Origin of the sequence: Paracoccus sp. MBLB3053 (assembly GCF_031822435.1) — a bacterium.
GTDB lineage: Bacteria > Pseudomonadota > Alphaproteobacteria > Rhodobacterales > Rhodobacteraceae > Paracoccus > Paracoccus aurantius.
Genome location: NZ_JAVQLW010000001.1, coordinates 756,095 through 811,817, shown reverse-complemented (window position 1 = coordinate 811,817; position 55,723 = coordinate 756,095). Strand labels below are relative to the sequence as shown.

Annotated in this window: 56 protein-coding genes (2 of these 56 cut by a window edge); 27 read left to right on the top strand and 29 right to left on the bottom strand. The window is 62.9% G+C overall.

Annotated features, from left to right (window positions below; all coding sequences use genetic code 11):
* The 6 genes from RGQ15_RS04080 to RGQ15_RS04055 form a co-directional block, all read right to left on the bottom strand.
* Positions 1 to 258 carry the 5' end (the start) of an MFS transporter gene (locus RGQ15_RS04080; RefSeq protein WP_311158950.1) on the bottom strand. It extends 1,008 nt beyond the left edge of the window, so 258 of the gene's 1,266 nt are visible here — the first part of the coding sequence; it begins with the start codon at positions 256 to 258; its stop codon lies off the left edge, out of view.
* A gap of 72 nt (positions 259 to 330) precedes the next feature.
* Positions 331 to 1,533: a TIGR03862 family flavoprotein gene (locus RGQ15_RS04075; RefSeq protein ID WP_311158949.1), complete on the bottom strand. Its 1,203-nt coding sequence runs from the start codon at positions 1,531 to 1,533 to the stop codon at positions 331 to 333.
* Complete coding sequence (gene holA / locus RGQ15_RS04070; protein ID WP_311158948.1) at positions 1,530 to 2,558, bottom strand: DNA polymerase III subunit delta; 1,029 nt, start codon at positions 2,556 to 2,558, stop codon at positions 1,530 to 1,532. Before holA ends, RGQ15_RS04075 begins: the two co-directional genes overlap by 4 nt.
* On the bottom strand, positions 2,555 to 3,040 hold the full coding sequence (lptE, locus tag RGQ15_RS04065) for an LPS assembly lipoprotein LptE (RefSeq protein ID WP_311158947.1): 486 nt from the start codon (positions 3,038 to 3,040) through the stop codon (positions 2,555 to 2,557). Before lptE ends, holA begins: the two co-directional genes overlap by 4 nt.
* Positions 3,027 to 5,564, bottom strand: a complete 2,538-nt coding sequence (gene leuS, locus RGQ15_RS04060; protein ID WP_311158946.1) for a leucine--tRNA ligase — start codon at positions 5,562 to 5,564, stop codon at positions 3,027 to 3,029. Before leuS ends, lptE begins: the two co-directional genes overlap by 14 nt.
* Before the next feature lie 80 nt (positions 5,565 to 5,644).
* Positions 5,645 to 6,094, bottom strand: coding sequence for a DUF3576 domain-containing protein (locus RGQ15_RS04055; protein ID WP_311158945.1), 450 nt, complete (start codon positions 6,092 to 6,094; stop codon positions 5,645 to 5,647).
* Positions 6,095 to 6,523: 429 nt separating this feature from the next.
* Here RGQ15_RS04055 and RGQ15_RS04050 point away from each other — a divergent pair, with 429 nt between their 5' ends.
* From RGQ15_RS04050 to RGQ15_RS04010, 9 genes are all read left to right on the top strand, one after another.
* The gene (locus RGQ15_RS04050; RefSeq protein WP_311158944.1) at positions 6,524 to 7,585 is read left to right on the top strand and encodes a porin; all 1,062 of its coding nucleotides are present in this window, start codon (positions 6,524 to 6,526) and stop codon (positions 7,583 to 7,585) included.
* Between the two features lie 69 nt (positions 7,586 to 7,654).
* Positions 7,655 to 8,308, top strand: a complete 654-nt coding sequence (locus RGQ15_RS04045) for a YggS family pyridoxal phosphate-dependent enzyme (protein ID WP_311158943.1) — start codon at positions 7,655 to 7,657, stop codon at positions 8,306 to 8,308.
* Between the two features lie 113 nt (positions 8,309 to 8,421).
* Positions 8,422 to 9,153 (top strand): calcium-binding protein, encoded by a 732-nt coding sequence (locus tag RGQ15_RS04040; RefSeq protein ID WP_311158942.1) that lies wholly within the window; start codon positions 8,422 to 8,424, stop codon positions 9,151 to 9,153.
* On the top strand, positions 9,111 to 9,326 hold the full coding sequence (locus tag RGQ15_RS04035) for a hypothetical protein (RefSeq protein WP_311158941.1): 216 nt from the start codon (positions 9,111 to 9,113) through the stop codon (positions 9,324 to 9,326). The genes RGQ15_RS04040 and RGQ15_RS04035 overlap by 43 nt, the downstream gene beginning before the upstream one ends.
* Before the next feature lie 152 nt (positions 9,327 to 9,478).
* Complete coding sequence (rpsO, locus tag RGQ15_RS04030) at positions 9,479 to 9,748, top strand: 30S ribosomal protein S15 (protein ID WP_134682217.1); 270 nt, start codon at positions 9,479 to 9,481, stop codon at positions 9,746 to 9,748.
* 256 nt (positions 9,749 to 10,004) lie between these two features.
* Complete coding sequence (locus RGQ15_RS04025) at positions 10,005 to 10,367, top strand: hypothetical protein (protein ID WP_311158940.1); 363 nt, start codon at positions 10,005 to 10,007, stop codon at positions 10,365 to 10,367.
* Between the two features lie 318 nt (positions 10,368 to 10,685).
* A complete protein-coding gene (putP, locus tag RGQ15_RS04020) occupies positions 10,686 to 12,137 on the top strand; it encodes a sodium/proline symporter PutP (RefSeq protein ID WP_311158939.1) in 1,452 nt (483 codons plus the stop codon).
* A gap of 246 nt (positions 12,138 to 12,383) precedes the next feature.
* Positions 12,384 to 14,528, top strand: a complete 2,145-nt coding sequence (gene pnp, locus RGQ15_RS04015; RefSeq protein WP_311158938.1) for a polyribonucleotide nucleotidyltransferase — start codon at positions 12,384 to 12,386, stop codon at positions 14,526 to 14,528.
* Positions 14,529 to 14,617: 89 nt separating this feature from the next.
* On the top strand, positions 14,618 to 15,388 hold the full coding sequence (locus RGQ15_RS04010; RefSeq protein WP_311158937.1) for a hypothetical protein: 771 nt from the start codon (positions 14,618 to 14,620) through the stop codon (positions 15,386 to 15,388).
* 33 nt (positions 15,389 to 15,421) lie between these two features.
* Here the strand turns inward: RGQ15_RS04010 and RGQ15_RS04005 are convergent, their stop codons facing one another.
* Positions 15,422 to 16,078: a peroxiredoxin gene (locus RGQ15_RS04005; protein ID WP_311158935.1), complete on the bottom strand. Its 657-nt coding sequence runs from the start codon at positions 16,076 to 16,078 to the stop codon at positions 15,422 to 15,424.
* Between the two features lie 186 nt (positions 16,079 to 16,264).
* On the opposite strand from RGQ15_RS04005, the gene RGQ15_RS04000 reads away from it, so the two are divergent.
* From RGQ15_RS04000 to RGQ15_RS03975, 6 genes are all read left to right on the top strand, one after another.
* Positions 16,265 to 17,707: an aldehyde dehydrogenase family protein gene (locus tag RGQ15_RS04000; RefSeq protein ID WP_311161027.1), complete on the top strand. Its 1,443-nt coding sequence runs from the start codon at positions 16,265 to 16,267 to the stop codon at positions 17,705 to 17,707.
* 98 nt (positions 17,708 to 17,805) lie between these two features.
* Positions 17,806 to 18,699: a sugar kinase gene (locus tag RGQ15_RS03995; RefSeq protein WP_311158934.1), complete on the top strand. Its 894-nt coding sequence runs from the start codon at positions 17,806 to 17,808 to the stop codon at positions 18,697 to 18,699.
* Between the two features lie 133 nt (positions 18,700 to 18,832).
* Entirely contained in the window at positions 18,833 to 19,879 is a 1,047-nt protein-coding gene (locus tag RGQ15_RS03990; RefSeq protein ID WP_311158933.1) for an ABC transporter ATP-binding protein, read from the top strand.
* 79 nt (positions 19,880 to 19,958) lie between these two features.
* Positions 19,959 to 21,272 (top strand): ABC transporter substrate-binding protein, encoded by a 1,314-nt coding sequence (locus tag RGQ15_RS03985; protein ID WP_311158932.1) that lies wholly within the window; start codon positions 19,959 to 19,961, stop codon positions 21,270 to 21,272.
* A gap of 51 nt (positions 21,273 to 21,323) precedes the next feature.
* Positions 21,324 to 22,250, top strand: coding sequence for a carbohydrate ABC transporter permease (locus RGQ15_RS03980; RefSeq protein WP_311158931.1), 927 nt, complete (start codon positions 21,324 to 21,326; stop codon positions 22,248 to 22,250).
* Positions 22,250 to 23,131, top strand: coding sequence for a carbohydrate ABC transporter permease (locus RGQ15_RS03975; RefSeq protein ID WP_311158930.1), 882 nt, complete (start codon positions 22,250 to 22,252; stop codon positions 23,129 to 23,131). Before RGQ15_RS03980 ends, RGQ15_RS03975 begins: the two co-directional genes overlap by 1 nt.
* Positions 23,132 to 23,194: 63 nt before the next feature.
* On the opposite strand, the gene RGQ15_RS03970 is transcribed toward RGQ15_RS03975, so the two are convergent.
* The 4 genes from RGQ15_RS03970 to RGQ15_RS03955 all read right to left on the bottom strand — a co-directional run bounded on the left by RGQ15_RS03970 (position 23,195) and on the right by RGQ15_RS03955 (position 26,685).
* Positions 23,195 to 23,929 (bottom strand): SDR family oxidoreductase, encoded by a 735-nt coding sequence (locus RGQ15_RS03970; protein ID WP_311158929.1) that lies wholly within the window; start codon positions 23,927 to 23,929, stop codon positions 23,195 to 23,197.
* A gap of 28 nt (positions 23,930 to 23,957) precedes the next feature.
* Entirely contained in the window at positions 23,958 to 24,701 is a 744-nt protein-coding gene (locus tag RGQ15_RS03965; protein ID WP_311158928.1) for a GntR family transcriptional regulator, read from the bottom strand.
* Positions 24,688 to 25,665, bottom strand: coding sequence for a D-erythronate dehydrogenase (gene denD, locus RGQ15_RS03960; RefSeq protein WP_311158927.1), 978 nt, complete (start codon positions 25,663 to 25,665; stop codon positions 24,688 to 24,690). The genes RGQ15_RS03965 and denD overlap by 14 nt, the downstream gene beginning before the upstream one ends.
* 108 nt (positions 25,666 to 25,773) lie before the next feature.
* The gene (locus tag RGQ15_RS03955; protein ID WP_311158926.1) at positions 25,774 to 26,685 is read right to left on the bottom strand and encodes a dihydrodipicolinate synthase family protein; all 912 of its coding nucleotides are present in this window, start codon (positions 26,683 to 26,685) and stop codon (positions 25,774 to 25,776) included.
* A gap of 247 nt (positions 26,686 to 26,932) precedes the next feature.
* On the opposite strand from RGQ15_RS03955, the gene RGQ15_RS03950 reads away from it, so the two are divergent.
* The 6 genes from RGQ15_RS03950 to RGQ15_RS03925 are packed head-to-tail and all read left to right on the top strand — an operon-like array spanning position 26,933 to position 31,902.
* Positions 26,933 to 27,667 carry an SDR family oxidoreductase gene (locus tag RGQ15_RS03950; RefSeq protein ID WP_311158925.1) on the top strand — a complete coding sequence of 245 codons (735 nt, stop codon included), beginning with the start codon at positions 26,933 to 26,935 and terminating at the stop codon, positions 27,665 to 27,667.
* An 11-nt stretch (positions 27,668 to 27,678) separates the two neighbouring features.
* Positions 27,679 to 28,620, top strand: coding sequence for a 2-hydroxyacid dehydrogenase (locus tag RGQ15_RS03945; RefSeq protein WP_311158924.1), 942 nt, complete (start codon positions 27,679 to 27,681; stop codon positions 28,618 to 28,620).
* A gap of 11 nt (positions 28,621 to 28,631) precedes the next feature.
* Positions 28,632 to 29,294: a GntR family transcriptional regulator gene (locus tag RGQ15_RS03940; RefSeq protein ID WP_311158923.1), complete on the top strand. Its 663-nt coding sequence runs from the start codon at positions 28,632 to 28,634 to the stop codon at positions 29,292 to 29,294.
* Between the two features lie 15 nt (positions 29,295 to 29,309).
* Positions 29,310 to 30,254, top strand: a complete 945-nt coding sequence (locus RGQ15_RS03935; RefSeq protein WP_311158922.1) for a DMT family transporter — start codon at positions 29,310 to 29,312, stop codon at positions 30,252 to 30,254.
* The gene (locus RGQ15_RS03930) at positions 30,251 to 31,093 is read left to right on the top strand and encodes an ureidoglycolate lyase (protein ID WP_311158921.1); all 843 of its coding nucleotides are present in this window, start codon (positions 30,251 to 30,253) and stop codon (positions 31,091 to 31,093) included. Before RGQ15_RS03935 ends, RGQ15_RS03930 begins: the two co-directional genes overlap by 4 nt.
* Positions 31,094 to 31,146: 53 nt before the next feature.
* Entirely contained in the window at positions 31,147 to 31,902 is a 756-nt protein-coding gene (locus RGQ15_RS03925; protein WP_311158920.1) for a hydroxypyruvate isomerase family protein, read from the top strand.
* Here RGQ15_RS03925 and ltnD read toward each other — a convergent pair.
* From ltnD to chvE, 14 genes are all read right to left on the bottom strand, one after another.
* Complete coding sequence (gene ltnD, locus RGQ15_RS03920; protein ID WP_311158919.1) at positions 31,899 to 32,792, bottom strand: L-threonate dehydrogenase; 894 nt, start codon at positions 32,790 to 32,792, stop codon at positions 31,899 to 31,901. The two genes, RGQ15_RS03925 and ltnD, sit on opposite strands and share 4 nt — an antisense overlap.
* A complete protein-coding gene (locus tag RGQ15_RS03915; protein WP_311158918.1) occupies positions 32,789 to 34,282 on the bottom strand; it encodes a tripartite tricarboxylate transporter permease in 1,494 nt (497 codons plus the stop codon). The genes ltnD and RGQ15_RS03915 overlap by 4 nt, the downstream gene beginning before the upstream one ends.
* Positions 34,283 to 34,289: 7 nt before the next feature.
* Positions 34,290 to 34,763, bottom strand: coding sequence for a tripartite tricarboxylate transporter TctB family protein (locus RGQ15_RS03910; protein ID WP_311158917.1), 474 nt, complete (start codon positions 34,761 to 34,763; stop codon positions 34,290 to 34,292).
* A 68-nt stretch (positions 34,764 to 34,831) separates the two neighbouring features.
* The gene (locus RGQ15_RS03905) at positions 34,832 to 35,806 is read right to left on the bottom strand and encodes a Bug family tripartite tricarboxylate transporter substrate binding protein (protein WP_311158916.1); all 975 of its coding nucleotides are present in this window, start codon (positions 35,804 to 35,806) and stop codon (positions 34,832 to 34,834) included.
* Between the two features lie 99 nt (positions 35,807 to 35,905).
* A complete protein-coding gene (locus RGQ15_RS03900) occupies positions 35,906 to 36,664 on the bottom strand; it encodes a GntR family transcriptional regulator (protein ID WP_311158915.1) in 759 nt (252 codons plus the stop codon).
* Between the two features lie 44 nt (positions 36,665 to 36,708).
* Positions 36,709 to 37,716: an aldose epimerase family protein gene (locus RGQ15_RS03895; protein ID WP_311158914.1), complete on the bottom strand. Its 1,008-nt coding sequence runs from the start codon at positions 37,714 to 37,716 to the stop codon at positions 36,709 to 36,711.
* Complete coding sequence (locus RGQ15_RS03890; protein ID WP_311158913.1) at positions 37,716 to 38,561, bottom strand: SMP-30/gluconolactonase/LRE family protein; 846 nt, start codon at positions 38,559 to 38,561, stop codon at positions 37,716 to 37,718. Before RGQ15_RS03890 ends, RGQ15_RS03895 begins: the two co-directional genes overlap by 1 nt.
* Positions 38,558 to 39,154 carry a 2-dehydro-3-deoxy-6-phosphogalactonate aldolase gene (locus RGQ15_RS03885; RefSeq protein WP_311158912.1) on the bottom strand — a complete coding sequence of 199 codons (597 nt, stop codon included), beginning with the start codon at positions 39,152 to 39,154 and terminating at the stop codon, positions 38,558 to 38,560. The genes RGQ15_RS03890 and RGQ15_RS03885 overlap by 4 nt, the downstream gene beginning before the upstream one ends.
* Positions 39,151 to 40,053, bottom strand: coding sequence for a 2-dehydro-3-deoxygalactonokinase (locus tag RGQ15_RS03880; RefSeq protein ID WP_311158911.1), 903 nt, complete (start codon positions 40,051 to 40,053; stop codon positions 39,151 to 39,153). Before RGQ15_RS03880 ends, RGQ15_RS03885 begins: the two co-directional genes overlap by 4 nt.
* Positions 40,047 to 40,979: a Gfo/Idh/MocA family protein gene (locus RGQ15_RS03875; protein WP_311158910.1), complete on the bottom strand. Its 933-nt coding sequence runs from the start codon at positions 40,977 to 40,979 to the stop codon at positions 40,047 to 40,049. The genes RGQ15_RS03880 and RGQ15_RS03875 overlap by 7 nt, the downstream gene beginning before the upstream one ends.
* Complete coding sequence (gene araD / locus RGQ15_RS03870) at positions 40,966 to 42,708, bottom strand: L-arabinonate dehydratase (RefSeq protein ID WP_311158909.1); 1,743 nt, start codon at positions 42,706 to 42,708, stop codon at positions 40,966 to 40,968. Before araD ends, RGQ15_RS03875 begins: the two co-directional genes overlap by 14 nt.
* Positions 42,708 to 43,892 (bottom strand): multiple monosaccharide ABC transporter permease, encoded by a 1,185-nt coding sequence (mmsB, locus tag RGQ15_RS03865; RefSeq protein WP_311158908.1) that lies wholly within the window; start codon positions 43,890 to 43,892, stop codon positions 42,708 to 42,710. The genes araD and mmsB overlap by 1 nt, the downstream gene beginning before the upstream one ends.
* The gene (gene mmsA / locus RGQ15_RS03860; protein ID WP_311158907.1) at positions 43,885 to 45,459 is read right to left on the bottom strand and encodes a multiple monosaccharide ABC transporter ATP-binding protein; all 1,575 of its coding nucleotides are present in this window, start codon (positions 45,457 to 45,459) and stop codon (positions 43,885 to 43,887) included. The genes mmsB and mmsA overlap by 8 nt, the downstream gene beginning before the upstream one ends.
* An 80-nt stretch (positions 45,460 to 45,539) precedes the next feature.
* The gene (gene chvE / locus RGQ15_RS03855) at positions 45,540 to 46,604 is read right to left on the bottom strand and encodes a multiple monosaccharide ABC transporter substrate-binding protein (protein WP_311158906.1); all 1,065 of its coding nucleotides are present in this window, start codon (positions 46,602 to 46,604) and stop codon (positions 45,540 to 45,542) included.
* 258 nt (positions 46,605 to 46,862) lie between these two features.
* On the opposite strand from chvE, the gene RGQ15_RS03850 reads away from it, so the two are divergent.
* Complete coding sequence (locus RGQ15_RS03850) at positions 46,863 to 47,822, top strand: LysR family transcriptional regulator (RefSeq protein WP_311158905.1); 960 nt, start codon at positions 46,863 to 46,865, stop codon at positions 47,820 to 47,822.
* A 10-nt stretch (positions 47,823 to 47,832) separates the two neighbouring features.
* Here the strand turns inward: RGQ15_RS03850 and RGQ15_RS03845 are convergent, their stop codons facing one another.
* Positions 47,833 to 48,135 carry a GNAT family N-acetyltransferase gene (locus RGQ15_RS03845; protein WP_311158904.1) on the bottom strand — a complete coding sequence of 101 codons (303 nt, stop codon included), beginning with the start codon at positions 48,133 to 48,135 and terminating at the stop codon, positions 47,833 to 47,835.
* A gap of 157 nt (positions 48,136 to 48,292) precedes the next feature.
* Complete coding sequence (gene efp / locus RGQ15_RS03840; protein WP_311158903.1) at positions 48,293 to 48,856, bottom strand: elongation factor P; 564 nt, start codon at positions 48,854 to 48,856, stop codon at positions 48,293 to 48,295.
* Positions 48,857 to 49,204: 348 nt separating this feature from the next.
* On the opposite strand from efp, the gene RGQ15_RS03835 reads away from it, so the two are divergent.
* Positions 49,205 to 49,525: a DUF6280 family protein gene (locus RGQ15_RS03835; RefSeq protein ID WP_024842734.1), complete on the top strand. Its 321-nt coding sequence runs from the start codon at positions 49,205 to 49,207 to the stop codon at positions 49,523 to 49,525.
* Between the two features lie 60 nt (positions 49,526 to 49,585).
* Here the strand turns inward: RGQ15_RS03835 and RGQ15_RS03830 are convergent, their stop codons facing one another.
* Both RGQ15_RS03830 and RGQ15_RS03825 read right to left on the bottom strand, forming a co-directional pair.
* Positions 49,586 to 50,302: an LrgB family protein gene (locus RGQ15_RS03830; RefSeq protein ID WP_311158902.1), complete on the bottom strand. Its 717-nt coding sequence runs from the start codon at positions 50,300 to 50,302 to the stop codon at positions 49,586 to 49,588.
* Entirely contained in the window at positions 50,299 to 50,640 is a 342-nt protein-coding gene (locus RGQ15_RS03825) for a CidA/LrgA family protein (RefSeq protein WP_409201301.1), read from the bottom strand. The genes RGQ15_RS03830 and RGQ15_RS03825 overlap by 4 nt, the downstream gene beginning before the upstream one ends.
* A 165-nt stretch (positions 50,641 to 50,805) precedes the next feature.
* Here RGQ15_RS03825 and RGQ15_RS03820 point away from each other — a divergent pair, with 165 nt between their 5' ends.
* The 4 genes in view from RGQ15_RS03820 to RGQ15_RS03805 are tightly spaced (at most 53 nt apart) and all read left to right on the top strand, a layout consistent with a single transcriptional unit that may run on beyond the window.
* A complete protein-coding gene (locus RGQ15_RS03820; RefSeq protein ID WP_311158900.1) occupies positions 50,806 to 54,252 on the top strand; it encodes a chromosome segregation SMC family protein in 3,447 nt (1,148 codons plus the stop codon).
* Positions 54,253 to 54,305: 53 nt separating this feature from the next.
* Positions 54,306 to 54,761 carry a YbjN domain-containing protein gene (locus RGQ15_RS03815; protein WP_311158899.1) on the top strand — a complete coding sequence of 152 codons (456 nt, stop codon included), beginning with the start codon at positions 54,306 to 54,308 and terminating at the stop codon, positions 54,759 to 54,761.
* Positions 54,762 to 54,770: 9 nt separating this feature from the next.
* Positions 54,771 to 55,211: a RidA family protein gene (locus RGQ15_RS03810; protein ID WP_311158898.1), complete on the top strand. Its 441-nt coding sequence runs from the start codon at positions 54,771 to 54,773 to the stop codon at positions 55,209 to 55,211.
* Positions 55,211 to 55,723 carry the 5' portion of a glycerophosphodiester phosphodiesterase family protein gene (locus tag RGQ15_RS03805; protein ID WP_311158896.1) on the top strand. It continues 243 nt past the right edge of the window, so only the first 513 of its 756 coding nucleotides appear in the window; its start codon is at positions 55,211 to 55,213; the stop codon falls past the right edge of the window. The genes RGQ15_RS03810 and RGQ15_RS03805 overlap by 1 nt, the downstream gene beginning before the upstream one ends.

The following is a 55,723-nucleotide window of genomic DNA, read 5'->3' as shown; positions in this document are numbered from 1 at the left end:
AAGGAAGGCGCCGATGATGATCGACCAGCGATCGCCCCAGCGTTCCCCCAGGGCTCCGAAGATCGGCTGACCGATGCCCCATGCAAGGTTCTGGATGGCGATGGCAAGGCTGAATTCCGTCCTTGGCCAGCCGAATTCCTGAGCGATCGGAATCTGGAATACGCCAAAACTGGCCCGCAGGGCAAAGTTGATCAACAGGATCAGCGAGCCGCCGATCAGCACCGGCGTAAACAGGGACGAGCGGGTGGCTGGAGTCATGACGGTCTCCGTGGTATGGAAGCCTCATTCCTGCTCCCGCGCCGGGTCGACGTCAATGCCCACTCTGCGGGATCAGTGCCGCGCGCCGAGATAGGCGGCGGCGCCCTGCCCGGCCAGCCTGCCCGAGGCAAGGCAGGTCGTCAGCAGGTAACCCCCGGTCGGCGCTTCCCAGTCGAGCATTTCTCCTGCGGCGAAGACGCCCGGCAGGTCGCGCAATTCCAGCGTCTCGGTCACGCTCTGGGCCGTGATGCCCCCGGCCGAGGAAATGGCCCTTTCCAGCCCCATCGGCCCGTCATGGCGCAATGGCAGCGACTTTGCCCGCTGGGCCAGCGTCGCCGGATCGCCTGGCAATGGCTTGCCCCATTCCATCAACAGCGCGGCGCGCAGCGGGTCGCCAAGCACGCGTCGCAGCCGGTTTCCGACCGAAAGCTTGCCCGCAGCCGCAGAGAAGCGGCGCGCCAGTTCCACCTGGCCGAGGTCGGGCGCCAGGTCTATCCGCGCCTCCGCCCCGTCGCGCATGGCCGCGGCGACCTCGTAAAGCCCCCCGCCTTCGATTCCCCGCGCGGTGACGACCCATTCGCCGCGGCTGTGCAACTTGCCTGCCGACAAGGCGACGCCCTTGACCGCCTGTCCGAAATGGCGCGTCATCGCGGGCGACCAGCTTACCCGAAATCCCATATTCGCTGGTTGGAATGGAGCGACCGAAACACCGCGCTCTTCAAGCCAGGGGACCCAGGCTGCGTCTGATCCCAGCCTTGGCCAGCTAGCCCCGCCAAGCGCGATCACGGTCACGGCGGGCCGCAACAGCACGATGCCTTCGGGTGTCTCGAACCGGAAGTCCCGGTCTTCGAAGCCGAGCCAGCGCCAGCGCGTGCGCAGTTCGACGCCAAGGCCTCGCAAGCGCGCCAACCATGCCCGCAGCATGGGCGAGCCCTTCATGCCGACCGGAAAGACCCGGCCTGTCGACCCGATGAAAAGCTCGACCCCCAGCCCTCTCGTCCATGCCATGATCTGGGCGGGACCGGTTTCATGCAGCCCAAGGCAGCCGGGGGAATGGGCCAACCCGCCCTGAAGACGCGATCGGAATGCATCCGGGCTTTCGTCCTTGGTCAGGTTCAGCCCGGACTTGCCGGCCATCAGAAACTTGCGCGCAGGGGTCGGCATGGCCTCGGCGATCACCACCCTGACACCACGCCTGGCAAGGGTCTCGGCTGCCATGAGCCCGGCAGGTCCGGCGCCGATCACCAGCGCCTCGACCCTTTCCACTGGGGTCATCTTCCGCCCCGGGGCATCATGCACAGGCGCAGCAGCATGCGCTCCATGACGGCCATTGGTGGCGCCTTGGACGAGGATCGCAGGACAAGATCGGTATCGATCAGCTGGTGGATCGCGTCTTCGAGCGCGTGCATTCCCCAGTCCTGGGCTTGGCGCATCATGCGGTCGCGACGCGGGCCAAATACCGGGGGCCGGAGTTTCGCGATTCCTGCCCCTGGCCCGCCGGGGTCCGAAGAGGCGGCGTGCAGGGCACGGAAATGGCGCAGTGCCGCGATGCAAAGCGTGACCGGGGCGATACCCTGCCCTTCTATCCTTCGCATCAAAGGACCAAATTCGCGCGCCCGCCGTTCGGCTACGCAATCTACCAGATCGTCGACCTCGGCCTCGATGGTCGCGGGCGCCAGAAGCGCGATCTCTTCGGGGGTAAGCAGGGTTTCGTCGCCATGCTTGTAGAGCCCGATCTTCTCGACCGTCTGTCGGAAATCGCCGGGGTCGAGTGCGCGGCTCAGCGAGATCAGGTCACGCATCGCGTCGCGGGGCACCTCGCGCAGGCCCGCCGCGCTCAGCCAGCGGGTTATCTCGTCCTCTCCGGGCGGATCGTCGTAGATCGGCGTCGTCACCGCTGCGGGATGCGGTTCGAACAGCTTGCGCAGGGCCGAGCCCTTGGAAAGCCCGCCCGCCGCCACGACAATGACCGCATCTCCGGCGCGCCACTCGGCAATCGCGGATGCTACGGCAGGGGCACTGGCATCAGGTGCGTCATCGACCAGGACAACGCGCTGGCCGGGAAAGAAGCCGACCGCCTTCACCGCATCCAGCAGGGCGGCCGGGTCCTTGCGCAACTCGGCCCCGGGCAGGCGCGTCAGGCGCATTTCCTCTTCGGCGCCGTCTCCGACGAGCGCCTTGACCGCCTCGGCGCGCTTCAGCGCAACGCGCATCGCGTCCTGTCCATAGATCAGCAAGGCCGGCCGCGTCGGGTCGGGGCGCGACAGGTAGCGACCAATCTCTGGGCCTTTCAGGATCATTCGACGGTCGAGGGTTCTAGGGCGAGCAGCCTGTTCACGACCTGATCGGCCAGCAGCCGGGCGAGACGCTCATGCGCGTCCTGTTCCGCCGCCATTGTGGCGATGGTCGTGCCGGTCGTCGAATAGGAGGTGAAGCTGCTGACCTGCCCCCGCGCCACAGTCCGCCGGGTATCAATATCGGTCAGCAGATATTCCGCGCTTCCGTTGAGCGCATAGCGTGTCGTGATCTCATCGGGGGTAATCGCCTGGGGCACGACTGCGATGCGCAATTGCCAACCAAGTTCGTAAGTTGCAGCACCTTCGGGGCCAAGCCGCTCGGCAATCCTGCCGGCAAAGGCAAAGTCATCCGGAGTCTCGGGATCGGCGGTCCGGATCTTGCCGAAGAGCTTGCCGCCGGTTCCCCCCGGCCCATAGACCGGGGAAAAGCCGCAGGCGGCCAGCGCCAGCGAGCCGAGCAGGAACGCGCGCCTAGACCACGACATTGACGATGCGGCCCGGCACGACGATGAGCTTTTTCGGGGCCGAGCCGTCCATGAACTTCTGGACGGTTTCATCGGCCAGTACGATCGCCTCGATCTCTTCCTTGCTCATGTCCTTGGGCACCTCGATCTCTGCCCGGCGCTTGCCGTTGATCTGGATGGGCAGCACCACGCTGTCCGAAACCAGCATCGCAGGGTCCGCCTCGGGCCAGGCGGCGTCGACCACCATGCCCTGACCGCCGGCTTTCGACCAGACCTCTTCGGCAAGGTGTGGAACCATCGGCGCGAGCAGTTGCGCAAGGATGCGCAGCACTTCACGCTTGGACTCTCCGCCCGCTTTCGATTTCCCGATTGCGTTGGCCAGTTCGTAGAGTTTCGCAACGGCCTTGTTGAAGGCAAAGCCTTCGATTGCCTTTGTCACATCGGCAATCGCGCGATGAGCGCTGCGCAGCAGGTCCTGATCGGCATTGCCTTCGCCAACCTCGTCCGACAGGCGCCAGACCCGCGACAGGAACTTGTTCGCGGCCTCGGCCCCGGCGGCGGTCCATTCCACGTCGCGCTCGGGCGGGCTGTCCGAAAGCATGAACCAGCGTGCGGTATCGGCGCCGAAATTCTCGACGATGTTGACCGGGTCGACGACGTTCTTCTTCGACTTCGACATCTTGGCCGAGGGGATGATCTCGACCGCGGTGCCGTCGGCGAGCTTCCCGTCGCTGACCGATTCCGGCAGGTGATAGACCGGGCGGCCGCGCTCGTCGCGGGTCATGTAGATCTCGTGCGTGACCATGCCTTGCGTGAACAGCGCGTCGAAGGGCTCCTTGGCGGAGTCCGGCAGGTGGCCGGTCTTGACCATGGCCCGGGCGAAGAAGCGCGAATAGAGCAGGTGCAGGATCGCATGCTCGATGCCGCCGATATACTGGTCGACATTCATCCAGTAATCCGCATCGGCGCGGTTCGTCGGCGTGCTCGCCTGAGGCGCGGTGAAGCGCGCGTAATACCACGAGGAATCGACGAAGGTGTCCATCGTGTCGGTCTCGCGGCGCGCGGCCTTGCCGCAGACCGGGCATTCGGTCTGGCGCCAGGTCGGGTGACGGTCCAGCGGGTTGCCCGGCACGTCGAAGGTCACGTCCTGCGGCAGCAGGACCGGCAGGTTCTCTTTCTTCTCGGGGACCGTGCCGCACCTGTCGCAATGCACGACCGGGATCGGGCAGCCCCAGTAGCGCTGGCGCGAGATGCCCCAGTCGCGCAGGCGGAACTTGGTCACGCCCTCGCCATAGCCCGAGGCCTCGGCATGCTGGATCGCAGCATCGACGGCGGCCTCGCCGGTCTGGTCGGCCGCGCCCGAGAAGCCGCGCACATAGCTCACGGTCTCGGATTTCAGCGGCACGAAGGGGGCCTCGGCGATCAGCGCGTCGGCCTCCTCCAGCGTCGCGCCCTTCGGCCCGAAGGTCGAGCGGATCGGCAACCCGTATTTGGTGGCGAATTCGTGGTCGCGCTCGTCATGGGCGGGGGAGCCGAAAATCGCGCCGGTGCCGTAATCCATCAGCACGAAATTCGCGATCCAGATCGGCAATTCCCAAGTCGGATCAAGCGGATGGCGCACGGTCAGGCCAGTGTCGAAGCCGAGCTTCGGCGCGGTTTCGATGGCTTCCTCGGTGGTGCCGATGCGGCGGCATTCGGCGCAGAATTCGGCGATCTCGGGGCGCTCGGCGGCCAGCGCCTTGATCAGCGGGTGATCGGGCGAAAGCGCGGCAAAGCTCGCGCCCATCAGCGTGTCGGGACGCGTGGTATAGACCTCGATCTGATCGAAGCCCGCCGGAGGGTTCACGATGTCGAAGCGGAATTGCAGCCCGCGCGACTTGCCGATCCAGTTCTGCTGCATCAGGCGGACCTTTTCCGGCCAACCGTTCAGATCGTCCAAGGCGGAGAGCAATTCATCGGAATAATCCGAGATGCGGAAGAACCATTGCGTCAGCTCGCGGCGCTCGACCAGCGCGCCCGAGCGCCAGCCGCGACCGTCCTCGACCTGCTCATTGGCCAGAACCGTCATGTCGACCGGGTCCCAGTTCACCATCGCCGATTTGCGATAGATCAGGCCGGCTTCGAGGAAATCGAGGAACATCGACTGCTGCTGATGGACATATTCATCGTCGCAGGTCGCGAATTCGCGGCTCCAGTCGATGGACAGGCCCAAAGGTTTCAGCTGCTCGCGCATGGTGGCGATATTGGCATAGGTCCAGTCGCGGGGATGACCGCCCTGCTCCATCGCGGCGTTCTCGGCGGGCATGCCAAAGGCGTCCCAGCCCATCGGATGCAGCACGCTGAAGCCTTGTGCGCGTTTGAAACGCGCGACCACATCGCCCATCGTGTAATTGCGCACATGCCCCATATGGATGCGCCCCGAAGGATAGGGGAACATCTCGAGGACGTAATATTTCGGCCTCTCGTCACGGATGGCGCGGAACGTATCCGCGTCATTCCACGCCTCTTGCCAGCGCGGCTCGCTGCTTGCGGGATCATAGGGCATGGAAACCTCCGGGCGTCAGATTGCCCGCGAGGTATTACAGATTGCCGGGACGCAGGTCCAGCCGGGTCAGCGCCAGCCCGTCAGAGATTGCCGTCGCGCACGCGCATCTGACGCGCGCGGGTCAGGATGGCGTCTTCGACGGCGCGCACCGTGTCTGGCGCCACGCTGCTGCCGCCAGCGCCCTGAAGCGACAGCTTGAGCGCGCGCGCGTCAAGCGACGGGTCGGTGATCTTGACTGTCGCGCGATAGCTGCGCCCGCCGCCGGGGGGCGTGCCATATCCTGTGACGATGACGCCGGTGAACGGGTCGATCGACTGGATCGGCAGGAAGTTCAGGACTTCGAGGCTGGCATTCCAGAGGTACTTGTTCACGGCAACGGTGTCATTCGCACTTCTGCGGTTGGCGAACAGATCCCAAAGCGTCGACTCGCGCTCGGCGGGTTGCCGCTGCGATTGCTGGCTGCCCGAACAGGCTGCGAGCCCCGCGACAAGTAGCAGGGTGGCGGTCAGCCGTGCGGCGCGTCTGGTCATCTGATGTCCCCCGGATCGTCCTTCGCCGAGCCATAGCGCAATTCTGTGCCAAGCGACAAGAGAGCGGGTGCAGGACGTGCGGCAGGCCGTATCGGTGCGGTCGCGAAAAAGCAGCAAGACCCGTGGTGCAGCAGCGCATCGGGCGATACCGGGCAGGCGCGCCTACCATTGCGTGCATGCCGCCCTCCAAGCTCGCTTCAAATGATCCGACGGGGTCGAATATCGTGACCGATTAAAGATTTGGTCCGGTTCCTGCGGCGTCGCTTGGCGTGCTCACGAAAGGGTGTGGCTCATGTGCATCACAGGGTTTGTGAAAGGGAAAGTGCAGGCCTGAATTCGTTGCAATGCTTCTGTGAACGCGCGACACACCCACCATACCTCAGGCTGGTCAACCGGTCGGGGCACACGAGAGAGACAAGAGGGAAAACCATGAAAAAGGTTCTTTTCGCCACCACCGCGCTGGTGATGACGGCTGGCGTGGCCGCCGCTGAAGTCGCCTTGACCGGCACCGGCCGCATGGGTGTGATCTATGACGGCAACGACGCTCAGTTCTCGAGCCGTCTGCGCGCCATCTTCACCATGACCGGTGAAAGCGATGCCGGCCTTTCGTTCGGCGGCTCGATCCGTGCGGACAACTCCGCATCGGGCAACCAGGGTGTTGCTGGCTCGGTCTATGTTTCGGGCACCTATGGCAAGCTCGAAATGGGCGACGTCGTTTCGGCTTCGGAAGCAGCCGTCGGCGACCTGCCGTCGGTCGGCTACACCGATGGTGGCTTCGCTGGCGACCTCGAAGAGATTTCGTACCTGACCGGCGACGGTGCGAACCTCGACCAGGGTCCGAACATCCTGTACCAATACTCGATCAACAACATCTCGTTGTTTGCCTCGGCTTCGGACGGCAGCGACCGTCGTTGGTTCACCACCACCGGCGCGAACGACAACGTCGTGTGTGAATTCGACCCGGAAAGCGGCATCACCGATTGCGAAACCGTTTCGGATGACGATCTGGCTTGGTCGCTTGCTGCCAACTACGAAGCCGAAAACTTCATGGTTGGTCTGGGCTACGCCAAGCAGGGCGACGCTGAAGAGTGGACCCTGGGTGGTAAAGCCAGCTTCAACAACTTCGCCGTCACCGCGATCTATGCCGACTACTCCGATCGTAACTCGATCTCGTTCGGCGGCGACGATGCGACCGGCAACTTCGTTGACGACCTGACCCTGAGCTCGGAGAACTACGAGCTGGGCAAGACCTGGGGCCTGGGCGCTGAGTACCAGATGGACGCGATCCGCGTCGCCGGTTTCTGGCGTCGTGACGAGCTGCGCACCACCTCGACTGGTGATGCAGCCGGCTACGGTGACCGCGACATGGACAGCTACGGCATCGGTGCCGACTACGACCTGGGCGGCGGCGCCACCCTGTCGGGCGGTATCGTCGACAGCGACTGGCTGAACGACACTGTCGCCGACATGGGCGTCAAGTTCAAATTCTGATCCTTCGGGAAATGGAATTGACGAAGAGCGGGCCTTGTGCCCGCTCTTTTCTTTTGGGATTTTGTCACCATGGGACTGGATCAGATCAAGGGCCGCATCGCAGCGGCCGAAACCGCCGCCGGCCGCGCCAATGGCGAGGTCAGGCTGATTGCCGTCAGCAAGGTCCAGCCGGCCGAGCGCGTCGAAAGGGTGCTTGCAACCGGTCAGCGCATCTTCGGCGAAAACTACGTTCAGGAGGCGGCCGGGAAATGGCCGGCCTGGCGCGAGCAATACCGCGGTGTGGAACTCCATATGATCGGGCCATTGCAGACCAACAAGGTAAAGCCCGCGCTTGATCTTTTCGACGCGATCCACACCTTGGATCGACCGTCTCTGGCGCAGAAACTGGCGCGGCAGGTGCAGGATCGCGGCTCGTGTCCGCAATTGTTCGTTCAGGTCAATACCGGCGCCGAGCCTCAGAAGGCCGGAATTCTGCCCGATGCAGCAGATGACTTCATCCGCGAATGTCTTGCGCTTGATCTGACGTTGGCAGGGCTGATGTGCATCCCGCCCGAGGATCAGGATTCGCGGCCGCATTTCATCGAATTGCGTGGGATTGCCCGTCGCAATGGGTTGAAGGGTTTGTCGATGGGCATGAGTTCGGATTTTGAGGTGGCGATCGCCGAAGGGGCGACGCATGTCCGCGTCGGCAGCGCGATCTTCGGGGCGAGATCTTATCTCTGAGCCGCGCGGAAGCGATCCACAGCGGTTAACTCAGATTCGGCAAATCGAATGCGCTGGATGCAACCTCAGGTTAATCTTCTGTTCACGGTTGAAGATTCTTCTGGGTAATTGACATGCTGATTCTGGGCAGTTTGGTTGGCCTTTTGTTCATGGGGCTTGCGATCCACGGCGGATCGGAAGACGCGAACCACGATGCGGAAACTGATGAAGACAGTCCCCCTGAGGCACCAGACATGCCCGACGAGGATGGGGAGACAGCGCCGGTTCTGGTTCGGCTGGGGACCAGTGGCTCGGACTGGCTTGCGGGCGGCGATGGAGACGACCTGCTCGAAGGCTATGAAGGCAATGACGATCTGCATGGCGGGCTTGGCAACGACAGCCTGTTCGGTGGCAGGGGCGACGACTGGCTTTATGGCGATGGTGATTACGGCCTGCCGGGGGATGATCTGCTTGACGGGGGCGAGGGTGACGATTTCCTTGCGGGGCAGGGCGGGAACGACACGCTGCGCGGTGGACCGGGCAATGACACCTTGTTCGGCGGCGAGGGGGATGATCTGCTGGAAGGCGGCGATGGGGACGACCTGCTCTCGGGGAATTCCGGAAATGACACACTGATTGCTGGGTCCGGTCTTGACGATCTTGACGGGGGCAGCGGCGATGATCTGTTGATCGGATCGCGCAGCCCGGATGAGGCCTGGCTGCATGGGGGGATGGGCAGGACACTCTTGAACCCTATGCAGGGGATTTTGCCGAGGGCGGCGCGGGACAGGACCTGTTCCGGTTGGACCTGCCCGGAGCCCCGGTGCCCATCATCGGTGACTATGACCCCGCCGAAGACCGGATAGAGCTGATCTGGCGCGGGACGGAAGATGCCCCGGTGCCGCTGGTCGAGATCGAGCATGCCGATGACGGCTCTGCGCTGATCCGGATGGACGGCGAGGCAATGGCACGCGTGTTGAACGGGGCGGGGCTGCGTGCCGAGGATATCCTGCTGCGACGGGTTCCCGCCTTGGGTTGAGCCGGAGGGCAACGAATTCTCTTTCAATTCCCGTGGATTTCGCCTATATGCGCCCATCTTCCGGACCGAATCCGGAAAGATTTCTCCACGGGCCTGAGCTGGACGACATCCCGGCCAGAGCCATAACCCTTTGATCCTGAAAGGAGACCCCGATGTCGATCACTGTCGAGGAAAAGAACCGCGTGATGACCGAATTCGCGACCAAGAAAGGCGACACCGGTTCGCCCGAGGTCCAGGTCGCCATCCTGTCGTCGCGCATCGCGACCCTGACCGAGCACTTCAAGACCCACAAGAAAGACAACCATTCGCGTCGTGGTCTGCTGAAGCTGGTTGCACAGCGCCGCAAGCTGCTGGACTACCTGAAGCGCAAGGAAGAAGCCCGCTACACGGCTCTGATCGCCAAGCTGGGTCTGCGTCGCTAAGTCAAGCCGGCTACAGTCTTTTTGACACGACGCCCGTGGCGAAAGCCGCGGGCGTTTTCCTTTTGCGTCTGACGCTTGTGCTTGCCAGGGGTTCTGAAGAATCGCAGGCGCCCGGTTCAAGAAGCAGCTTCGATCCAGGCGAATAATTCGTTAACGGGAATCAATTTTGTCTGTTATGTTTGCGCCAGCGCGGATTCGCGCAGTTTTTTAACTTGTATTTGCAACATCACTTTCGAGATTACGAAAGGATCGAGAAATGACGTTAACGATTGCCCGTGCCGCCATTTTGGCGGCTATTGTCGCATATCCTGCATGTGCGGATACCGGCCAAACATCTGCGAACATCATGGCCATGGGCGCCGAGATCCTGAACAAGGCGATGACGCAGGGCGGCTATACAAATGTGAAGGACAACTACTGGTGGAATGCCGTCGAGCGTGACTGCTTGTATGTGCCGGCGAGCAATGATCGCGCGATGGCCGTCATGGTCGTGAAGCCGACGATCTGCAGTCTGGCGGCGCGCGGCAAGACCGGGCCGGGCGCGGGTTGCCCGATAGGCACGCATGAGGCCGAGTTCGATCTCTATCCAGATTGTGGCCGGATCATGGCGGGTCGCTGAGGGTGGAGGCCGGCCGCTTCGGCTGTCGGCCTCATGTCTGACTGGCGCGCAATGCAGCGTAACTTCGGTCTTCGGCGAAGCATGATTTGGGGTGATCCGGACTGATTCCCCAAGCGTCACGCGACGTGAAACCCGCCGTGGCGGCTAAGCTGAATCGTCCAAAATCCGCATTTTCGTGAGATTTTGGCATCTTTGGACCGTCCGAATTAGACGATCAGACCATTTGATCTTTTTGCGTATCCCCATCGCAAGATTTTGCTTCCTTCAATGTCGATTCCGTGAAAAAGCCGCGCCCTTGAATCACAAGGGGATGAGCTCATGCAAACGGGAGTCTGGGTCAGCCTGTCGATCTATTTCCTGATGATGATCGGCATCGGCATTTATGCTTGGCGAAAATCGACGTCGAACTCGGAGGAATACATTCTTGGTGGGCGTGGTCTGTCGCCCGCGGTAACCGCGCTTTCTGCCGGCGCCTCGGACATGAGCGGCTGGCTGTTGCTGGGCCTTCCCGGCGCGCTGTTCGTGGCCGGTCTTTCGCAGGCTTGGATCGGCATCGGTCTGGTCATCGGGGCCTGGTTGAACTGGATGATCGTCGCACCTCGGCTGCGCGAGCAGACCGAGCGTTACGACAACAGCCTGACCATTCCGGGCTTCCTCGGCGCCCGTTTCCCAAGCCGGGCGCGTCTGCTTCGCATGGTTTCTGCGGTCATCATCGTGGTGTTCTTTGCGGTCTACACCGCCTCGGGCCTGGTCGGTGGCGGCAAGCTGTTCGCAAGCGCCTTTGGTGGTGATTACATGACCGGCGTCGCGCTGACGCTCGGGATCGTGCTGATTTACACGGTGATCGGCGGCTTTCTTGCCGTGAGCCTCACGGATTTCGTCCAGGGTTGCATCATGATGCTGGCTCTGGTGATCATGCCGATCGTGATCCTGACTTCTGACGGCGGGCAGGGTATCGGCGCAGCAGCTGAACGCCTGACGGCGATCGACCCGCAGTTCCTGTCGCTTTCCAAAGGCGTCACCGCACTTGGCTGGATTTCCGCCATGGCCTGGGGGCTTGGCTATTTCGGACAGCCGCATATCATCGTTCGCTTCATGGCGATCCGCAGCGTCGACGACGTGCCGACCGCCCGCAAGATCGGCATGTCCTGGATGATCGTTTCGCTCATCGGCGCAATCTCGGTCGGCGTTTTCGGCCGTGCCTATGCGGACCGCATCGGGCTCGACGTCGCCGATGCCGAAACGATCTTCATCCTGCTGTCGGACCTGCTGTTCCATCCGCTGGTCACAGGCTTCCTGTATGCGGCGCTGCTGGCGGCGATCATGTCGACGGTGTCGAGCCAGCTTCTGGTCGCTTCGTCCTCGCTCACCGAGGACATCTACCGCACCGTGCTGAAGCGCGGAGCTTCGGATCGCGAGCTGGTCAATGTCGGCCGTCTCGCGGTTCTGGCAGTCGGTATCGTGGCGCTTGTCATCGCGAGCGACCCGAATTCGCAGGTGCTGGGATTGGTGGCAAATGCCTGGGCCGGTTTCGGCGCGGCCTTTGGCCCGCTGATCATCCTGTCGCTGACCTGGAAGCGCATGACCGGCGCAGGTGCCGTGGCGGGACTGATCGTCGGTGCGGTGACCGTGATCCTCTGGATTGCCCTGGGGCTCAGCAGCACGATCTACGAGATCGTGCCGGGCTTTGTCGCCTCGTTCATCGCGATCGTTCTGGTCAGCCTTGCGACCGCCGATCAGGGCGAATTCCGCCAGCGCGAACTGGCCTGATATCGGTTCGCAGCGAAATTCTGGAAGCGTCCGCCCTTGAAATGGGGCGGGCGTTTTCGCATTTCGATGGGGCCGGGCCAACGGGCAAGGCACTTTCCAAAATCCGCGTTTTGCTGTATGCCCCGTCCATCTGTGACGTGACGCCCTTGCCCCGGGGGCCATGCAAAGGATCGGGGAAGGCGGCAATGGGGCCGCCATATGACACGGGACGCGACCGGAGGGCCGGCCGTTACCAGAGGAAACCAGATGTTTGATGAAGTGAAAAAATCCATCCAGTGGGGCGAGGAAACGCTCACGCTGGAAACGGGCAAGGTTGCCCGCCAGGCCGATGGCTCGGTCATCGCCACGCTCGGCGAAACCAGCGTCATGGCCAACGTCACTTTCGCGAAAGAACCGAAACCGGGGCAGGACTTCTTCCCGCTGACGGTGCACTACCAAGAGAAATACTATGCCGCCGGCAAAGTGCCGGGCGGCTTTTTCAAGCGTGAAGCGCGGCCGACCGAAAAAGAGACGCTGACCGCCCGCCTGATCGACCGTCCCTGCCGTCCGCTGTTCGCCCCCGGCTTCAAAAACGAAGTCCTGGTGATGTGCACCGTGCTGTCGCATGACCTGGTCAACGACCCCGATATCGTCGCGATGATCGCCGCCTCGGCCGCGCTGACCCTCTCGGGCGTGCCCTTCATGGGTCCGATCGGCGCAGCGCGCGTCGGTTTTTCGAACGGCCAATATGTTCTGAACCCCGAAGTTCAGGACATGGACCAGCTGCGCAACAATCCCGAACAGCGTCTCGACCTGGTCGTCGCCGGCACCAAGGACGCCGTGATGATGGTCGAATCGGAAGCCTACGAGCTGACCGAGGAAGAAATGCTGGGCGCCGTGAAATTCGGCCATGACGCGATGCAGCCGGTGATCGACCTGATCATCGACCTGGCCGAAGCCGCCGCGAAAGAGCCCTTCGACTTCCAGTCGCCGGATTACAGCGAGCTTTATGCCCGCGTGAAATCGCTGGGTGAGGCTGACATGCGCGCCGCCTATGCAATCCGCGACAAGAGCGAACGTCAGGATGCAGTCGCCGCCGCGAAAGCCAAGGTCAAGGAAGCCCTGACCGAGGAAGAGCTGCTCGACGTTAATCTGGGCTCTGCGCTGAAGAAGCTTGAATCGGGCATCCTGCGCGGTGACATCATCAACGGTGGCGCCCGCATCGACGGTCGCGACACCAAGACCGTCCGCGCCATCGACAGCGAAGTCGGCGTTCTGCCGCGCACCCACGGCTCGTCGCTGTTCACCCGTGGCGAAACCCAGGCGCTGGTCGTGACCACGCTTGGCACCGGCGATGACGAACAGATCATCGACGCGCTGCACGGCAACTTCCGTTCGAACTTCCTGCTGCATTACAACTTCCCGCCCTATTCGGTCGGTGAGGTTGGTCGCGTGGGTTCGCCCGGCCGCCGCGAAATCGGCCACGGCAAGCTGGCTTGGCGCGCGCTGCAAGCGGTTCTGCCGGCTGCCACCGATTTCCCCTATACCATCCGCGTCGTGTCCGAGATCACCGAGTCGAATGGCTCCTCCTCTATGGCTTCGGTCTGCGGCGGGTCGCTGTCGATGATGGATGCAGGCGTTCCGCTCAAGGCTCCGGTCGCCGGCGTCGCCATGGGCCTCATCCTTGAGGATGACGGCAAATACGCCGTTCTGACCGACATCCTGGGCGACGAGGATCACCTCGGCGATATGGACTTCAAGGTCGCGGGAACCGAGAACGGCATCACCAGCCTTCAGATGGACATCAAGGTTGCGGGCATCACCCCGGCAATCATGGAACAGGCCCTGGCGCAAGCCAAGGACGGCCGGATGCACATCCTGGGCGAAATGTCGAAAGCCCTGACCGAGGGTCGTCGCGAGTTCAGCGCCCATGCCCCGCGCATCGAGACGATGACGATCCCGACCGACAAGATCCGTGAAGTGATCGGCTCGGGTGGCAAGGTCATCCGCGAGATCGTGGAAACCTCGGGTGCGAAGGTCGACATCAATGACGACGGCGTCATCAAGATCGCTTCGGCCAATGCCGACTCGATCAAGAAGGCTTACGACATGATCTACTCGATCGTGGCCGAGCCGGAAGAGGGCAAGATCTATATCGGCAAGGTCGTGAAGCTCGTCGATTTCGGCGCCTTCGTGAACTTCTTCGGCAAGCGCGACGGCCTGGTCCACGTGTCCCAGATCGCCAACAAGCGCCTGACCCATCCGAACGAGGTTCTGAAAGAGGGCCAAGAGGTCAAGGTCAAGCTTCTGGGCTTCGACGATCGCGGCAAGGTCCGCCTCGGCATGAAGATGGTCGATCAGGAGACCGGCGAAGAAATCGCCCCCGAGAAGAAAGAAGAAACCGCCGAGTGATCGGCCTGACTTCTTGAAATTGCAGACCGGCCCGGAGATGCTTCGGGCCGGTCTTTTCATAGGGCCTGATGGCATGGAGGAGCGGTTCGGTGAGCACGAAGGGACTTTTGCTGTCCGCAGCGCAATCTCTTCCCGGCTTCATGCGTTCATCCGTGAACAAACTGCTGCTGAGAAGGCTGCAATGCGACTACAGCCTTTCCCCCGAGGAATTTCGCAACAAGAAGATCCTGATCATCGGTCCCGCGCGAACCGTCGAGGATGACCTGATCGAAATCGACCCGACGCACTACGACCTCGTCGTGAAGATGAATAACGGGCTGGATACGCCGGTTGCTTGCAAGGGTCTGGACCCCATGCGCTGCGATATCCTGTTCCATTGCCTGACCAAGGACGCGCGACCGGTCACGCAGCCCAAGCTGGAAAAGGCGAAGGTGGAATTGATCGTTCATCGAACTCCCAAGCGCAGCGGGTTCCTGAATACGCTTGTGGCCGCCCAGAACTTCGCGTCCTGCCGCGTCAGGAACATTCCCTGCACGAGCTACGAGGAACTTAGCGCCAAGCTCGGGGGCGCGTCGCCGTCCACGGGTCTGGTGTGCGCCCAGTTCTTCCTGCGATCGCCCGCCGATGAGGTGGCGATCGCGGGCTTCACCTTTTCGACGACCGCCTATCAGTGCGGCTATGACGATGCCGTGACCTCGGACAAGGCGGCAATCTGCCGGATCGAGCGCAAGGGGCACCACGCCCCGCGGCTGGAGGCGGGGTTGCTGGCCGATCTTGTCGAGGCAGAACGCAAGTCCGGGAAAGTGGTCGTATTGGGCAGGAACATGATCTTAGCCATGAGACAACACGGCGCCATTTAGGGCAGGGGTCGTGAGCCCCTGCCACCACAATTTTCAGGCTGGGTCCTTGGCGTAGCGCAGATAGGGCAGCTTCTTTTCCAGCGTTCCGTATTTCTCTTCGGCGCTCGCATCGTCCAGGGCCAGTGCCACGATCACGTCCTGGCCCGGAACCCAGTTCGCCGGGGTCGCCAGCGGCACGCCATCGGTCTTGCGCACAGCGTCAAGCGCGCGAAGGATCTCGGCGAAGTTGCGCCCGACCGACATGGGATAGGTCATGGTCAGGCGGATCTTCTTGTCCGGTCCAATGATGAAGACGGTGCGTACGGTCGCGGAATGGGCGGGTGTGCGACCTTCGGTCGGCAGGTAGAACTCGGCCGGAAGCATGTCATATGCCTTGGCGACGTTCAGCGAGGTGTCGTCGATGATGGCAAAGTTTGCCGGGACCCCTGCGACCTTCTCGATATCGGATTTCCACTTCGCGTGATCCTCGACGGAATCGACCGAGACGCCCAGCACCTTGGTATTGCGTTTCTCGAATGCCGGCGCGAGTTGGGCGACCGCACCGAACTCGGTCGTGCAGACCGGCGTGAAATCGCGCGGATGCGAGAAGAGGATCGCATAGCTGTCACCGATCCAGTCATGGAAGCTGATCCGGCCTTCGGTCGAATCGGCCGAGAAATCGGGGGCAGTGTCGTTGATGCGCAGGGACATGGTGAAGTCCTTTCGAGTTAGAGCCGCACCGACAACATATGCATCCCGCGTGATCTTTCTAGCGCGACTTTCCCTCTCCGGCTTGAGGCCATTGATCGGCCGGGGGGCGATCGAGGCACTTGAAGCCCGGATCATGCGGTGCCACCTTGCCGCCCAGACAAAGAAAGGGGGCCGATCATGAGCGATCTGGCGGATAAGCGAAACTTCTACATCAACGGCGCATGGGTTGCGCCGGCCAAGGCGAATGACCTCGATGTGATCGATCCCTCGACCGAAGAGCCGGTCGCGGTGATCTCGCTCGGCGATCAGGCCGATACGGATGCCGCCGTGGCCGCCGCCAAGGCCGCATTCCCGGCATGGTCGGCCACTTCGCCGGCCGAGCGGCTGGCCCATGTCGAAAAGATCCTCGAGGTCTACAAGCGCCGTCAGGCCGATATGGGCAAGGCGATCGAGGACGAGATGGGCGCGCCGCATGACATGGCGATCGAGGATCAGGCCGGTTGCGGGATCTCTCACATCGAGAACTTCATCGAGGCCTTCCGCGAATTCGAATTCATCCGTCCGCTGGGTGAGCACGCACCGGGCGCGATGGTGGCGTGGGAATCGATCGGTGTCGTCGGCCTGATCACGCCTTGGAACTGGCCGATGAACCAGGTCACGCTGAAGGTGATCCCGGCCATCCTTGCGGGCAACACGGTCGTGCTGAAGCCCAGCGAGATCGCGCCGCTTTCCTCGATCGTCTTTGCCGAGATCGTGGATGAGGCCGGGCTTCCCAAGGGCGTCTTCAACCTGGTGAATGGCGACGGCATGGGCGTCGGCACGCAGCTTTCCACCCATCCCGATGTCGAAATGATCTCGTTCACCGGTTCGACTCGCGCGGGTATTGCGATCACCAAGGCAGCAGCGGATTCGCTGAAGAAGGTTGCGCTGGAACTGGGCGGCAAGGGCGCGAACCTGGTTTTTGCCGATGCCGATGAAAAGGCGGTGATCCGTGGCGCCCGGCACTGTTTTTACAATTCGGGCCAAAGCTGCAACGCGCCGACCCGGATGCTGGTCGAACGCTCCTTTTATGAAACGGCCGTCGAGCAGGCCAGGAAGGTGGCCGAGGAAACCGAGGTCGCGACTGCGCATCAGCCGGGTCGGCATATCGGCCCGGTGGTTTCGAAACTGCAATGGGACAAGATCCAGGACCTGATCCAGGCAGGCATCGACGAAGGCGCACGGCTGGTCGCGGGCGGTCCCGGCCTGCCCGAAGGTGTCAATCGGGGCTATTTCGTCCGCCCGACGGTCTTTGCCGATGTGACGAACGACATGACCATCGCGCGGCAGGAAATCTTTGGCCCGGTCCTGTCGATCATCCCCTTCGATACCGAAGAAGAGGCGCTCGAGATCGCAAATGACACGATCTACGGCCTGACGAACTACGTCCAGACGCAGGACGGCGCGCGCCGCAACCGTCTCGCTCGCCAGTTGCGCGCGGGCATGGTCGAAACGAACGGCCAGAGCCGCGGGCGTGGTTCGGCATTCGGCGGCGTCAAAGCCTCGGGCCGGGCGCGTGAAGGTGGCGTCTGGGGGCTCGAAGAGTTCATGGACAGCAAGCAGATCAGTGGCTGGGACGTCGATGCCTGATCGGGCATGACATCCATCTGGGGCCGCCGGGAAACCGACGGCCCTTTTCATTTCGCGCTTTCCCGCTAAGTTGCGGCACGCAGGAAAAGGGGGCGCGAATGCGGGTCGTATCGGTCGGGGAATGCATGGTCGAATTGTCGGGCGCGGGGCAGGGGCTCTGGCGTCAGGCCTTTGCTGGCGACACGTTCAACACCGCATGGTATCTGCGTGCCCTGATGCCCGCCAAGGCACGGGTCGATTACCTGACCTGCGTGGGACAGGATGCGATCTCGTCCGCGATGCTCGATTTCATTTCGGGTGCGGGGATCGGGACCGAGTGCATCACGCGCCATCCCACGCGGGCGCCGGGTCTTTACATGATTGACCTGAAAGATGGCGAGCGCAGCTTTACCTATTGGCGCGACAGCTCGGCCGCGCGATGCCTTGCGGATGATCCCGAACATCTGGCGCGCTGCTTTCAGGATGCTGATCTGGTCTATTTCTCGGGGATCACGCTTGCAATCCTGACGCCTGAGCGGCGCGAGGTTTTGCTATCGGCGATGGAAGCCGCGCCAGCCAAGGTGGCCTTTGACAGCAACATGCGGCTGCGGCTGTGGTCGGGCACGGACGAGATGCGCGACTGGATCATGAAGGGCGCGGCGGTCGCCGATATCGCGCTGCCGAGCTTCGATGAAGAGGCCCAGTATTTCGGCGATGCGACCCCCCGCGCCACCGCCGAACGTTACCAGGAGGCAGGGGTGGAAGAAATCCTCGTCAAGAATGGCGGCGATGACATGCTGGCCCGCACCCCCGAGGGCGAGTGGATTGACCTGCCCTGCGGCGAGCGCATCAGGCCGGTCGACACGACGGGGGCCGGCGACAGCTTCAACGGCGTTTATCTTTCGGCGCGACTGGAAGGGGCGTCCATGGCTGATGCAGTCGCGCGCGGACATGCCACCGCCAGTCGCGTGATCCAGCATCCCGGTGCCCTGATTCCGCGCGACGCACTCTAGACTGGCAGCGTATACATTAAGGCTGAGCACCAGGGCCGCAGTCCTTTCGATACATCACCAACAAAAGGCTTGATCGAAATCGGGCTTCCTGCGAGCCTGCCCCCCAATGGATACCTTTGGGAGGAGGGATCGCATGGCCTCGGTGACTATCCGCGAGGTAAGGAAATCCTACGGCGCGGTCGAGGTGATGCATGGCGTCTCGGTCGATATCGACGAGGGGGAGTTCGTCGTTCTGGTCGGCCCTTCAGGATGCGGCAAGTCCACGCTTCTGCGGATGCTTGCCGGGCTTGAGCATATCACATCCGGCGACATCATGATCGGGGAAAGGGTCGTGAACGATCTTCCCCCCAAGGATCGCGATATCGCGATGGTGTTTCAGAACTATGCGCTTTACCCGCATCTGACGGTGGCCGAGAACATGGGCTTTTCGCTGAAGCTCAAGGGAACGTCCCGCGCCGAGATCGAGGAACGGGTCAAGCCCGCGGCCGAGATCCTGGGTCTTGCGCATCTGCTGGATCGCTATCCGCGCCAGCTTTCGGGCGGGCAGCGCCAGCGCGTCGCCATGGGCCGCGCGATCGTGCGCGATCCTCAGGTCTTCCTGTTCGACGAACCGCTGTCGAACCTTGACGCCAAGCTGCGCGTCTCGATGCGGACAGAGATCAAGAACCTGCATCATCGGCTGAAGACGACGACGGTCTACGTGACGCATGACCAGATCGAAGCCATGACGATGGCCGACAAGATCGTCGTGATGCATGACGGCCGGGTCGAGCAGGTCGGCGCACCGCTCGAGCTTTATGACAAGCCCGCGAACCTGTTCGTCGCGGGCTTCATCGGCAGCCCTGCCATGAACATGATCGAAGGGCGGGCCGAGGCAGGCAGTTTCGTCGCCTCCGATGGTCAGCGCCTGCCTGTGCCCAAGGCGCCCGAGGGGCGCAAGCTGATCTACGGTGTCCGCCCCGAGGCCATTACGTTGGGCGGCGACATTCCCCTGACGATCGAGGTCACGGAACCGACCGGGGCCGAAACCTATGTCGTGGGCAGGCTGGGTGGCCAGGCGGTCACCTGCGTCTTCCGCGAACGCGTGACCGCCGGGCCGGATGAGGTGATCCATGTCGCTATCGATCCGACCGCCGTCCATCTTTTCGACGCTGACAGCGGGGTGCGCCTGACGGACTGACTGCCGGCTCGCGCCTTTCGGGGCGCGGGATGAACAAGGCCGCGAAACGGCCACATTGCACTTTGGGAGGAGTGAAGCAATGTCCATCGACCGCAGAAAGCTCTTGCAGGGCAGCGCCGCGCTAGCGGCGGGTGCCGTTCTGACCAGCCCCTTTATCCGGCCCGCGATGGCGCAGGCCGGGGGCATGATGTTCACCCCGGAGGAGGGCGCGAGCTTGCGCCTTTTGCGCTGGGTGCCCTTCGTGAAGGGCGAAGAAGAGGCCTGGAACGCGAATACCAAGGCCTTCACCGATGCTACCGGCGTCGAGGTTCGTATCGACCAGGAAAGCTGGGAGGATGTGCGACCCAAGGCCGCCGTCGCCGCCAATGTCGGCTCGGGTCCGGACATGGTGATGAGCTGGTTCGACGACCCGTTCCAATATCCCGACAAGCTGGTCGATGTGACCGATCTTTGCACCATGCTGGGTGAAAAGAATGGCGGCTGGTATGACGGTCTGCGCGGCTATGGTGAGCAGGACGGCAATTTCATCTCGACGCCGCTCTGCGCCATCGGCAACGCCGTATGCTACCGCGAAAGCCACATGAAGGCGGCGGGTTTCGACGAGTTCCCGACCGACACCGAAGGTTTCCTCGCGCTGTGCACGGCGATGAAGGAAAAGGGCACGCCCGCGGGCTTCCCGTTTGGCAAGGCTGTCGGTGACGGCAACAACTTTGCCCATTGGCTGCTCTGGAGCCATGGCGGCATGACCGTCAACGAGGCGGGTGAGGTCGCGATCAACAGCCCCGAAACCCTGGCCGCGATCGAATATGCCAAGAAGCTCTATGCGGTCTTCGTTCCGGGCACGGAAAGCTGGCTCGACATCAACAACAACCGTGCCTTCCTTGCCGGCGATATCTCGCTGACGGCGAATGGCGTGTCGCTTTACTACGCGGCCATCAAGGACGAGGCCACCAAGGCTCTTGCCGAGGATATCCGCACCCATACCCTGCCGATCGGTCCGGTAGGCAAGTCGGTCGAGTTGCACCAGACCTCGACCATCTCGATCTTCAAGCATTGCAAGTTCCCGAACGCTGCCAAGGCCTATCTCGAGTTCATGTATCAACCTGAACAGATGAACGCCTGGTTGACCGGCGCCAGCGCATATTGCTGTCAGGCGCTCAAGGCCTTTGCCGACAACCCGGTCTGGACCTCGAACCCGGTGCACGCGCCCTATGCCAAGGCCTCGGAATCGCTGCGTCCGAATGGCTATGCCGGTCCGCTGGGGCCGGCATCGGCAGGGGTCATGGCCGACTACGTCCTGGTCGACATGTTCGCCGAGGCCGTGACCGGCCAGCGCACCCCCGAGGAAGCCATCGCCAATGCCGAGCGCCGCATCGCGCGCTACTACCGCTGAGCCTGCGGGGCGCCCTTGTGGCGCCCCCTTTCCCGAACAAAGGAGCAGGACATGCCCCCTGTGCCCGAGCCGCGCGCGTCCTTCTGGCGGCGCTTCGTCGAAAGCCGAAATGGCCTTGGACTTCTGTTCATGCTGCCTGCAGCGGCCTTCCTGCTGTGCTTCCTGACCTATCCGCTGGGGTTGGGCGTCTGGCTTGGCTTTACCGACGCCCGGATCGGCCGGGCGGGAGAGTGGATCGGGCTCGAGAACTATGTCTGGCTGATGGATGACCCGGTCTTCTGGCTTTCGGTCTTCAATACGCTTTTCTATACGGTCGCGGCTTCGGTCCTGAAATTCGGTTTGGGCTTGTGGCTGGCCTTGCTGCTGAACCGGCACCTGCCCTTCAAGAACTTTTTCCGTGCGATCATCCTGCTTCCCTGGGTCGTGCCGACCGTTTTGTCGGCGCTGGCCTTCTGGTGGATCTTCGACAGCCAGTTCTCGATCATTTCCTGGGTCCTGATGAAATGGGGCCTGATCAGCCAGCCGATCAACTTCCTTGGCGACCCCTGGAATGCGCGACTTTCGGTCATGGCGGCAAACGTCTGGAGGGGAATTCCCTTTGTTGCGATTTCGCTGCTGGCAGGGCTGCAGACCATCCCGCAATCCCTGAACGAGGCCGCGGCCATCGACGGCGCGACATCCTGGCAGCGCTTCACCAAGGTGACGCTGCCGCTGCTTACGCCGATTATCGCCGTGGTCATGACCTTCTCGGTCCTGTTCACCTTCACCGATTTCCAGCTGATCTATGTGCTGACGCGCGGCGGGCCGGTCAACGCGACGCACCTGATGGCGACGCTGAGCTTCCAGCGCGCAATCCCCGGTGGCCAATTGGGCGAAGGCGCGGCCATTGCGGTCGCCATGATCCCCTTCCTGCTGGCCGCGATCCTTTTCAGCTTCTTCGGCCTTCAGCGCCGGAAATGGCAGCAGGGGGCAGATTGATGGCCAACCAGACCGTTACCGACGATCACGAGGGCATGGACCAGTTCGAAAGCCGCGGCCGCAAGATCATCCTGGTCTGGTTGCCGCTGGCCTGCTTCATCTTCGTGCTGCTGTTCCCGTTCTACTGGATGGCGATCACGGCAGTGAAGCCGAACGCGCAGTTGACTGACTACCAGAACCACAGCCCGTTCTGGGTGGTGGGGCCGACGCTTCAGCACATGAAATACCTGCTGTTCGAGACCAGCTATCCGGGATGGTTGTGGAATACCCTGATCGTGGCGGTGTTTGCGACTTTCCTGTCGCTGGCGGCCTCGGTCTTTGCCGCCTATGCGATCGAGCGCTTGCGCTTTCGCGGCGCGCGGATCACGGGGCTGCTGATCTTTCTGGCCTATCTGGTGCCACCCTCGATCCTGTTCATCCCGCTGTCGGTCATCGTCTTTCAGCTTGGCATCTTCGACAGCAAGCTTGCGCTGATCCTGACCTATCCGACCTTTCTCATCCCGTTCTGCACCTGGCTTCTGATGGGTTACTTCCGTTCGATTCCCTATGAGCTTGAGGAATCGGCGCTGGTCGATGGAGCGACGCGTTGGCAGATCCTGACCAAGATCGTGCTGCCCCTGGCCGTGCCGGGGCTGATTTCGGCAGGGATTTTTGCCTTCACGTTATCCTGGAACGAATTCATCTATGCGCTGACTTTCATTTCCAGTTCCGAGAACAAGACCATCCCGGTGGGCGTCTTGACCGAGCTGGTGCGGGGCGACATCTATGAATGGGGCGCACTGATGAGCGGGGCGCTGCTGGGATCGTTGCCGGTGGTGATCCTCTATTCCTTCTTCGTCGACTATTATGTGAGCTCGATGACGGGTGCGGTGAAGGAGTGAAACTGGCCGCGTCACATTGAAAAGGGCCCGCCGAAGCGGGCCCTTCTGCTTTTCGTCGGTGGGCTAGTAGGTCGCGCGACCGCCCGAGATGTCAAAGACCGCGCCAGTAGAAAAGGCGCAATCCTCGGACGCCAGCCAGGCGACCAGGGACGCGGCCTCGGCGGGTTCAAGGAAACGGTTCATCGGAATCTTCGAAAGCATGTAGTCGATATGTTCCTGCGTCATCTGATCGAAGATCGGCGTCCGGGCGGCGGCCGGGGTTATGGCGTTGACGATCACCCCGGTTCCGGCCAGTTCCTTGCCCAATGATTTCGTCAGCGCAATCAGCCCTGCCTTCGACGCCGAGTAATGCGCGGCGTTGGGGTTGCCCTCCTTGGCGGCGATCGAGGCCACGTTGACGATACGGCCATAGCCGCGCTCGATCATGCCGGGAACCAGTGCGCGGCAGGCGACATAGGGGGCGTTCAGGTTGACCTCGATCACCTGGCGCCAGGTCGTTGGGTCCAGCTCCCAGGTCTTGCCGTTTCCACCGGTAATCCCGGCATTGTTGACAAGAATGTCGACGGCGCCAGCCTCGGCCGCCGCGGCCTCGATCTCGGCGTCGACACTCAGTTCGACCTGCCGGGCCGAGGCGGCTTCGCCCAATGTTCTGGCGGCTCGTTCGGCGGCCGCCCCGTCGCGATCCCACAGGATGACGCGCGCCCCGCTTGCGACGAAGCGTTCGGCCACCGCATAGCCGATGCCCTGCGCGCCGCCGGTGATGACCGCGAGGCGGCCGTTCAGATCGATCTGGTTCATGACTCCTCCCAAAGTGCTCGTGATAATGTCAGGCCAGCCCGCTGCTCCCCAGCGAGCGTCGCAGCAACTCGAGCTGCTGTTTGTCGGCCCGGTCCCTGTGCGCATTATGCCGGGATCGGGTCAGCGCCCGGTCCTTGGCGAGCAGCGCCTCGAATGTGTGACGATGTTCGCTATTCGATTCATCAGGTAGCGGACGCAAGGGCAAGATCATCATTCGTGCCCGGTATTGCTGCCCCCAGAAGGCGTTGAGCGCGCTTTGCAGCCTCTGGTTTCCGCAAAGCCCAACAACCTCGGAATGGAACTCGTCGTCGAGATCGGACCATCGGGCGATATCGCCCGATGCAGTCGCAATTTCCATGTCATCAAGCATCCGCCCCAGCAGCCCCGCCTGTTCGTTTGTCAGGCCACGCTCGGCGGTGAGCTCGAATGCCCGAACCTCGAGCGCCGAAAAAACATCAAGGATGTTTGCGAAATCCTGCAAGGACAGGGCCTTGACCGTTACGCCGTGCCGCGGACGAACCTCGACCAGGCCCTCTTCCTCGAGCTTGATGACGGCTTCGCGCACGGGGGTGCGCGAAAGTGACAAAAGACCGGCAAGCTCGGTTTCCAGAAGCGTGGTGCCAGGTGCAAGGCGCCCGGTCAGAATACGATAGCGCAAGTCGTGATAGGCGCGTTCGCGGGCGGCCATCTCGGTCACGCCATGCAAGCTGGGAATCGAACGGCTTGTCCGGCCCTTGCCCCGCCGGGCGAAAGGCGGCTCAGCCTGAGGCATCGGCGGTGTCGCGGATATGGGCCCGGATGATTGACTGAAAATCCGGATCGGCCGTGAAGCCTGCGGCAAGGGCGCGATCGGGCGCAAAATCCTGCGGCCAGCCCGCCACGATGTCGCGGATGGTCTGGTTCGGAACCCGTTTCACATGCGAGATCGCATCCCCGCCCGCGACCTCTCGCAAGGCGTCGAGTACTTCGGCAATCGACAGGCACAAACCGGGCATCGTCAGGCAGCGTCGGACGCCAAGTTGCGCGGTGTCCATGGTCGCGGCATGCAAAAGAAACCCCACTGCGGCGTCCGGGCTGGCGAACCAGTGGCGTACATCGTCTTCGACCGGAAGTTCGGCGTCCAGCCCGGCCAGCGGTTCCCGGATGATGCCCGAGAAGAAGCCCGAGGCGGCCTTGTTTGGCTTGCCGGGCCGCACGACGATGGTCGGCAGTCGGATGCCGACACCGTCGAAGAAACCTTTGCGGGTGTAGTCGTTCAGCAAAAGCTCACCGATCATCTTCTGCGCGCCATAGCTGGTCATCGGCGCGGTGATGAAGGTGTCTGTGATCTTTTCCTCGAAAGGCGCCCCAAATACCGCGATCGATGAGGTATAGACAACACGCGGATGGTAATCGGGGCCTTGCGCGCGGATCGCTTCGAAAAGGTGGCGCGTCCCGTCCATGTTGATGGCATAGCCCTTGTCGAAATCCGCCTCGGCCTCGCCCGAGACGATTGCGGCAAGGTGAAAGATCACGTCGGGGCGTTCCGCGACCAGTTCATCGACAGTGGCGCGGTTGGAAATATCGCCGGAACTTACCGTTACCGCAACGGTAGCGGACGAAGACAGCTGGGCCGGAACCACGTCGAATGCCATCAGTGCATCCACAGAGTTCTTGCCCAGTTGGCCGGTTTTCAGGATGGTTTCGGCAAGCCTGCGGCCAACCATTCCTGCCGCGCCGATGATCAAAAGTTTCATACTCGACCTCTCCTCCCCAGTATCGGTCGAGTTATGTATACATTGCTGCAAATCGCCACGCCAGTGCTTCGTGAATGCCCGGCCGCAATTGACGGCCGGGCGCGATTGTCACTTGCCCCAGTTGAGCGCGACCGGGTCCAGCGGGCGGACGAGATCCAGCAGCATGGCGCGGGTCGCCGGATGCAGCGCCGGGATCGGATGGCGGCTGAATTCGGATTTGATGACACCACCCTCGACCATGACGGCCTTGGCCGAAAGGAATCCGCACTGGCGGTTTTCATGGTTCACGGCCGGCAGGATGCGGGCATAGGCGGCGGTCGCAGCGGCGCGGTCGCCCGCCTTCCAATGGGTCAGCACCGGCTTGATCTGGTCAGGGATCATGGCCGAAGTCATGGTGCCGGTCGCGCCCGCATCGAGGTCGGCAAGCAGGGTAATGGCTTCCTCTCCGTCGAAGGGTCCCTCGATCGCATCGCCGCCTTCGGCAATCAGCGCGCGCAGCTTCGAGGCCGCACGGGGGCACTCGATCTTGAAAAGCTTCACCATCTCGATTTCGTTGGCCATGCGCACCAAAAGCGGCACAGGCAGGTCGACCCCCGACAGCGGCGCGTCCTGGATCATGATCGGGATGCCGACATCGCCGACGCGGGCGAATTGCTCGAAGGTCTGCTCGGCTGTGCCCTTGAGCAGCGCGCCGTGATAGGGGGGCATCATCATGACCATCGCCGCGCCGAGATCCTTGGCAAGCTGGGCGCGTTCGACCACGATCGGGGTCGAGTAATGGCTGATCGTCACGATGACCGGCACGCGGCCCGCGACATGTTCCAGCGAAAGCCGGGTCAGCGCTTCGCGTTCGGCATCCGAAATCAGGAACTGTTCGGAGAAGTTGGCAAGAATGCAGATGCCGTCGACGCCCTGATCGATCATGCAGTCCAGGATGCGCCGCATGCCCTCGTAATCGACCGAACCGTCATCGTTGAACGAAACCGGTGCAACAGGCCAGATGCCCTCGTATTTAGCCATGATGGCCTCCTCGTTAAATTTGTCGCGGATGGTATACCATTTCTCCGAAGGTGCAAGCTGGCCCCTTCCCCCCCGAACGGTCCTGGTATACCAAGTTGGCGAATATGTCCGGTACCGCGATCGCTGGCTCAGCGCGCTCGCGGTACCGGCAGGAATTCCGGTCGCAGGATCGGCTCGGCAACCCGTTTGACCGGCAGGGCGCGCCGCGCGACAACATTGACGGCTATCTTTAGGGAGGAAGAAAGACGTGAAGAATATCCTGATTACCGGCGGTGGCAGCGGCGTGGGCCGTGCCACGGCCCGACGTTTCCTGATCGAGGGCTGGACAGTCGGGCTGATCGGGCGCCGCGAAGACGCACTGCGCGAAACTGCCGAGGACAATCCGAACGCGCTGATCCTGCCTTGCGACGTAACTGACGAGGCGGCGGTCGATGCTGCCTTCGCTCGGGCGGCCGAAGCCTGGGGCCGGCTGGACCTGCTTTTCAACAATGCGGGTGCGGTGTTGCCGTCGACCCTGATCGACGAGATTTCGGTCGCAGATTGGCATCGCGTGACCGATGTGAACATCACGGGCATGTTCCTCTGTGCCCGCGCCGCGTTCCGGCAGATGCGCCGGCAGGATCCGATGGGCGGGCGGATCATCAATAACGGATCGATTTCGGCAGACGTGCCGCGTCCGGGATCGGTTCCCTATACCGTTTCGAAACATGCTGTGACGGGTCTCACCCGCACGCTGTCACTGGACGGGCGGGCCTTCAACATTGCCTGCGGGCAGGTGGATATCGGCAATGCTCTGACAAATATGGCCGAGGCCATGACCAAGGGCGTGCCGCAGGCCGACGGCTCGATCAAGGTCGAGCCGGTGATCGACGTTTCGACGGTCGCGGATTCGGTCTGGCATATGGCTAACCTGCCCGACGGCGCGAACGTCCAATGGCTGACCGTGATGGCAACCAACATGCCCTATATCGGGCGCGGATAGGGGGACGAGGCATGACCAATGTTTTGGCCGTGGGCCAATATTCCGATATCGACGTGAAGGCACTGGCCGATGAGTTCGGGGCCGTTCCGCTTGCCGATCTGTCCCAGATCGCGGGCTTGCCCGAGGATGGACGCGCGGCGGTCACGGCGCTTGCCTACAAGGGCCACCATGCGCTGGACGGGCAGGTCATGGACCTGCTGCCCGGTCTGAAGCTCATTGCCAATTTCGGTGTCGGCTATGATGCGATCAATGTCAGCGACGCGTCGGCACGCGGCATCAGCGTCACGAATACCCCGAATGTTCTGAACGATGACGTGGCCGATCTGGCTGTCGCGCTTCTGGTGATGGAATCGCGCAAGCTGACGGCGTCCGAAAACTGGATGCGGGCGGGCAACTGGCCCGCCGAGGGAGCCTATCCGCTGGCCCGCAAGATGTCCGGCCGCAAGGTCGGCGTTCTGGGCATGGGCCGTATCGGACGTGAAATCGCCGACCGGCTTGCGGCGTTCAAATGCGAGATCCATTACCAGTCGCGCAGCCGCAAGGATGCGCCCGCAGACTGGACCTATCACGCCGATCCGGTCGAATTGGCGCGCTCCGTGGATGATCTGGTGATTGCCGTGGTCGGCGGTCCCGATACGGTGGGCTTCGTCTCGGCCGAAGTGATCGACGCGCTGGGGGCAGACGGGATTATCGTCAACATCGCGCGCGGATCGGTCATCGACGAGGCAGCCCTGCTGGACGCACTGGAAAACGGCCGTCTGCGCGGCGCAGGGCTGGATGTCTTCCTGAACGAACCCGACATCGATGCCCGCTTCCTGTCCATGCCCAATGTGACGATCCTTCCGCATGTCGGTTCGGCCACGGCCGAAACGCGCGCGGCGATGGGTGATCTGCAACGTCAGAACGTGCGCGCGCATCTGGCGGGTCGGCCGCTCGTGACGCCGGTGAACTGATGGTCCGGGCGATGACCGAGGATAGCTTGGCCGAGGCCATCGCCTATGAGCTGCGCCGGGAGATCCTGCGGGGCAATCTTCCCCCCGGCGCGCCCATCAAGGAGCGTGACAATGCCGAACGGCAGGGCGTCTCTCGCACCCCAATGCGCGAGGCGATCCGGATTCTGGCCAAGGAGGGGCTGGTGCAGCTGCGACCGTTGCGCAGCCCCATCGTCGCCGATCCTTCACTGGAAGAAATCATCGATCAGATCCGCGTGCTGCACGCGCTGGAACTGCTTTCGGGTGAACTGGCCTGCCACAAGGCCACCGATGACGAGATCGCGGCAATCGGCGCCCTGAAGGACCGGATCGAAGAAATCTATGGTGATGCTGACACGCTTGACGTGTTCGAACTGGACATGCAGTTCCACTCGGCCATCGTTGCCGCCTCGCATAACGCGGCGCTTGCGGAAACCCATGGCGCCTACATGGCGCGTCTGTGGCGTGCCCGTTATCTGTCGGCCCGTCGCAGGCTGTCGCGCGACCGGGTCCTGCGCCAGCACATGGCGATCCACTCAGCACTTTCCGCGCGCGACGTGCCCGCGATCAAGGCCGAGATTGGCGCCCATCTTGGTGCGATGATCGACAATATCGAGGACCATTTCCGTGAGCTGGGAAATGAAGCGCAGTCGTAGCGGGGGCGAAAGACATTGTTGAAGGCGGGCGGCAATCTGACGGGCATGATGCTGATGACCGGGGCAGTCATGCTGTTTGCCGGACAGGACACGACGGCGAAATGGCTGCTCGGATCGGGACTTGCGATCATGCAGGTGGCCTTTGTGCGCTATCTTGGTCATCTTGCGGTGACGCTCGCGGCGGTCCTGCCGAAGCAGGGGTTCTCTGCCCTGCGCTCGATCAACCCGAAGCTTCAGGTTCTGCGCTCGCTTGCGCTCTTGGGCAGCACGGCGCTGAACTTCGTCGGGCTCAGCTACCTGCCACTGACCACGGTCACCGCGATCATGTTCGCAAGCCCGGTTCTGGTGACGCTGCTTGCCGTGCCCATGCTGGGCGAGAGGGTAGGCGCGATGCAGTTTGCCGCCATCCTGCTGGGGTTTGCGGGGGTTCTCATCGTCGTTGCGCCTTGGAATGCGGAATTCCATCCGGCGATGCTGTTTTCGCTTGCCGCCTGTTGCTGCACCTCGTTCTATTTCATCTTCAGCCGCAAGCTCGCTGCGGAATCGACCGCGACCCAGCAGATCTGGGCCAGCGGGATAGCAACGATCTGCCTTGCGCCCTTCGCATTCGCGCAATGGCAGACGCCTTCCAGCTTGACGATCGTGCTGCTGATGTGCCTGATCGGTGTGATCGGTGGCATGTCCCACAGCCTTGTCACCTTGGCGCATCGGATCGCGGACGCCTCGGTCCTGGCACCTGTCGTCTACCTGCAACTGCTTTTCGCCAGCATCGCCGGCTATCTGGTCTTTGGCCAGGTGCCCGGGGCATCGACCCTGCTGGGTGCGCTCGTCATCATTTCCGGCGGCATCCTGCTTTGGCTCTCTGGGCGAAGAAGGAGAATTGCCGCAATCCGCACTTCCGCCATCGCGGTAAGTGCCCAACAATCCGATCCGAACCTAGGAAAGAAGGAGGAGAGATGAAACTTCTGCGTTACGGCCCCGAGGGCCAGGAAAAGCCCGGCCTCTTGGATGCCGAAGGCAAGATCCGCGATCTGTCGGGCCATGTCGCCGATATCGCCGATGATGTGCTGACCCCCGAAGGTCTTGCAAAGCTGGCCGCGATCGATGTCTCGACCCTGCCTGTCGTCGAGGGCTCGCCGCGTTTCGGCGCCTGTGTGGGCCATGTTCGCAAATTCATCGCGATCGGCCTGAACTATGCCGACCACGCCGCGGAAAGCGGCATGCCCGTCCCGGCCGAGCCGGTGGTGTTCAACAAGTGGACCAGCTGCATCGTCGGACCGAATGACGACGTGATGATCCCCGAAGGCTCGAACAAGACCGACTGGGAGGTCGAGCTGGGCATCGTCATCGGCAAGACCGCGCGCAGCGTCTCCGAGGACGAGGCGCTTGAGCATGTCGCGGGCTATTGCGTCGTCAACGACGTGTCGGAACGCGAGTGGCAGCTCGAGCGTGGCCAGACCTGGGACAAGGGCAAGGGCTTCGACACGTTCGGCCCGATCGGTCCCTATGTCGTGACCCGCGATGAGATTCCGGATGCTGGCAATCTGTCGATGTGGCTCGAAGTCGACGGCAAGCGCTATCAGGACGGCTCGACCAAGACGATGATCTTCGGCGTGGCGAAACTGGTATCCTATTGCTCAAAGCTGATGACCCTGATGCCGGGCGACGTGATCACCACCGGCACGCCTCCGGGCGTCGGGATGGGCCAGAACCCGCAGGTCTACCTGAAGGGCGGCGAAACCATCCGTCTCGGGATCGAGGGGTTGGGCGAGCAGACCCAGAAGGTGCGCCGCGCCTGATCCATCCGGGCGGCGGGAGAGATCCCGCCGCCCTTTTCTATTGGGAGGAGTGAATGCGGTTTTCTGCCAATCTTGGCTTCTTGTGGACCGATCTGGCCCTGCCCGGCGCCATCCGCGCCGCCGCCGCCGCCGGGTTCGATGCGGTAGAATGCCATTGGCCTTATGACCATGCGACTGAAGCCGTCGCCGCCGCCTTGTCGGAAACCGGACTCGTCATGCTGGGGCTCAATACGCTGCGCGGCAAACCCGGCGAGAACGGGCTGTCGTCCATTCCGGGCCGCGAGGCCGAGGCACGCGCCGAGATCGACCGCGCCATTGCCTATGCACGCGCCATCGGCTGCGGGGCCGTTCACGTCATGGCGGGCGTCGCGGAAGGGACGCAGGCCGAGCGGACCTTCCTTGCCAATCTGGCCTATGCCTGCGATCGGGCACCGGACCTGACGGTCTTGATCGAGCCGCTGAACCGTTATGACGCGCCCGGCTACTTCCTTTCGACTTCAGATCAGGCGCTGCATCTGATCGAGCAGGCCGGGAGTCCGAACCTGAAGCTCATGTTCGATTGCTATCATCTGCAGATCATGGAGGGCAATCTGACCCGTCGTCTGGGACGGCTGATGCCCGTGATCGGTCATGTGCAGATCGCCTCTGTCCCTGATCGAGGTGCGCCCGATCACGGCGAAGTCGATTATCGCCATATCTGCGCTGTCCTGCGCGACCTGGGCTGGAGCAAGCCTTTGGGGGCCGAATACAAGCCCATAGGGCCGACCGGCGAAAGCCTGGATTGGCTGTCCGGGTTGCGCGCGATCTAGGGCAGCTTCGCGCCCGCTCGTTCGGCCAGGATCTTGGCAATTGCGGCATCTGCCTCACGCCCCAATCCCGCTTCCGATGCGGCGCGATAGAGCGCCAGCGACGCATCGGCCAGCGGGACTGGACTGCCCAGCGACTGTGCGGCTTCGGTGACGATCCCCAAGTCCTTGACGAAGATATCGACCGCCGAGAAGGGGGTGTAGTCGCCCGAGACCACCTGCGGTCCGCGATTCTGGAACATCCAGCTATTGCCGGCGCATTCCGTGATCACGTCCTGCACCGTTCGAAGGTCGAGGCCACTTTTGGCGGCCAGCACCATCGCTTCGGCCATGGCAGCGATGTGAACCCCGGCGAGCAACTGATTGATGAGCTTCATCCGGCTGCCCGCGCCAGGCTCTTCGCCCAAGCGGAAGACGCGTGCAGAAATCGCGTCCAGGGCAGGCTCGATGCGGGCGAACGCGTCAGACGGTCCCGAGGCCATGATGCTGATCGCGCCTTCCCGTGCCTTGGCCGCCCCGCCAGAGACAGGGGCATCGATCGCGACCATTCCGGCGGCAGAGAGTTCGGTCGCGATTGCCACGGCGTCATCGGGCTGCATGGTCGGGCAGAGCACAAAGACGGTGCCCGGTCGCGCAGTCGACACCGCGCCTTTCTCACCGAACAGAACGGCTCGGGTCTGTGCCGCGTTCACGACATAGACGAATAGGACATCCACATCGGTTGCAGCCTCCGCCGGAGTTGGCGCCGGAATTCCCCCGGCGGAGGCAAGCTCGGCCAGCGGCGCCGGGTTCAGGTCGACCCCGCGCACGTGAAATCCCGCGCGGGCAAGCGACAGTGCCGCGCCGAGCCCCATCGAGCCAACGCCGATGACTGCGGCGGAGAGATTGCTCATGACACGGCCTCCTTGCGGCGCAGGACCAGCTTGCGGATCAGGGGCGAGGCCCAGACGAGAATGGTGAAGATCCCCAGCCCCGCCGCGATCGGCCTTTCGAAAAAGGCCAGCAGGTTGCCGTCAGACTTGATCATCGAGGTGATGAAGTGCTGTTCGAGCAGCGGTCCCAGCACCAGCCCAAGTATGGCAGGGGCGATCGGGATGTCGTTTTCCTCCATCAGGAAGCCCAGCACGCCGAAGCCCAGCATCAGAGCAATACCGAACACGGAATTGGTGATGGCGAATGAACCCACGATGCAGAACATCAGGATGATCGGCATCAGGATCTTTTGAGGCACGGCGAGCAGCCAGGACGAGGCGCGGATCGCAAGCCAGCCCAAGGGGATCATCAGCAGGTTCGCCAGCAGGAAGACGATGAACAGCGCGTTGATCATCTCGGCCTGGTTGATGAAGATCGTGGGGCCGGGATTCATCCCCTTGATATAGAGCACGCCGATGACGATCGCGGTGATCGAATCGCCCGGAATGCCGAAGACCAGGGCGGGAATCCATGCACCGCTGACCGCGGCGTTGTTCGAAGCCCCGGCCTCTACCAGCCCTTCGACATGGCCGTGGCCGAATTTTTCGGGCGTGCGCGACAGGCGCTTGGACATGGCATATGATATCCAGGCTGCAATATCAGCGCCCGCGCCCGGCAATGCGCCGATGACCGTGCCAAGGATGCTGCCCCGGATGGCCTGTTTCGGATAGCGGCGCATGACGCCGATCTGTGTGCGGAAAAGGCCACGGGTTTCGGGGTGTTGCGGGGCGACGGCAGAACCGCCATGGACAATATAACGAAAGACCTCGGCTGCGGCGAAAAGGCCGATCATCGCAGGAATGAACGAGATCCCGCCCAGGAGGTCGATATTGCCGAAGGTGAAGCGCGGCTCGGCCGATGGGTTGTCCATGCCGACGCAGGCCGCAACCAATCCGATGGTCAGGGCGATCAGCCCACGCGTGACCGATCCGGGGGACACGAAGATTGCGGCAGACAGGCCAAGAACGACCAGCCAGAAATACTCGAAGGACGAAAATTTCAGGGCGATCTCGGCGAGGATGGGCGAGGCGAGGATCAGCACGACGGTGCCGAAGATGCCACCGATCACCGAAAAGACCAGCAGTGCGCCAAGCGCCTCGGGCGCGCGGCCCGAACGCGTCATGCGATGCGCGTCATCGACATAGGCGGCGCTGGCGGGTGTGCCGGGAATGCGCAGCAAGGCTCCCGGAATATCGCCGGCAAAGATCGCCATGGCGGCGGCGGTGACGATCGAGGCGATCGCCGGGATTGGCCCCATGAAGAAGGTGATCGGAACGAGAAGGGCCGTAGCCATGGTCGCGGTCAGTCCCGGAATGGCGCCGACGAACAGCCCGAAGGCGCCCGAAGCCAGCATCGCCAGGATGACCTGAGGATCGAGGACGAGGCCGAGGGCCTGCGAAAATGCGGTCATGCTCAGCCTACCAGGGAAGGTTCAGGAACTCGCCGCGCGGAAGCGGCACGAGCAGCAGCTTTCCGAATGAAAGCTGAAGGATGATCACGGTCGCCAAGGCGAGGGGCAGTGCGAGCAGCGGTCGGGTTCCGGCGAGCAGAAGCAGCGCGAATACCAGCGCGAAGCCCGCGATCGGAAAGCCCAGCAGGTCCGAAAACCAGATGTAGCCAAGGATGAGGGCGATCGCGCCGATGAGCCGCGCCCATGCGGCGGGACTGCGCGCCCAATCCGAGACAACGACCAGCCGTTGGCCCTTTTCGCTGGCCATGCCCTTGATCAGCATCGACAGGCCGATCCCCGCGGCAAGGAATGACACCACGCGCGGCAATGTCTCCGCGCCGTATTTCTGGCCCGGTATGGGCGAGAACTGAAGCGACGCGATGAACAATGCGCCGCCCGCCAGCAAGGTCAGCACGCCAAGCGCGCGATCCCCCAGTCTCATGCCGGAAACTCCTCTAACAGCGGAAATCGGGCCGCGGGATTGCGCCCCGCGGACCCGACGTCACGGGATCATTTGGCGAGGCCGGCTTTCTTCATCACTTCGCCAAGGCTGGCATCGTCGGCGGCGACAAGGGCCGTGGCCTCTTCGGGGCCTGCCCAGCGAAGACCGAAGCCGCGCTCGTTCATGAAGTTCTGATAGGTTTCGCTGTTATAGGCTTTCTCGATCGCCTCGACGAGGCGCTCACGCGCTTCGGGGGGCATGTCCTTGGGCGCGGCGATGGCGCGCCAGACCGCAAGCTTCCACTCCGATCCGGTGGCTTCCTTGAGCGTCGGGACGTCCGGGAACATGTCCTGGCGTTCGTCCGACATGCTTGCCAACGCGCGCACGCGTTCTGCCTCGATCAGTGAGCGGCCCTCGGCCAGGGACGATGGAACCATCTGCACCCCGCCTGCAACCATGTCGGTCAGACCGGCCGCCGCACCCTGGCTGGGAACGAAGGGCACTGCATCGACCGGGATGTCCTCGGACATCAGCCAACCCAGCAGGTTCAGGTGCCAGATCCCTCCCTGACCCGTTCCCGATGCCTTGATCGTGCCGGCCGGTTCTGACTTGATCGTGTCGCGCAATTCCGCTGCGGTCTGCCACGGACTGTCGGCGGCAACCATGATCCCGCCCGGATCGGCATTCACCAGCGCGAGGATGTCGAAATCCTCGTAGGTCAGGTCGGTCAGACCCTGCCAATGCATCATGTCGATCTCGATGGTCATGACGCCGATTGTGTAGCCATCGGGCTTGGCCTTCGCGATCGCGCTATGGCCAACCACGCCCGACCCGCCTGTGCGGTTCACGACGTTGACGGGCTTGCCCAGTTCTTCCTGCAGGATCTGGCCGAAAATGCGCCCCACTGCATCCGTGCCGCCACCTGCGCCCCAAGGCACGATCAGTTCGATGGGCCGTTCGGGATACTCGGCCAGCGCGGGCGTCGCAAAGGTGCCAAGCGTCATCGCAGCCGCAAGCAGCGGCAGAACGTTTCTGCGTTTCATGATCTTCTCCCTTTCGGCGCTGTTTGCGCCTTTCCTCCAGGAGAGAGGATCGTGCCTCATGTATACATTGTCAACCGCGCAGAGGCTTATGTTCGACGTTCAGGCATTCTCGGCGGAATCGTAATGCATACACGCTTCGAGCTGGTCGACCTTGTCGAAATATTGCGGAGAGAGCTGCATGATTGCGGGCAGGTCGCCGAAAACGCGGCGCAGATGCAGGCGCATGGCCGCCTCGGCGCGGTCGGGGTCGCCATCTGCGATGGCCTCGACCACCGCCCGGTGCTGATCCAGCATGATGTCCTTGGGCGTGACGGCCGAAACGAGATGGCGCACGCGATCAAGATGCACCTTGAGCCCCTGCAGATGCGTCCAGGCCTGGGTCTGCCCGGCGATCGCGGCAAGCGCATAATGAAATTCCTGGTCGACGCTCACGAGCGCTTTGGCGTCGCCCTGCGGAATGGCGGCCTGACGCTCAAGGATCTCGCGCAACGTGACGATCTGTTGGGGCTGGGCAAGTCGGGCGGCAAAGCGCGCGATATCCGCCTCGACCGATTCCCGGATGAAACGTGTTCCAAGCACCCAGTCCATGTCGATGCGCGAGACGAAGGTGCCCCGCTGTGGTCTCACCTCCAGCAACCCCTCGCCCGCAAGGCGGATGAATGCTTCGCGGACCGGTTGGCGCGACAGCTTGTATTGATCCGCGATCTCCTGTTCCGAGAGGCGGGTGCCCGGCACGAGATCTCCGCTGATGATCCGGCTGCGCAGCACGTTGTGCATCTGCACCGCCGCTGGCAGATCATTCGTCGAGGATGTCGTTTCAGCCTGCGCTGACCGCTCGGGGGATGCAGTATTCGTCATGATGTCTCCTCCTGATCGCATCTCGAAGCATCAGGACGATCGCGTCAACTCTCTCGCGGCACTGCGAAGGAAAGGATTGTAATCTGCCTATAGCTCTGGCCGGCGGGCAGAATGGCCGATGGGTAGTCCGGATGGTGAATCGCGTCCGGCCAGACTTGCGATTCAAGCGCGACGCCCGCATGCTTGCCATAGGGAAAGCCACCAATTCCCTGTGATCCGGGCTGAAGATGATCGGCGGTATAGACCTGCAATCCGGGCTCGGTCGATAAGATGCGCATCGAAAGCTCTCCGGCCGTCAGTGTGGCAACGGGCTTGGGCGTGTCGGTCCGAGCAAGCGATACGCAAAGATTGTGGTCGACCAGCTCTCCACCAAGGCGATTCCCAAGTCTGACCGGTTCACGGAAGTCGAGATGGCTTCCCTCGACCGGTGCGGGGCTGCCCAATGGGATGAGATCGCCATCCACCGGCAGGTAAGTGTTGGCAGGGACGCACAGGATGTGATCCGACAGATCCTTTTGGCCGTCCAGGTTGAAATAGCTGTGCTGCGCGAAGTTGCACAGGGTGGTGGCGTCCGATTTCGCTTCGATCGTGATCTGCAGGCTGAGTTCCGGCAGGATGCGGTAGATGACCCGCACTTCGAGCCGACCTGGAAAGCCCATATGGCCATCCGGAAGCTCATCGGCGAGGATCACGAAATCCGTGCCTTGCTCGACAACTTTCCAGTTGCGCCGACCGGTGCCGTCCGCGCCGCCATGCAGCGTGGTGCGATCGCGCTCGTTTCGGTCAAGCACGTAAGTGCGGCCTTCTATCTCGGCCACGCCGCTGGAGATCCGGTTCGCGCAGCGTCCGACGATCGCCCCGAAGAAACGCCCTTCGGAAAGATAGGGCGAAAGCGTCGGGTAGCCCAGAACCAGCGGATGACCGATACCCGCCAGCCTGAGATCCTGCAGCGAGGCACCCAGGGTAATGACCGAAGCCATCAGGCCATGGCCCGAGATGGTCAGCCGTTCGACAAGTTGCCCATCGGGCAGGGTTCCGAAATTCTCACGCATCACAAAATCACGCGCGGCTCAGGCCGTCCCTTGGCTGAATCCGGCAGGATCATCCAGCTCCTCCCGTCCTGAGGACCGCCAAGGTCGACGGCGGCGCTGGTCAGCAGGATGCGGTCCAGCTTGTCGCCGATGAAGGCGGGGCAGGTGGTCTGTTTCGAAGGCACCTCGATTTCTTCGAGAACGCGCCCGTCCGGCGCGTGGCAGACCAGTCGTCCGGATCCCCAGCGGGCGTTCCAGAAATTGCCGTCGGCATCTGTCACGGCGCCGTCGGGATATTCTTCGGTTCCGCGCAGGTTCAGGAAGACCCGCTTGTCGCCCGCGGGCCAGCCGTCTTCGTCCAGATCGTGAACCCAAACCATCTGCTCATCCGTGTCGGCGAAATAGGCAAGCTTGCCGTCCGGAGAAAAGCAGATCGCGTTGCTGATCGAGATCGGTGCGAAAATCCTGCGCAGCTCACCCTTGAAGTAACGATAGATTGCGCCCTGTCCGGGGCGCGCATCCACCGCCATCGTGCCGATCCAGAAGCCGCCCTGCGGATCGGCACGCCCGTCATTCGAGCGGGTGTCCGGCCGGTCTGCCTCAAGCGCCACCAGATCGACACGCGAACCGTCGCGCAGGTCAAAGCGGAACAGCGCCTTTTCGCTCGCGATGAGCAGCGTGTCATGGTCGATCCAGCCCGCCGCAGAGACACGTTCGTCGAAGCGCCATTCCATCTCGCGCCCGGCCTTTCGGCTAAGCATCCTTCGATTGAGGATGTCGAACCAGAAGGCCTGCTGGCGTTCGGGGTGCCAGAATGCACCTTCGCCCAGAAGGCAGGGGCGCGGATCGAAAAGCGTGTATCTCATGCGGGCAGGGCCGCGACCAATTCGCGCGCGCGGCTTGCCACCAGTTCCGCAGTTTCGCCCGGCTTGTAGAGCGAACTGCCGATGCCAAAGCCCTGGGCGCCAGCCGCGATCCATTCGGCGAAATTCGAAGGGCCGACGCCACCTACCGCATAGACCGGCATGTCCTTGGGCAGAACCGCACGCAGCGCCTTGAGTGCGCCGGTTCCGGCCTGATCGGCAGGGAAAAGCTTCAGTCCGGTCGCGCCGGCCTCGATCGCCGAAAAACATTCGGTGGCGGTAAAGACGCCCGGATAGGATTCCATCCCCAGCCGTCGCGTTTCGCGGATCACCTCTGGATTCGTGTTGGGCGAAACGATCATGCGCCCACCCGCATCGGCAATGCGCGCCACATCCTCGATCGTCAGGACGGTCCCGGCTCCGATCGTGGCGCGGCCGCCGAAGGCCGTCGCCATCAGGCGGATGCTTTCCAGCGGATCGGGGGAATTCAACGGCACCTCGATCCGGTCAATTCCGGCGTCGATCAGGGCCTGGCCGACGGCCAGCGCGTCTGCTGGCGTCAGGCCGCGCAGAATGGCGATGATGGGCTGGGTCATTCTGTCCTCGTCAGGGCCGATGCGGCGGCGGTCAGTCCGGCAAGGACAAGCGCACCGCCATCCATTTCATGGGCGTCCGCGCCCGCTTGCGTCAAGCTATGCGCATAGAGCGCCGAAAGTTCGGGTGCGCCGATGATGACGACTTGGCGGTCTTCCCAAAGGGGACGTGCCGCAGCCAGTTCCGAACCGACAAGCAATCCCGACAGCCGGCCCGCGCCCTGTTCGGGGGTCAGACCCTCAAGCAGTGCCGCCGCACGCAGCGGGAAGAGCGCCGATGGCATCAGTTCGGCATTTTCCCGGGCCTGCCCGGCCGCCTCGGCGAATTCTTCGCGATCAGGCACGGCATCGCCGATGGTCAGGCGCAGGACCGACTGCCGTGAAAGCAGGGCGTATATCTCGCCCGTCATGAAAGTATGGAAGCTCTCGACCTCGCCATTCGAGACGACGACCCATTTGCAATGCGTGCCGGGCAGGCACAACGTGCCTTCGAAATCCGGGTTCTGCGCGAGAAAGCCTGCGATCTGTGTTTCTTCGCCACGCATCACGTCGGGCGGGTCGCTTTGCGACAGGCCCGGCAGGATATGAACCTCCAGCCGCGTGTCCTCGACCTGAGGCCGGGTCGCGCGCAGCGGATCAAGCGGGGTGCAGGGTGTGGGGCGGTATTCCGCCTCGACCCAGCCGGTGCGCGCGCCGACCATGCCGCAGGCGATGACCGGGACCGGCTGGTCGCCCAGCCAATCCTCGACCAGATCCAGCAGGGCCGGTTCGAAGCCCTCCGGGGTCAGGCTACCCATCCCCTTGTCCGAGGCGCGGTTTTCCAGCACCTCGGAACCCTGCATGGCCCAGACGCGCAGCCGGGTGGTGCCCCAATCGACTGCGATCCAGTCGGGCCTCACCATTCGAAGGCGTCCGTCTGGACGCGGCGGCCCAGCATCATCGCATCGGCGACATGGCGGAAGGGGGCCACGTCGACATCGCTTTCGCCCGCCGCGATCAGCTCGGCGAAGCGGGCATAGATGCGGTCATACTCGCCCGCAAGCGCCCCCTCGGCCGAAAGCACCTCGCCATCGGCGGTGATGGTCGCGCCGCCCTGCGACAGCTCCATCACGCCGTTGTCGGTCTCGATCCGCATGTCCCAGGTCTGCACGCCGGTCTCGCGGAAGTCGAAGTCCAGCGCGACGGGCGCGCCTTCCTCGGTCAGCATCTTGAGCTGCGCCGCGATCGGGGTGTCGCGGTTTTCCGGGAATTCCAGCGTCGCCTCGGTCGTGTAAAGACCGACCGGCAGGATATAGGTCAGGATCGAATAGGCGTTGATGCCGGGATCGAAGACGCCGGTCCCGCCGGGGGCGAAGATCCAGTCCTGGCCGGGATGCCAGCGGCGGACGTCCTCGCGCCAGGTCACCGTGATCGCGGTGATCTTGCGGCTGGAGAGCCAGTCCCGCGCGCCGGGAATGCCGGGCGCGAACTGGCTGTGCCATGCGGTGAACAGGGTCTTTCCCTTTTCGCGCGCGATGCGTTCCAGCGTCATCACCTCGGACACCGTGGTTCCCGGCGGCTTTTCCAGAAGCACATGGCGACCGGCCAGCAGCGCCTCGCGGGCGACCGCGAAGCGGACCTGCGGCGGCGTGCACAGCGCGACCGCGCCGACTTCCGGGCGCTCGGCCAGGAAGCTGGTCACGTCCTGATAGGCGGCGATGCCTTCGGCGCTGTTGAACGGATCGACCGTCGCCGCGAGGTTGAAGGCCTCCGAGGCCTCCAACGCCGGGCGGTGCTGTTCGCGGGCGATCTTGCCGAAGCCGATGATGGCGAGATCAGTGGCTGTCACGACCCACCTCGCTGCCGCGGCACCCTTTCAGGAAGTCGAAGTCCGCGCCGGTATCCGCGCCCTCGACATGTTCATGGAACATGCGGGCATAGCCCGAGGCAGGCGGCTCGACCGGGTTCTTCCAGTCGGCCAGACGGGCGGCGATCTCCTCGTCCGACAGGTCGAGATGGAGGCGGCGGTTCGGCACGTCCAGTTCGATGAAATCTCCGGTACGAACGATCGCCAGCGGACCGCCGCGCGCGGCTTCCGGCGATGTGTGCAGGACGACGGTGCCATAGGCGGTGCCCGACATGCGCGCATCCGAGATGCGGACCATGTCGGTGATGCCCTTCTTCAGCACCTTGGGCGGCAGGCCCATGTTGCCGACCTCGGCCATGCCCGGATAGCCCTTGGGACCGCAGTTCTTCATGACCATGATGCAGGTCTCGTCGATGTCGAGCGCGTCATCGTTGATGCGGGCCTTGTAGTCGTCGATGTCCTCGAAGACCACGGCGCGGCCACGGTGCTGCATCAGGTGGGGAGAGGCGGCCGAGGGCTTCAGCACCGCGCCGAGCGGCGCGAGATTGCCCTTGAGGACGGCGATGCCGCCCTGCTGGGTCAAGGCCTTCTCGACCGGCAGGATGACATCCTCGTTCCAGTTCTTGGCGTCCTTGACCTCGTCCCAGATGCTTTCGCCCGAGACGGTCAGCGCGTCCTTGTGCAGCAGACCCGCTTCGCCCAGATGCTTCAGCACGACGGGCAGGCCGCCGGCATAGAAGAACTCTTCCATCAGGTATTTGCCGGACGGCATCAGGTTCACGATGGTCGCGACGTCGCGGCCGCAGCGATCCCAGTCGTCCAGCGTCAGCTCGATGCCGGTGCGGCCCGCCATGGCGAGCAGGTGGACTACGGCATTGGTCGAGCCCCCGATCGCGCCATTGCAGCGGATCGCGTTCTCGAAGGCTTCCTTGGTCATGATGTCGCTGGGCTTCAAGTCGTCCTTGACCATCTGCACGATGCGGCGGCCGGTCATCTGCGCCATGACGCGGCGGCGGCTATCGACCGCCGGGATGGCGGCATTGCCGGAAAGCGCCATTCCGAGGGCTTCCGCCATCGACGCCATCGTGGACGCGGTGCCCATGGTGTTGCAGGTGCCGGACGAACGGCTCATCGCCTGCTCGGCTTCAAGGAACTCATCCTGCGTCATCTCGCCAGCCTTCACGGCCTCGCTGAATTTCCACAGATGCGTGCCCGAGCCGATGCGCTCGCCGCGGAACCAGCCGTTCAGCATCGGGCCGCCGGTGACGACGATCGACGGAATGTCGACCGAGGCCGCGGCCATCAGCAGCGAGGGCGTGGTCTTGTCGCAGCCGACCATCAGTACGGCGCCGTCGATCGGCTGGCCGCGCATCGCCTCCTCGACCGCCATGGCGGCGAGGTTGCGATACATCATCGCGGTCGGGCGGAAGGTATTTTCCGAGGCCGAGAACACCGGGACCTCGACCGGGAAGCCACCGGCTTCCCAGATCCCGGCCTTCACCTTTTCGGCCAGCTCGCGCAGGTGGCCGTTGCAGGGAGTCAGGTCGGACCAGGTGTTCAGGATGCCGATGACCGGACGCCCGTCGAACAGGTCATGCGGGTAGCCTTGGTTCTTGAGCCAGCCGCGATGGTAGATCGTGTCGCGGGAGTTTCCGCCATACCAATGCTGCGAACGCAGCTTGCGGGGCCATTCTGCAGGTTTGAAGGACATTACGCTTTTCTCTTGTTCGAGACGTCGAAGATGACGGCGGCCATGAGGACGAGGCCCTTGATGACCTGTTGGTAATCGATACCGATCCCGAGGATCGACATGCCGTTGTTCATGACGCCCATGATGAAGGCGCCGACGACCGCGCCGATCACGGTGCCCACGCCGCCCGACATGGATGCACCGCCGATGAAGACGGCCGCGATGACGTCGAGTTCGAAGCCGACGCCGGCCTTCGGAGTGGCCGAGTTCAGGCGGGCGGAAACGACCAGACCAGCCAATGCCGCCAGCATGCCCATGTTCATGAAAGTCAGGAAGGTGATGCGCTCGACATTGATGCCCGAAAGCTTCGCGGCCTTTTCATTCCCACCGATCGCGAAGATCCGGCGGCCAAGCGTGGTGCGTTCCGAGATGAAGGCGTAAAGCGCGACGAGGACGGCCATCACCATGAAGACGTTCGGCAGGCCACGGAAGTTCGCCAGAGCCCAGGTCATCCAGGCCAGGGCTACGAAGATCAGGGCGTTCTTGCCGACGAAGAAGGCGAAGGGCTCATCTGCGATTCCCACGGCTTCTTCGCGCTTGCGGTTGCGGATCTGGATCCACAGGATCGCGAGCGCCGCACCCCAGCCCAGCAGCAGCGAAAGCGTGTTCGGCTTGTCCGGCCCGAACACATCCGGAATGAAACCCGATGCGATCATCTGGAATTCGCGCGGGAAGGGACCGATCGACTGGCCCTGCAGCGCCCACATGGTCAGCCCGCGGAACACGAGCATGCCCGCCAGCGTGACGATGAAGGACGGGATCTTCCAATAGGCGATCCAATAGCCCTGGATCGCACCGATGATGGCGCCAGCGACGAGGCTCAGCACCACGACCAGCGGTACCGGCAGGCCCATCTTGACGATCATGATGGCCGCCAGCGCGCCGACGAAGGCGGCGATCGAACCGACCGACAGGTCGATGTGGCCCGCCACGATCACCAGAAGCATGCCGACCGCCATGATGACGATATGGCTGTTTTGCAGGAACAGGTTCGTCAGGTTGACCGGGCGGAACAGGATCCCGCCGGTCACGACCTGGAAGAACGCCATGATGACGACCAAGGCAAAGAGAATGCCGTATTGGCGGATGTTGCGGCGGATGAAGCCGAAGGTGTCGCTGCCGCGATCGGTTGTGGTATCAGACATGGGCGCTCTCTGCCTCGATCTCTTCGGGGGTGATGTCTTCCTCGGTCAGGTCGTGGCCCGAGTTGATGATGACCGACATGATGCGTTCCTGGGTGGCCTCGGAGGTGGGCATTTCGCCCACGAGGCGCCCCTCGTTCATCACGAGGACGCGGTCGGTGATGCCCAAAAGCTCGGGCATTTCGGAAGAAATCACGATGATGGACTTACCCGTGGCCGCGAGGTCACGGATGATGGTGTAGATCTCGTATTTCGCGCCCACGTCGATGCCGCGGGTCGGTTCGTCGAGGATCAGGATCTCGGGCTCCGAGAAGAGCCATTTGGACAGCACCACCTTCTGCTGGTTGCCGCCCGAGAGATTGACGGTCGCCTGGTCGATGGACGGGGCGCGAATGTTGATCGCCTTGCGGTAATCCTGCGCGATCTGCCCTTCCTTGTGGCGGTCGATGACGCCGCGCCTGGACACGCCGGCAAGGTTCGCAAGCGGAATGTTGCGCCGGATCGAGTCGTCCAGCACGAGACCCAGCGACTTGCGGTCTTCGGTGACATAGGCAAGACCCGCCTTGATCGCCTTCGACACGGTGCTCACGTCGACGTCCTTGCCGTGGATCTTGACCGAGCCCTTGCGGAAATCGCCGACCGAACGGCCGAACATGCTCATCGCGAGTTCGGTGCGGCCCGCACCCATCAGGCCCGCGATACCCAGCACTTCGCCGCGCTTCAGATCGAAACTGGCATTGTCGACCATCATGCGGCCATCATGGCCCGGATCGGCGACTGTCCAGTCGCGGACCTCCATGATGGTTTCGCCGATCTTGGGATCGCGCGGCGGATAGCGGTCGTTCATCGAGCGCCCGACCATGTCCTTGATGATCTGGCTTTCCGGAACCATGCCCTGGTGATGGGCCACGGTCGAGCCGTCGCGCAGCACCGTGATGCTGTCGCAGACCTCGGAGATTTCATTGAGCTTGTGCGAGATCATGATCGCCGTCATGCCCTGTTCGCGGAAAGTCCCAAGCAGGCGCAGCAGGGCGGCGCTGTCATGTTCGTTCAACGAAGAGGTGGGCTCGTCGAGGATCAGCAGATCCACTTTCTTGGAGAGCGCCTTGGCGATCTCGACAAGCTGTTGCTTGCCCATGCCCAGTTCGCCCACCTTCGTCTCGGGACTTTCGCGAAGACCCACCTTGGCCAGCAGTTCGGCGGTCCGGCGGTTCGTCTCATGGCGGTCGATCACGCCGCGATGGGCGATCTCGTTACCCAGGAAGATGTTTTCGGCGATCGACATCTGCGGCACCAGGGCAAGTTCCTGGTGGATGATGACGATGCCCAGTTCCTCACTGTCGGGAATGCCGCGGAATGCGACAGGCTTTCCCTTGTAGAGTATCTCGCCGTCATATGAGCCATGCGGATAGACGCCCGAAAGCACCTTCATCAGGGTGGACTTTCCCGCTCCGTTTTCGCCGCAAAGCGCGCGAATCTCGCCGCGCCTGACCACCATGTTGACGTTGTCGAGGGCTTTGACCCCGGGGAATTCCTTGGTAATTCCCCGCATTTCCAGAATGGCGTCCATCGTTACCTTCTGCCCCTGGCTAAAGGATTACGCCGCCGCAAAGGGATGTGGTCCCCTTGCGGCGGCGCAGGTTGATAAGATTACTTCAGCTGATCTTCGGTGTAGTAGCCCGACCCGACCAGAACCTCTTTCAGGTTCGATTCGGTCACTGCCACCGGCTCCAGCAGGTAGGACGGAACGACTTTCACGCCGTTGTCGTAGGTTTCGGTGTCGTTCACCTGCGGCTCTTCGCCCTTGATCATGGCGTCGACCATGCCGACGGTGACCTTGGCGAGTTCGCGGGTGTCCTTGAAGATGGTCGAGTACTGCTCGCCCGACAGGATCGACTTGACCGATTGCAGTTCGGCGTCCTGACCCGACACGATGGGCATTTTCAGGTCGCCCGAGCCGTAGCCCACACCCTTGAGCGAGGACAGGATACCGATCGACAGACCGTCATAGGGCGACAGGACGCCGTTGACATGCTTGTCGGTGTAATTGGCCGACAGGATGTTATCCATGCGGGACTGGGCGGTGGCCGGGTCCCAGCGCAGCGTGCCGACCTTGTCCATGCCCTGCTGGCCCGACGGGATCACGATCGAGCCGTCGTCGATGAGCGGTTGCAGGACCGACATCGCGCCGTCGTAGAAGAAATAGGCGTTGTTGTCGTCCGGGCTGCCACCGAACAGTTCGACATTCCACGGCTTTTCGTCCGGGAAGCGCTCTTCCAGACCATTCACCAGGGTGCTGGCCTGCTCGACACCGACCTTGAAGTTGTCGAAGGTGGCGTAATAGTCGATATCCGGCGTGTCGCGGATCAGGCGGTCATACGCGATCACCTTGATGTCGGCGGCCTTGGCGTTTGCCAGCGCGTTCGACAGGGTGGTGCCGTCGATCGCCGCGATGACCAGCACATTGACGCCCTTGGTGATCATGTTCTCGATCTGGGCAAGCTGGTTCGGGATGTCGTCATCTGCATATTGCAGATCCGTTTCATAGCCCGCGTCCTGGAACTGCTTGACCATGTTATCGCCGTCAGCGATCCAGCGCGCCGAGGTCTTCGTGGGCATCGAGATGCCGACCAGGCCGTCTGCCAGCGCGAAGCCGGGCACCGAAAGAACCGCGACCGAAGCAGCGGCGAGGGCGAGTTTCTTGAGGGTGAACATATTTCCTCCCGTTATATGGACACGGCAGAAGACGGCGCTTTGCGGCGCCTGTTGGATCTTCCGGTGTATCCCCCCAATGTTGCGATCCGGCCGAGCCCTTCCCGATACCGCTGACCGCAGCAGCGATGTTCTGCACCGCTTGCCTGCGACGTAAGCTATCGTTTCGGCCTTGTTGGCGTCAATTTCGGTTTCTGTCGCCGGTTATACCTTTTATGATATATCTTAGCGCTAACATTTAGATGTGAATACGGTGACGAGATGCGTGGGAATCGCGATCTGGGTGACGAACTTGTCTCTCGGGGCATCAAACTGCGGCAATTGGCTTTGCTGGTCGCGGTTGAGCGCAGCGGGCAGCTTAGTCTGGCGGCGGCAATGATGAATATCACCCAGCCGGCCGCATCACGGCTGCTTTCGGACCTTGAGCGGATCGTCGGTGCGCAACTTACGCGGCGTCACAGTCGGGGCGTGACACTGACCGCCGCCGGAGAACGCCTGGCATCACGGGCGCGTTCGATGCTGAGAGATCTGGATATCGCGGGTCGGGAGGTGCGCGACATCGACCGAGGCAAGGTCGGCGCGGTCCATCTTGGTTCGGTGTCCGGCCCTTCGCTCGACCTGGTATTGCCCATCGTCCGAAGTCTCGAGCAGTCGGAACCGCATCTGCGCGTCCATATCGACGTCTCCTCGAGCGACCGACTTGCCGCGGAACTGTTGTCGGGTCGGCTTGATCTCTATCTTGGTCGCGTTCCCGATGGCACGGATGCCACAGCGTTCGACCTGACGCCGATCGGTCCCGAGCCGCTGTCGCTGATCGTCAACAGCGATCACCCGCTGGCACGCCTGAAGCGATGCGAATTGCGCGACTGCCTCGAATATGACTGGGTGATGCAGCCCACGGGAAGCATGCTTCGCGGCGCGGTCGAGCGCTATCTCACGGACCGGGGACTGGGCATGCCCCGCACCATCATCGCGACGGCCTCGCTCACGCTGACATTGGCCTTCGTGATGCGTTCTCAGGCGGTCGGTATCCTTTCGACCGCGGCGGCCGAGCTGTTCTCGAAGGAGTCAGGCGAAGCGCCAATCCGGGCGTTGCGGGTCGCACCCGAACTGCAGGTGGCGCCGTATTCGATCGTGACGCTCAGGGATCGGGTTCCGACACCGGCCGCACAGTTGTTTCTGAATGTCCTTCGCGAAGGGCTGCGACTTCGCCACGCCTGATCGCGTGCGCTCAGCCCGCCCGGAGATCCTGCCATTCGGGGTGCCGGGCGAATTGCGCTCGTACATAGGTGCATGAGGGCACGATCAGAAGTCCGTTGCGCCGGGCATCCTCGATCAGGCGCTGGACAAGCGCCGTCGCAGCGCCGGTTCCGCGCATGGCATTGGGGGCGTAGGTATGATCCGCCACGATGATCCCGGGTCCACCAGACCGCCAGGTCAGTTCGGCCTCGCCTTCGGTTCCATCAATCGAAGCAATGTAGCGGCCGGATGTACCGTAATCTTCGTGGGCAACATGTATCAGGGGTTGCGACATCAGTCTCTCCGTCTTCGTCGCATTGCAACGCCCAAGACGGTTTTTCGGGTCCCGAACGAGGTCCCGTATGGCAGAAACTTGCCTGTCTTTCACGGGAATTTGCGCAGCGGGGCCGCAATCGGCCCACGCAAGTCGCATTGAGCTTCAAGAGCCGTGGTCAGGCGCGTTCCGAATATTCGAAAAGCTCGGTGTTCACGACGATATCCTCATCAACACCCACGAAGGGCGGGATCATCACGCGCACGCCATTGTCGAGGATCGCGGGCTTGAAGCTTTTCGCGGCGGTCTGGCCGTTCAGGACTGGCTCGGTTTCCGCGACGCGGCAGACGACTTTCTGGGGGATGCGCACGGAAAGAGCTTCATCGCCGTAATATTCGACGGTGGCGGTCATGCCATCCTGCAGGAACGGACGGCGATCGCCCAGCAACTCGGCGTCCAGCTCGATCTGCTCGAAGGTTTCATTGTCCATGAACACCAGTCGACCGTCGGTCTCGTAAAGAAACTGCTGGTCCTTGTTGTCGAGACGGACCTGATCGACCTTGTCTTCCGACCGGAAACGCTCGTTCAGCTTGCGTCCGTCTCGAAGATTCTTCAACTCGACCTGAGCGAAAGCGCCGCCCTTGCCGGGTTTGACATGGCTCACCTTGACCGCTGCCCAGAGCCCGCCGTCATGCTCCAACACGAAGCCCGGCTTGATTTCATTGCCATTAATCTTGGCCATTCAGGTTTACCTTGCGGAAGTTGTGGGAAACCTGCGGCTCGTCATCTTGAACCGCGGTCGCGCGAACCTATATCTGCGAGCATGTTCCGCCGCAACCGAAACGTCTTTTCGGCGTTGTCAAGGTCTGGCGGGGCTTTCCGAGGTGTCTTCAAAGCGTCAGCAAGCGCAAGCTAGATTGAGTTTGCTTGGGTTTGCATGGGGCGCATGGCAGTCATGTGGGTTGAGGCATACCGAATCAGCAGCGGAATCGGCTAATCCCGCTGTGCTTCGCCAGTCAAGGCGACTTCACGGTCAGGCAGGGGCCCGACCGTTATGATGCGGTACTGCAAGAAAAACAGGATAAAGTAGATGCGCGATTTCGTGGATGGTTCGGCTTTTAATTTCGAACAAGGGCAACGTGCCCGCAAGCTTTTTGCCGCCGTTGTACTGGCTGCGCTTGATGATGCGATCGCGGATGACAAAAAATACGGCAACGGGCCCGATCAGATTGCACGTTGGGCACGCTCGCGCGATGGGCGCGAGGTGCTTTCCTGTGCTGGCATCGACCCGAATGAGCGCGTCGTGAAAGGCCTGATGGAGTTCGTGGCGAAAGGCGTGCGGACCTCGGTCGCATTGTCGCGCGAAGAGAGCGAGCGCCGCCACGCCGCCGAAGAGGCTGACGCGGCTTAACTTCCACAGCTGCTTGCAGATTGCCAAGGCCGTCCTTCCGGGCGGCCCTTTTCAATTTCATCAGCGAAACAGGTTCAGCGCCAGTGGCGCGATGATCGCCGTCAGGACAGCGTTGAGCCCCATGCCGATCCCTGCAAAGGCTCCGGCCGTCTCGTTGACCTGGAAGGCGCGGGCCGTGCCGATTCCATGCGCAGCGACGCCGACCGCAAAACCGCGCGCCCGCCAGTCATGCACCCGCAACAGGTTGAGAAGCGGCGTCGCGATCATGGCGCCGAAGATGCCGGTCAGCAGAACAAGAACTGCGGCGATGGTGGGCTCTCCGCCCAACCCTTCGGCGATGCCGATGGCGACCGGCGCCGTAGTCGATTTCGGTGCTAGGCTCGCCATCATGACATCGGAAAGCCCGAAGGCCTTCGCCAGGGCAAGGACCGAGACGACCGCCACCAGCGATCCGGCGACGAGTGCGGCCAACAGCGGGACGAGCGCATTTCGCAGGCGCTGAAGGTTCTCGTAAAGTGGCATGCCCAAGGCCACGGTGGCCGGACCAAGCATGAAATGGACGAATTGCGCCCCTTCGAAATAGGTCTGGTAGGTCGTCCCCGTCGACCAAAGCAGCAATGCAAGCACGAATACCGCGAACAAGACGGGATTGGCCCAGCTTTGGCGTCGGGCCGCGCGGAACAGCCTATCCCCCAGCCAATAGGCAAGAAGCGTCGCGGTGAGCCAGAGCAATGGCCCCTCGGCGAGATAGGACCAGATCAGGGCCGCGTCATTCATCGCTCATCCCGCCCCATGACCCTTACGACGAATGCGAAGACCAGCGCGCCCGCTGCGATGGCCAATGCCGTCGAAACCATCAGTGCCGTTGCGATCGCGAAGCCATTGCTCCGGAATTCGGGAAGATGCGCGATGACGCCGACACCGGCCGGAACGAAGAACAACGAAAGATTGGCCAGCAGGCCCCGTGCGGCCGGGCGCAACATCTCGGCGAGCCTTGGTTTTGCGCTGCATGACAGAACCAGCAGGACAAGCCCGATCACCGGGCCGGGTAGGGGCATGCCCAGCCCGCGCGCGGCGATTTCGCCGACGAGTTGAAACGACAGGAGAATGGCCAATGCGGGAATCATGACGGCAGATTATCGCCCGAAAATGCGCGGTCCATCTCTTAAATCTTGTGGATAACATGTTTGTAGCCGCCAGATCTTGTGGCTTGGATTGACTTCGGGGGGGTAATCACCAAGAATCTCTGCGTTTCGCCTCTATCAAGGGACACTTCCGCATTGCGTTTCGACCGACTGCGCCTCAACGGCTTCAAGAGCTTCGTGGACCCGACCGATCTGGTCATTCACGAGGGCCTGACCGGCGTCGTGGGCCCCAATGGCTGCGGCAAGTCCAACCTGCTTGAGGCGCTGCGCTGGGTCATGGGCGAAAACCGCCCGACCGCGATGCGGGGCGAGGGGATGGAGGACGTGATCTTCGCCGGCACCGCGCGCCGGACTGCGCGCGCCCATGCCGAGGTCACGCTCACCATCGACAACAAGGACCGTCTCGCTCCGGCCGGGCTGAACGACAGTGACGCTCTCGACATTTCCCGGCGGATCACCCGCGATGCCGGCTCAGCCTACCGGATCAACGGCAAGGAGGTTCGGGCCCGCGATGTCCAGATGCTTTTCGCAGATGCCTCGACCGGCGCGCATTCGCCCGCGCTGGTGCGTCAGGGCCAGATTTCCGAACTTATCAATGCCAAGCCAAAGGCCCGCCGGCGCATCCTTGAGGAGGCGGCCGGTATTTCCGGACTTTACCAGCGTCGGCACGAGGCAGAGCTCAAGCTGAATGCGGCCGAAGCGAACCTGACGCGCGTCGACGACACGCTGGACCAGCTTTCCACGCAGGCCGCCTCGCTGGCACGTCAGGCGCGCGCCGCCGCCAAATATCGCGAGATCGGGGCCGTCTTGCGGCGGGCCGAAGGTCTGCTGCTTTATCGCCGTTGGGCGGATGCCGACCAGGCCAAGGCCCAGACCGCCGAAATCCTGCAAGAGGCGATCCGCGCGGCTGCGGAAGCCGAGACTGCCGCGACGCGCGCCATTGCCGCCCGCGAAGAGGCAGAAAGGCATCTGCCCCCGCTGCGCGAGGAAGAGCAGGTCGCAGCCGCGATCCTGTCCCGCGCGACCGTTGAGCGCGAGGCGCTGGATGAGGCCGAGGCGCGTGCGGCGCAGGCGATCAGGACGCTTCTGGCCCGCATTGCCCAGCTTGATCGCGACATCGAGCGCGAATCCGCGCTGAACCGTGACGCGGGTGAGGTGATCGAGCGCCTGGATTGGGAGCGGCGCGAGCTTGAAAAGGCCGGACATGGCCATGAAGAGAAGGTCGAGGCTGCGGAGGGACTGGCAGAGGAAGCTTCCGAGGCCTTGCGCGAGATCGAGGACAAGCTGGGAGAATTGACCGATGAATCGGCTCGGCTCGCGGCGCGTCATCAATCGGCCGAGCGTCTGGCCCATGATCTGCGCCAGATGATGGACCGGGCGATCCGGGCGGCATCGGAAGCCGAGGCGGCCGCGACCTCCGCCGACGAGGCCAGGACCGTTGCCGCCGTCGCCCGAGATGCGGCCGAGGAAATGCTCGAGGTAGCGCGCCAATCCGTTGAATCCGCCGAGGAAAGCCTTGCCGCTGCCGAAGAGAGCAGGGCAGAGCTGGAAGCCGAGGAATCCGATGCCCGCGCGGTGCGTGCCGAGGCCGAGGGCGAACTTTCGGCGCTGAACGCCGAAATGGCCGCGCTGAGACGCCTCGTCGACCGCAGCGACAAGAGCGGGCAGGCGATTCTGGATCTGGTTCGTGTGGCGAGCGGGTTCGAGAAAGCCTTTGGTGCAGCACTTGGCGATGACCTGTCGGCGGGGCTTGCCCGGGACGGTTCGGGATGGCATCTGCTGCCGGGCTTTGGCTCGGCCCATCCGCTTCCCGAAGGCCTCGCTTCGATCTCGTCTCAGGTGCAGGGGCCAGAGGAGCTGTCCCGCCGGCTTTCGCAAGTCGGGCTTATCGCGGATATCACGACGGGGGAAAGGCTGCAGGCGGCTTTGGCTCCGGGACAGCGACTGGTCACGAAGGAAGGTGATCTGTTCCGCTGGGACGGCATGCGGGTGATGGCTGATGACGCCTCATCCTCGGCTGCGTTGCATCTTCAAAAGGTGAACCAGCTTGCCGAAATGACGGTGCAGGCTGAGGCGGCGCGATCGCGGGCCGAGGCTGCGACGGCGTCGCATCAGGCCCTGCGCGAGCGGCATGCGGCTGCAAGCGAGGCCGAGAAACGCGCCCGCGATGCCCGGCGTGAGGCCGAACGCGGACTGTCGGACGCAGCACGGGCCGTTACCCGCGCGGAATCCGAGCAGTCGATGGCGCAGAGCCGGGCAGAGGCGGCCCGCGCCGAATTGGCGCGCCATCGGGCGGATGCAGGTGATGCCCGGTCGAGGCTGGCCGAGGCCGAGCGGGGTATCGCCGAATTGCCGGACAGGGGCAGCATTGCCGCCGCGCTCGAACATGCGCGGACCGCTGTCGAGGCCGGACGCATCGCGACGCTCACGCGGCGCAGCAGGCTGGATGAGCTGAAGCGCGAGGCAAGTTCGCGGACCCGCAGATTGCAGGAAATCGCCAAGGAAGCATCCGGCTGGAAGCTGCGCCTCGATCAGGCCGACACACGGGCCAATGAACTGACAAACCGCCGCGAACATGCGGCCGAAGAGCTTGAGGCAGCCGAGGCCCAGCCCGAGATCCTGGCCGAGCGCCGCGAAAGCCTGACCGAATCCGAGGCACGGGCGGCTGCCCGGCTTGCGCGTGCCCGGGCCGCGCTTTCCGCCGCCGACCAGGGGTTGCGCATGACGGCCGAGACAGAGCGCGAAGCCCAACGCGCCGCGTCGCAGGCCCGCGAGCTACGTGCCGCCCGTGAGGCAAGGGCCGAAGCCGCGATTGAAGCCGAGGCGACGGCGCGTGCCCGCATCCACGAGGATACGGAATCGACCCCTGAGGCCCTGCTCGAGTCATTGGGCGAAATCGAGGAAGTCTCGCTCGACACGCTTGAGGATCGCATCCAGCGGTTGCGTCAGCAAAGGGATGCGCTTGGCGCCGTGAACCTGCGCGCCGAGGATGACAAGCAAGAGCTGGAAACCGAACGCGACCGGCTGAACGGCGAAAAGGAAGACCTGACCGAGGCCATCCGCAAGCTGCGCCAGGGCATCGGCAGCCTCAATCGTGAAGGCCGGGAAAGGCTGCTTGCCGCTTTCGACACCGTGAACCAGAGCTTCACCAATTTGTTCACCCATCTTTTCGGAGGGGGCGAGGCCCGGCTGGTGCTTGTCGAATCCGATGACCCGCTCGAAGCGGGGCTGGAAATCATGTGCCAGCCGCCGGGCAAGAAGCTTTCGACACTGAGCCTTCTGTCCGGTGGCGAACAGACGCTTACGGCGCTCGCGCTGATCTTCGCGGTCTTTCTCGCGAATCCCGCGCCGATCTGTGTCTTGGACGAGGTGGATGCGCCTTTGGACGATGCGAATGTCACGCGCTTTTGCGATCTGATGGACGAAATGACCCGTCGGACCGAGACGCGATTCCTTGTGATCACGCACCACGCCGTGACCATGGCGCGCATGGACAGGTTGTTCGGTGTGACAATGGTTGAACAGGGCGTCAGTCAACTCGTCAGCGTTGATCTGAAGCGCGCGGAAGCTCTGGTGGCCTGATTCACAAAACGCTAATAGGTCTGCCATCCCTCCTGCGGAGTTCCAGACCAAAAATGCGTGCGCTTTGCGCTTATCTTATTGCCGTCAGCTTGCAATCCATGCCGCTGGCGGCCGCCCAAGTGACGGGCGATCCCGAAATCATCAGCAAGATCATGACCGAGCTGGGTCTTGAAGTCACGCAAGGGCAGGACGTCGAGGGCCTGCCGATGCTTGAAAGCGAGGTCGATGACACGCTGTTCAATGTGTTCTTTTATGAATGCAAGCCGCAATGCCGCCGCATGCAGTTCGTCACCGGCTTCCAGATGAGTGAGCCGATGACGCCGGAAGACGCGAATGACTGGAACCGCGACAACCCGTTCGGCAAGCTTGTGGTGGCTGAATCCGGAAATCCCTATCTCGAAATGGATATCGGCCTTGCAGGCGACGGTCTGGGACGCGAGAATTTCGAGGACGCGCTGGCGACCTGGCGTGCCGTCCTGGGCGATTTCCGCGCCGCCATCACAGACTGAGGGGATATCATGAGCATCGAGACGAAACTCGCCGAACTGGGCATTACGCTTCCGGACGCGCCCGCGCCTGCGGCGAATTACGTGCCCTTTGTCATCTCGGGGAACATGCTGTTCGTCTCGGGGCAGATCAGCGCGCAGAAGGGCAAGCTCGGTGCCGACCTGGCGGTCGAAGCGGGTGCCGAGGCCGCCCGGACCTGCGGCCTTGCGCTGCTCGCGCAGGCCCGCGCGGCGCTTGGCTCGCTTGACCGGGTCAAGCGGGTCGTGAAGCTGGGCGGCTTCGTCAATTCGACCCCCGAATTCACCGATCAGCCCGAAGTCGTCAACGGCTGCTCGAACCTGATGGTCGAGGTGTTCGGCGACAAGGGCCGTCACGCCCGCGCCGCTGTGTCTGCGCCCGCCTTGCCGCGCGGCGTTGCTGTCGAGGTCGAAGCGATCTTCGAGATCGAGTGATGGGTCTCCATCCCGATTTTCTTCGCCTGCCGATCTCACATCGGGGGCTGCATTCGGCTGGAAAACCGGAAAACAGCATGGCGGCCTTTCGTGCTGCCATCGCGTCGGGCTTCGGTATCGAATGCGACATCCAGGCGGCGGCCGATGGAACGCCCGTGGTCTTTCACGATGACGATCTGACCCGCCTCACGGGCGCCGAAGGCCTTGTCCGCGCCCTGGGCATCGACATGCTTTCGATGCTGAGGATCATGGGAACGGACGAGCCGATTCCGACCTTGGCCGAGCTTCTGGCGGAAGTGGCGGGGCGCGTGCCCCTGCTGATCGAGATCAAGGACCAGAGCCTGAAAGCCTCCGAGGATATCGGCGATCTGTCCGAACGCGTGGCAGGGCTTGTTGCGGGTTATACCGGGCCGGTGGCAGTCATGTCGTTCAACCCCCATAGCGTGGCGACCCTTCACAAGACCGCGCCGGATGTGCCCGTGGGTCTGACCACCTGCGGCTACGAGGGCGCA

What these genes read in the sequence shown, in the direction of transcription:
- RGQ15_RS03995 (WP_311158934.1), top strand. Translation starts at nt 17,806, where the DNA reads ATGCGGGTCGTATCGGTCGGGGAATGCATGGTCGAATTGTCGGGCGCG.
- RGQ15_RS03930 (WP_311158921.1), top strand. Translation starts at nt 30,251, where the DNA reads ATGAAACTTCTGCGTTACGGCCCCGAGGGCCAGGAAAAGCCCGGCCTC.
- RGQ15_RS03895 (WP_311158914.1), bottom strand. Translation starts at nt 37,716, where the DNA reads ATGCGTGAGAATTTCGGAACCCTGCCCGATGGGCAACTTGTCGAACGG.
- efp (WP_311158903.1), bottom strand. Translation starts at nt 48,856, where the DNA reads ATGGCCAAGATTAATGGCAATGAAATCAAGCCGGGCTTCGTGTTGGAG.
- RGQ15_RS03940 (WP_311158923.1), top strand. Translation starts at nt 28,632, where the DNA reads ATGACCGAGGATAGCTTGGCCGAGGCCATCGCCTATGAGCTGCGCCGG.
- leuS (WP_311158946.1), bottom strand. Translation starts at nt 5,564, where the DNA reads ATGCCCTATGATCCCGCAAGCAGCGAGCCGCGCTGGCAAGAGGCGTGG.
- RGQ15_RS03925 (WP_311158920.1), top strand. Translation starts at nt 31,147, where the DNA reads ATGCGGTTTTCTGCCAATCTTGGCTTCTTGTGGACCGATCTGGCCCTG.
- RGQ15_RS03885 (WP_311158912.1), bottom strand. Translation starts at nt 39,154, where the DNA reads ATGACCCAGCCCATCATCGCCATTCTGCGCGGCCTGACGCCAGCAGAC.
- RGQ15_RS03965 (WP_311158928.1), bottom strand. Translation starts at nt 24,701, where the DNA reads ATGCCTCAGGCTGAGCCGCCTTTCGCCCGGCGGGGCAAGGGCCGGACA.
- RGQ15_RS04005 (WP_311158935.1), bottom strand. Translation starts at nt 16,078, where the DNA reads ATGTCCCTGCGCATCAACGACACTGCCCCCGATTTCTCGGCCGATTCG.
- araD (WP_311158909.1), bottom strand. Translation starts at nt 42,708, where the DNA reads ATGTCCTTCAAACCTGCAGAATGGCCCCGCAAGCTGCGTTCGCAGCAT.
- RGQ15_RS03815 (WP_311158899.1), top strand. Translation starts at nt 54,306, where the DNA reads ATGCGTGCGCTTTGCGCTTATCTTATTGCCGTCAGCTTGCAATCCATG.
- ltnD (WP_311158919.1), bottom strand. Translation starts at nt 32,792, where the DNA reads ATGAGCAATCTCTCCGCCGCAGTCATCGGCGTTGGCTCGATGGGGCTC.
- chvE (WP_311158906.1), bottom strand. Translation starts at nt 46,604, where the DNA reads ATGTTCACCCTCAAGAAACTCGCCCTCGCCGCTGCTTCGGTCGCGGTT.
- holA (WP_311158948.1), bottom strand. Translation starts at nt 2,558, where the DNA reads ATGATCCTGAAAGGCCCAGAGATTGGTCGCTACCTGTCGCGCCCCGAC.
- RGQ15_RS03830 (WP_311158902.1), bottom strand. Translation starts at nt 50,302, where the DNA reads ATGAATGACGCGGCCCTGATCTGGTCCTATCTCGCCGAGGGGCCATTG.
- RGQ15_RS04075 (WP_311158949.1), bottom strand. Translation starts at nt 1,533, where the DNA reads ATGACCCCAGTGGAAAGGGTCGAGGCGCTGGTGATCGGCGCCGGACCT.
- RGQ15_RS03955 (WP_311158926.1), bottom strand. Translation starts at nt 26,685, where the DNA reads ATGGCTAAATACGAGGGCATCTGGCCTGTTGCACCGGTTTCGTTCAAC.
- RGQ15_RS03985 (WP_311158932.1), top strand. Translation starts at nt 19,959, where the DNA reads ATGTCCATCGACCGCAGAAAGCTCTTGCAGGGCAGCGCCGCGCTAGCG.
- RGQ15_RS03880 (WP_311158911.1), bottom strand. Translation starts at nt 40,053, where the DNA reads ATGGTGAGGCCCGACTGGATCGCAGTCGATTGGGGCACCACCCGGCTG.
- RGQ15_RS03835 (WP_024842734.1), top strand. Translation starts at nt 49,205, where the DNA reads ATGCGCGATTTCGTGGATGGTTCGGCTTTTAATTTCGAACAAGGGCAA.
- RGQ15_RS03945 (WP_311158924.1), top strand. Translation starts at nt 27,679, where the DNA reads ATGACCAATGTTTTGGCCGTGGGCCAATATTCCGATATCGACGTGAAG.
- RGQ15_RS03900 (WP_311158915.1), bottom strand. Translation starts at nt 36,664, where the DNA reads ATGACGAATACTGCATCCCCCGAGCGGTCAGCGCAGGCTGAAACGACA.
- mmsA (WP_311158907.1), bottom strand. Translation starts at nt 45,459, where the DNA reads ATGGACGCCATTCTGGAAATGCGGGGAATTACCAAGGAATTCCCCGGG.
- RGQ15_RS03850 (WP_311158905.1), top strand. Translation starts at nt 46,863, where the DNA reads ATGCGTGGGAATCGCGATCTGGGTGACGAACTTGTCTCTCGGGGCATC.
- RGQ15_RS04040 (WP_311158942.1), top strand. Translation starts at nt 8,422, where the DNA reads ATGCTGATTCTGGGCAGTTTGGTTGGCCTTTTGTTCATGGGGCTTGCG.
- RGQ15_RS03910 (WP_311158917.1), bottom strand. Translation starts at nt 34,763, where the DNA reads ATGAGACTGGGGGATCGCGCGCTTGGCGTGCTGACCTTGCTGGCGGGC.
- RGQ15_RS04045 (WP_311158943.1), top strand. Translation starts at nt 7,655, where the DNA reads ATGGGACTGGATCAGATCAAGGGCCGCATCGCAGCGGCCGAAACCGCC.
- putP (WP_311158939.1), top strand. Translation starts at nt 10,686, where the DNA reads ATGCAAACGGGAGTCTGGGTCAGCCTGTCGATCTATTTCCTGATGATG.
- RGQ15_RS04055 (WP_311158945.1), bottom strand. Translation starts at nt 6,094, where the DNA reads ATGACCAGACGCGCCGCACGGCTGACCGCCACCCTGCTACTTGTCGCG.
- rpsO (WP_134682217.1), top strand. Translation starts at nt 9,479, where the DNA reads ATGTCGATCACTGTCGAGGAAAAGAACCGCGTGATGACCGAATTCGCG.
- RGQ15_RS04025 (WP_311158940.1), top strand. Translation starts at nt 10,005, where the DNA reads ATGACGTTAACGATTGCCCGTGCCGCCATTTTGGCGGCTATTGTCGCA.
- lptE (WP_311158947.1), bottom strand. Translation starts at nt 3,040, where the DNA reads ATGTCGTGGTCTAGGCGCGCGTTCCTGCTCGGCTCGCTGGCGCTGGCC.
- RGQ15_RS03810 (WP_311158898.1), top strand. Translation starts at nt 54,771, where the DNA reads ATGAGCATCGAGACGAAACTCGCCGAACTGGGCATTACGCTTCCGGAC.
- RGQ15_RS03905 (WP_311158916.1), bottom strand. Translation starts at nt 35,806, where the DNA reads ATGAAACGCAGAAACGTTCTGCCGCTGCTTGCGGCTGCGATGACGCTT.
- RGQ15_RS03890 (WP_311158913.1), bottom strand. Translation starts at nt 38,561, where the DNA reads ATGAGATACACGCTTTTCGATCCGCGCCCCTGCCTTCTGGGCGAAGGT.
- RGQ15_RS04050 (WP_311158944.1), top strand. Translation starts at nt 6,524, where the DNA reads ATGAAAAAGGTTCTTTTCGCCACCACCGCGCTGGTGATGACGGCTGGC.
- RGQ15_RS03915 (WP_311158918.1), bottom strand. Translation starts at nt 34,282, where the DNA reads ATGACCGCATTTTCGCAGGCCCTCGGCCTCGTCCTCGATCCTCAGGTC.
- denD (WP_311158927.1), bottom strand. Translation starts at nt 25,665, where the DNA reads ATGAAACTTTTGATCATCGGCGCGGCAGGAATGGTTGGCCGCAGGCTT.
- RGQ15_RS03845 (WP_311158904.1), bottom strand. Translation starts at nt 48,135, where the DNA reads ATGTCGCAACCCCTGATACATGTTGCCCACGAAGATTACGGTACATCC.
- RGQ15_RS03980 (WP_311158931.1), top strand. Translation starts at nt 21,324, where the DNA reads ATGCCCCCTGTGCCCGAGCCGCGCGCGTCCTTCTGGCGGCGCTTCGTC.
- RGQ15_RS03975 (WP_311158930.1), top strand. Translation starts at nt 22,250, where the DNA reads ATGGCCAACCAGACCGTTACCGACGATCACGAGGGCATGGACCAGTTC.
- pnp (WP_311158938.1), top strand. Translation starts at nt 12,384, where the DNA reads ATGTTTGATGAAGTGAAAAAATCCATCCAGTGGGGCGAGGAAACGCTC.
- RGQ15_RS03970 (WP_311158929.1), bottom strand. Translation starts at nt 23,929, where the DNA reads ATGAACCAGATCGATCTGAACGGCCGCCTCGCGGTCATCACCGGCGGC.
- RGQ15_RS03990 (WP_311158933.1), top strand. Translation starts at nt 18,833, where the DNA reads ATGGCCTCGGTGACTATCCGCGAGGTAAGGAAATCCTACGGCGCGGTC.
- mmsB (WP_311158908.1), bottom strand. Translation starts at nt 43,892, where the DNA reads ATGTCTGATACCACAACCGATCGCGGCAGCGACACCTTCGGCTTCATC.